At 38.6% G+C, this 57671-nt stretch carries 53 protein-coding genes, 1 tRNA gene and 1 riboswitch (2 of these 55 cut by a window edge); of the genes, 12 read left to right on the forward strand and 42 right to left on the reverse strand.

What is annotated here, in order from left to right:
- From RHP64_RS07160 to RHP64_RS07210, 11 genes are all read right to left on the reverse strand, one after another.
- Positions 1-743, reverse strand: the 5' portion of a protein-coding gene (locus tag RHP64_RS07160) for a CpsD/CapB family tyrosine-protein kinase (protein ID WP_150288614.1). It extends 22 nt beyond the left edge of the window; the window shows 743 of its 765 coding nt (coding positions 1-743); the start codon lies at positions 741-743; its stop codon lies off the left edge, out of view.
- A gap of 16 nt (positions 744-759) precedes the next feature.
- The gene (locus tag RHP64_RS07165) at positions 760-1653 is read right to left on the reverse strand and encodes a YveK family protein (RefSeq protein ID WP_150288615.1); all 894 of its coding nucleotides are present in this window, start codon (positions 1651-1653) and stop codon (positions 760-762) included.
- A gap of 22 nt (positions 1654-1675) precedes the next feature.
- Positions 1676-2446 carry a tyrosine-protein phosphatase gene (locus tag RHP64_RS07170; RefSeq protein ID WP_150288616.1) on the reverse strand — a complete coding sequence of 257 codons (771 nt, stop codon included), beginning with the start codon at positions 2444-2446 and terminating at the stop codon, positions 1676-1678.
- A 101-nt stretch (positions 2447-2547) separates the two neighbouring features.
- Complete coding sequence (gene map / locus RHP64_RS07175; protein WP_025268286.1) at positions 2548-3336, reverse strand: type I methionyl aminopeptidase; 789 nt, start codon at positions 3334-3336, stop codon at positions 2548-2550.
- Between the two features lie 115 nt (positions 3337-3451).
- Entirely contained in the window at positions 3452-4414 is a 963-nt protein-coding gene (locus RHP64_RS07180; RefSeq protein ID WP_014324948.1) for an LCP family protein, read from the reverse strand.
- A gap of 132 nt (positions 4415-4546) precedes the next feature.
- Positions 4547-5176, reverse strand: a complete 630-nt coding sequence (upp, locus tag RHP64_RS07185; RefSeq protein WP_002815112.1) for a uracil phosphoribosyltransferase — start codon at positions 5174-5176, stop codon at positions 4547-4549.
- Positions 5177-5329: 153 nt separating this feature from the next.
- Positions 5330-6682, reverse strand: coding sequence for a branched-chain amino acid transport system II carrier protein (brnQ, locus tag RHP64_RS07190; RefSeq protein WP_150288617.1), 1353 nt, complete (start codon positions 6680-6682; stop codon positions 5330-5332).
- A gap of 370 nt (positions 6683-7052) precedes the next feature.
- Positions 7053-7472 carry a 50S ribosomal protein L20 gene (gene rplT / locus RHP64_RS07195; RefSeq protein ID WP_002815114.1) on the reverse strand — a complete coding sequence of 140 codons (420 nt, stop codon included), beginning with the start codon at positions 7470-7472 and terminating at the stop codon, positions 7053-7055.
- Positions 7473-7516: 44 nt separating this feature from the next.
- Positions 7517-7714 carry a 50S ribosomal protein L35 gene (gene rpmI, locus RHP64_RS07200; protein WP_002815120.1) on the reverse strand — a complete coding sequence of 66 codons (198 nt, stop codon included), beginning with the start codon at positions 7712-7714 and terminating at the stop codon, positions 7517-7519.
- Positions 7715-7779: 65 nt separating this feature from the next.
- Entirely contained in the window at positions 7780-8319 is a 540-nt protein-coding gene (gene infC / locus RHP64_RS07205) for a translation initiation factor IF-3 (RefSeq protein WP_050892168.1), read from the reverse strand.
- A gap of 148 nt (positions 8320-8467) precedes the next feature.
- On the reverse strand, positions 8468-9118 hold the full coding sequence (locus tag RHP64_RS07210; RefSeq protein ID WP_011680131.1) for a DUF1361 domain-containing protein: 651 nt from the start codon (positions 9116-9118) through the stop codon (positions 8468-8470).
- Between the two features lie 329 nt (positions 9119-9447).
- Here RHP64_RS07210 and pnuC point away from each other — a divergent pair, with 329 nt between their 5' ends.
- The 4 genes from pnuC (at position 9448) to RHP64_RS07230 (ending at position 11886) form a co-directional block, all read left to right on the forward strand.
- Positions 9448-10242: a nicotinamide riboside transporter PnuC gene (pnuC, locus tag RHP64_RS07215; protein ID WP_048592268.1), complete on the forward strand. Its 795-nt coding sequence runs from the start codon at positions 9448-9450 to the stop codon at positions 10240-10242.
- Between the two features lie 96 nt (positions 10243-10338).
- On the forward strand, positions 10339-10512 hold the full coding sequence (gene rpmF / locus RHP64_RS07220; RefSeq protein WP_002815130.1) for a 50S ribosomal protein L32: 174 nt from the start codon (positions 10339-10341) through the stop codon (positions 10510-10512).
- Positions 10513-10571: 59 nt separating this feature from the next.
- Entirely contained in the window at positions 10572-11204 is a 633-nt protein-coding gene (locus tag RHP64_RS07225) for a copper homeostasis protein CutC (protein WP_025268291.1), read from the forward strand.
- Positions 11205-11244: 40 nt separating this feature from the next.
- Positions 11245-11886: an NAD-dependent epimerase/dehydratase family protein gene (locus tag RHP64_RS07230; protein WP_025268292.1), complete on the forward strand. Its 642-nt coding sequence runs from the start codon at positions 11245-11247 to the stop codon at positions 11884-11886.
- A gap of 64 nt (positions 11887-11950) precedes the next feature.
- On the opposite strand, the gene RHP64_RS07235 is transcribed toward RHP64_RS07230, so the two are convergent.
- A complete protein-coding gene (locus RHP64_RS07235) occupies positions 11951-12265 on the reverse strand; it encodes a SemiSWEET family transporter (protein WP_002815133.1) in 315 nt (104 codons plus the stop codon).
- A 212-nt stretch (positions 12266-12477) separates the two neighbouring features.
- On the opposite strand from RHP64_RS07235, the gene ahpC reads away from it, so the two are divergent.
- The 3 genes from ahpC (at position 12478) to RHP64_RS07250 (ending at position 16652) form a co-directional block, all read left to right on the forward strand.
- The gene (gene ahpC / locus RHP64_RS07240; protein ID WP_002815134.1) at positions 12478-13047 is read left to right on the forward strand and encodes an alkyl hydroperoxide reductase subunit C; all 570 of its coding nucleotides are present in this window, start codon (positions 12478-12480) and stop codon (positions 13045-13047) included.
- 10 nt (positions 13048-13057) lie between these two features.
- The gene (locus RHP64_RS07245) at positions 13058-14767 is read left to right on the forward strand and encodes an FAD-dependent oxidoreductase (protein ID WP_025268294.1); all 1710 of its coding nucleotides are present in this window, start codon (positions 13058-13060) and stop codon (positions 14765-14767) included.
- Positions 14768-14957: 190 nt separating this feature from the next.
- Positions 14958-16652, forward strand: a complete 1695-nt coding sequence (locus tag RHP64_RS07250; RefSeq protein WP_014324953.1) for an NFACT RNA binding domain-containing protein — start codon at positions 14958-14960, stop codon at positions 16650-16652.
- A gap of 49 nt (positions 16653-16701) precedes the next feature.
- Here RHP64_RS07250 and RHP64_RS07255 read toward each other — a convergent pair whose 3' ends face one another.
- From RHP64_RS07255 to RHP64_RS07265, 3 genes are read right to left on the reverse strand one after another with little or no spacing between them, the layout of a single operon-like run.
- Positions 16702-17460, reverse strand: coding sequence for a class I SAM-dependent methyltransferase (locus RHP64_RS07255; RefSeq protein ID WP_105296146.1), 759 nt, complete (start codon positions 17458-17460; stop codon positions 16702-16704).
- Positions 17441-18448, reverse strand: a complete 1008-nt coding sequence (locus RHP64_RS07260; RefSeq protein WP_014324955.1) for a thymidylate synthase — start codon at positions 18446-18448, stop codon at positions 17441-17443. Before RHP64_RS07260 ends, RHP64_RS07255 begins: the two co-directional genes overlap by 20 nt.
- Before the next feature lie 24 nt (positions 18449-18472).
- Positions 18473-18943, reverse strand: coding sequence for a nucleoside 2-deoxyribosyltransferase (locus tag RHP64_RS07265; protein ID WP_014324956.1), 471 nt, complete (start codon positions 18941-18943; stop codon positions 18473-18475).
- Positions 18944-19052: 109 nt separating this feature from the next.
- A riboswitch (TPP riboswitch) is annotated at positions 19053-19160 on the reverse strand.
- 378 nt (positions 19161-19538) lie between these two features.
- Between RHP64_RS07265 and RHP64_RS07270 the strand changes: the two genes are divergently transcribed.
- The gene (locus RHP64_RS07270; protein ID WP_025268296.1) at positions 19539-21905 is read left to right on the forward strand and encodes a phosphoketolase family protein; all 2367 of its coding nucleotides are present in this window, start codon (positions 19539-19541) and stop codon (positions 21903-21905) included.
- An 84-nt stretch (positions 21906-21989) separates the two neighbouring features.
- Here RHP64_RS07270 and argF read toward each other — a convergent pair whose 3' ends face one another.
- The 8 genes from argF to serC form a co-directional block, all read right to left on the reverse strand.
- Positions 21990-23006, reverse strand: coding sequence for an ornithine carbamoyltransferase (gene argF, locus RHP64_RS07275; protein ID WP_025268297.1), 1017 nt, complete (start codon positions 23004-23006; stop codon positions 21990-21992).
- Positions 23006-24388, reverse strand: coding sequence for an argininosuccinate lyase (gene argH, locus RHP64_RS07280; protein WP_025268298.1), 1383 nt, complete (start codon positions 24386-24388; stop codon positions 23006-23008). The genes argF and argH overlap by 1 nt, the downstream gene beginning before the upstream one ends.
- Positions 24389-24443: 55 nt before the next feature.
- Positions 24444-25670 carry an argininosuccinate synthase gene (locus tag RHP64_RS07285; RefSeq protein ID WP_011680142.1) on the reverse strand — a complete coding sequence of 409 codons (1227 nt, stop codon included), beginning with the start codon at positions 25668-25670 and terminating at the stop codon, positions 24444-24446.
- A 190-nt stretch (positions 25671-25860) separates the two neighbouring features.
- Entirely contained in the window at positions 25861-27144 is a 1284-nt protein-coding gene (locus RHP64_RS07290) for an adenylosuccinate synthase (protein ID WP_011680143.1), read from the reverse strand.
- A gap of 345 nt (positions 27145-27489) precedes the next feature.
- The gene (locus RHP64_RS07295) at positions 27490-28212 is read right to left on the reverse strand and encodes a YebC/PmpR family DNA-binding transcriptional regulator (protein ID WP_462785004.1); all 723 of its coding nucleotides are present in this window, start codon (positions 28210-28212) and stop codon (positions 27490-27492) included.
- 84 nt (positions 28213-28296) lie between these two features.
- Entirely contained in the window at positions 28297-28785 is a 489-nt protein-coding gene (locus tag RHP64_RS07300; RefSeq protein ID WP_025268300.1) for a phosphatidylglycerophosphatase A family protein, read from the reverse strand.
- Positions 28786-28801: 16 nt separating this feature from the next.
- Entirely contained in the window at positions 28802-29980 is a 1179-nt protein-coding gene (locus RHP64_RS07305) for a 3-phosphoglycerate dehydrogenase family protein (RefSeq protein ID WP_025268301.1), read from the reverse strand.
- The gene (serC, locus tag RHP64_RS07310) at positions 29977-31065 is read right to left on the reverse strand and encodes a 3-phosphoserine/phosphohydroxythreonine transaminase (RefSeq protein ID WP_025268302.1); all 1089 of its coding nucleotides are present in this window, start codon (positions 31063-31065) and stop codon (positions 29977-29979) included. Before serC ends, RHP64_RS07305 begins: the two co-directional genes overlap by 4 nt.
- A gap of 240 nt (positions 31066-31305) precedes the next feature.
- On the opposite strand from serC, the gene RHP64_RS07315 reads away from it, so the two are divergent.
- A tRNA-Leu gene (locus RHP64_RS07315) sits at positions 31306-31389 on the forward strand.
- Positions 31390-31432: 43 nt separating this feature from the next.
- Here the strand turns inward: RHP64_RS07315 and pta are convergent.
- Positions 31433-32413, reverse strand: a complete 981-nt coding sequence (gene pta / locus RHP64_RS07320; protein WP_011680147.1) for a phosphate acetyltransferase — start codon at positions 32411-32413, stop codon at positions 31433-31435.
- A 105-nt stretch (positions 32414-32518) separates the two neighbouring features.
- Entirely contained in the window at positions 32519-33181 is a 663-nt protein-coding gene (locus RHP64_RS07325; RefSeq protein ID WP_011680148.1) for a uracil-DNA glycosylase, read from the reverse strand.
- 48 nt (positions 33182-33229) lie between these two features.
- Here RHP64_RS07325 and RHP64_RS07330 point away from each other — a divergent pair, with 48 nt between their 5' ends.
- Positions 33230-33769 (forward strand): LURP-one-related/scramblase family protein, encoded by a 540-nt coding sequence (locus RHP64_RS07330; RefSeq protein WP_010294919.1) that lies wholly within the window; start codon positions 33230-33232, stop codon positions 33767-33769.
- 41 nt (positions 33770-33810) lie between these two features.
- On the opposite strand, the gene RHP64_RS07335 is transcribed toward RHP64_RS07330, so the two are convergent.
- Positions 33811-34953, reverse strand: coding sequence for a PTS sugar transporter subunit IIC (locus tag RHP64_RS07335; RefSeq protein WP_011680149.1), 1143 nt, complete (start codon positions 34951-34953; stop codon positions 33811-33813).
- Between the two features lie 379 nt (positions 34954-35332).
- Between RHP64_RS07335 and RHP64_RS07340 the strand changes: the two genes are divergently transcribed.
- Together RHP64_RS07340 and RHP64_RS07345 are read left to right on the forward strand one after the other, a co-directional pair.
- Positions 35333-35653, forward strand: coding sequence for a hypothetical protein (locus tag RHP64_RS07340; protein WP_011680150.1), 321 nt, complete (start codon positions 35333-35335; stop codon positions 35651-35653).
- Positions 35637-36341 carry a methyltransferase domain-containing protein gene (locus RHP64_RS07345; protein WP_011680151.1) on the forward strand — a complete coding sequence of 235 codons (705 nt, stop codon included), beginning with the start codon at positions 35637-35639 and terminating at the stop codon, positions 36339-36341. Before RHP64_RS07340 ends, RHP64_RS07345 begins: the two co-directional genes overlap by 17 nt.
- Positions 36342-36381: 40 nt before the next feature.
- On the opposite strand, the gene RHP64_RS07350 is transcribed toward RHP64_RS07345, so the two are convergent.
- From RHP64_RS07350 to ileS, 16 genes are all read right to left on the reverse strand, one after another.
- The gene (locus RHP64_RS07350; protein WP_011680152.1) at positions 36382-37218 is read right to left on the reverse strand and encodes a DUF368 domain-containing protein; all 837 of its coding nucleotides are present in this window, start codon (positions 37216-37218) and stop codon (positions 36382-36384) included.
- Positions 37219-37298: 80 nt separating this feature from the next.
- On the reverse strand, positions 37299-37829 hold the full coding sequence (locus tag RHP64_RS07355; RefSeq protein ID WP_011680153.1) for an adenine phosphoribosyltransferase: 531 nt from the start codon (positions 37827-37829) through the stop codon (positions 37299-37301).
- A 34-nt stretch (positions 37830-37863) separates the two neighbouring features.
- The gene (gene recJ, locus RHP64_RS07360) at positions 37864-39831 is read right to left on the reverse strand and encodes a single-stranded-DNA-specific exonuclease RecJ (RefSeq protein ID WP_025268303.1); all 1968 of its coding nucleotides are present in this window, start codon (positions 39829-39831) and stop codon (positions 37864-37866) included.
- Complete coding sequence (gene rnz / locus RHP64_RS07365; protein ID WP_014324966.1) at positions 39818-40774, reverse strand: ribonuclease Z; 957 nt, start codon at positions 40772-40774, stop codon at positions 39818-39820. The genes recJ and rnz overlap by 14 nt, the downstream gene beginning before the upstream one ends.
- Before the next feature lie 125 nt (positions 40775-40899).
- Complete coding sequence (gene msrA, locus RHP64_RS07370) at positions 40900-41415, reverse strand: peptide-methionine (S)-S-oxide reductase MsrA (protein ID WP_002815174.1); 516 nt, start codon at positions 41413-41415, stop codon at positions 40900-40902.
- Between the two features lie 60 nt (positions 41416-41475).
- Positions 41476-42429: a ketopantoate reductase family protein gene (locus RHP64_RS07375; RefSeq protein ID WP_041775202.1), complete on the reverse strand. Its 954-nt coding sequence runs from the start codon at positions 42427-42429 to the stop codon at positions 41476-41478.
- Positions 42430-42538: 109 nt separating this feature from the next.
- Positions 42539-43270 (reverse strand): tRNA (guanosine(37)-N1)-methyltransferase TrmD, encoded by a 732-nt coding sequence (gene trmD / locus RHP64_RS07380; protein WP_025268305.1) that lies wholly within the window; start codon positions 43268-43270, stop codon positions 42539-42541.
- On the reverse strand, positions 43270-43791 hold the full coding sequence (gene rimM, locus RHP64_RS07385) for a ribosome maturation factor RimM (protein WP_011680158.1): 522 nt from the start codon (positions 43789-43791) through the stop codon (positions 43270-43272). The genes trmD and rimM overlap by 1 nt, the downstream gene beginning before the upstream one ends.
- A gap of 75 nt (positions 43792-43866) precedes the next feature.
- A complete protein-coding gene (locus RHP64_RS07390) occupies positions 43867-44349 on the reverse strand; it encodes a methylated-DNA--[protein]-cysteine S-methyltransferase (protein ID WP_025268306.1) in 483 nt (160 codons plus the stop codon).
- Positions 44350-44399: 50 nt separating this feature from the next.
- Complete coding sequence (addA, locus tag RHP64_RS07395) at positions 44400-48092, reverse strand: helicase-exonuclease AddAB subunit AddA (RefSeq protein ID WP_025268307.1); 3693 nt, start codon at positions 48090-48092, stop codon at positions 44400-44402.
- Positions 48092-51571: a PD-(D/E)XK nuclease family protein gene (locus RHP64_RS07400; protein WP_025268308.1), complete on the reverse strand. Its 3480-nt coding sequence runs from the start codon at positions 51569-51571 to the stop codon at positions 48092-48094. The genes addA and RHP64_RS07400 overlap by 1 nt, the downstream gene beginning before the upstream one ends.
- Positions 51571-52362: an alpha/beta hydrolase gene (locus tag RHP64_RS07405; protein WP_025268309.1), complete on the reverse strand. Its 792-nt coding sequence runs from the start codon at positions 52360-52362 to the stop codon at positions 51571-51573. The genes RHP64_RS07400 and RHP64_RS07405 overlap by 1 nt, the downstream gene beginning before the upstream one ends.
- Before the next feature lie 87 nt (positions 52363-52449).
- Positions 52450-54231, reverse strand: coding sequence for an MFS transporter (locus RHP64_RS07410; protein ID WP_061515010.1), 1782 nt, complete (start codon positions 54229-54231; stop codon positions 52450-52452).
- 100 nt (positions 54232-54331) lie between these two features.
- Positions 54332-54751, reverse strand: coding sequence for a 30S ribosomal protein S16 (gene rpsP / locus RHP64_RS07415; protein ID WP_011680164.1), 420 nt, complete (start codon positions 54749-54751; stop codon positions 54332-54334).
- A gap of 138 nt (positions 54752-54889) precedes the next feature.
- The gene (locus RHP64_RS07420) at positions 54890-55090 is read right to left on the reverse strand and encodes a hypothetical protein (protein ID WP_010282506.1); all 201 of its coding nucleotides are present in this window, start codon (positions 55088-55090) and stop codon (positions 54890-54892) included.
- 146 nt (positions 55091-55236) lie between these two features.
- A protein-coding gene (gene ileS / locus RHP64_RS07425) for an isoleucine--tRNA ligase (protein WP_025268311.1) crosses the window boundary here: on the reverse strand, positions 55237-57671 show its 3' portion. The gene runs 358 nt beyond the window's last position; only the last 2435 of its 2793 coding nucleotides appear in the window; its start codon lies beyond the right edge, outside the window — the gene reads right to left on this strand; its stop codon occupies positions 55237-55239.

A 57671-nucleotide genomic window follows, 5' to 3' on the forward strand; every position in this document is an offset into this window, starting at 1 on the left:
CCATAGCCATAGCCATAACCATAACCAGCACTGCCCTTCTTTTTACGACTCTGATCGTTATAAATAAATCCAAGTACTGGTGCTTCAGCAATTTTCAAAATTTCGTGTGTTCGTTGTAACGCACCTTTAGTCGTTTTACCACCATTAACAACAATGGCTACACCATCCATTTTCGACATCAACACTTGTGCATCTGTTACCATCAGGAATGGCGGAACGTCAAAAATAATCATATCGTAGTGTGTTTTCAACTGGGTAATTAAGTTCGTCATACGACCTGATCCCAGGAGCTCCGCTGGGTTAGGTGGTATTGGTCCTGAAGGCATGACGTTGAGGTTATCCATGGCCGTGCGATGAATAATTGACCCAACCTCTTTTTCAGAATCACCAAGATAATTCGTTAGCCCACTAGCATTTTTATTCAATCCAAATGTCACAGCCACTGTAGGACGGCGAAGGTCAGAATCAACTAGTAACACTTTCTTCCCTTGTTGCGCGTAGGCAACAGCTAGGTTAGCGGTCACGGTTGACTTACCTTCTGAAGGTAATGCCGAAGAAATTAATAACGTTTTGATTTCACCTTTCGCTACTGAGGCGAATTCGATATTCGTACGCAAGGTACGGAATTGTTCTGACACGGGATTTTTTGGTTCTGCTGCGGTAATTAAGCGAGCGCCTTTGGTCATTGTCTCAACAGACAGACCATCTTTACCAACAGCTCGTCCTTTATTAAAAAAACTCATTCTGCTCTCCTCATCTTTAATCGCGATCCAAACGGCTCAAACGTGATCGTGGTGTTTTATGACTCTCTGGCTTAGCAATCTCTACCTTGGGAGACATACTGAAGTGCTTAATTGGCTTAACATGACCAATAATACCAAGGTTTGTCATACCAAATGCTTCTGATATTTCATCCGGTGACTTAATGGTTGTATCCGATAATTCTTTAACAAGCATATACAAGAATGTTAATCCACCAAGTACAACCAATCCTGCCAAAGTAAACAACTTAACATTTGGTGCAACCGGTTGTTTATTGGCTTTCGCTGCATCGACAATCGAGACGTTATTAATTTTCATAAAGCCACCAATTTTATCTTTAAACGCATCGGCAACTTCATTGGCCACATCAGCAGCTAACGTAGGATTTTTGGCTTTGACATTAATTGAAAAGACTTGCGAATTAGTTTGGTTACTGATAGAAATCATATCTTTCAGCTCTTCAACGGTTAGATTATATTTTGTCTTCGTTGAAGGCTTTGTAATTCTCTTTTTTGCTGGCGTTACTAGACGTTGTGTACCATCAGCAAGCGTTTTGTACTCAGCATCTTGGGCCTCTTGTACAACAATTGGTGCTGGATTTTTTAATTCTTTTGATACAGTTCCTAGAACATTGCTAGAAATAATTAAATTCTTATATGTATTAATCAGTTGCACGTCGGCCTGTTGATCAGACAAGTTAGCAGTTGCGGTACTCGTGTCATCAGCAGATCGGTTAACCAACATGCTTGTTGAGGCACTGTAGGTAGGTGCAATGACAAACTTAGCAATGCCAAACCCGGCAGCTGCACCAATGATTGCCATCACAACAATTGAAAAGAAGTGTTTTCGAATAATCTGCCATAATTGACGTAGTTCAAGAACATTATTCATAGTTCATTAATCTCTCTATTCTCTAAAATTTACTAAAAAACTTACGTTTAACGATTGGTTCTGGAACCAAGCTCGTGACATTATCACCATCAAGTATTGCTTCAGCATTAGTCTCAAACAATTCTTGATAGTCCCGTCCCAGTTGTTTCTCTAATTTTGCCATGGCCTCAGCCATCTCATAATCACGATTTGGTAAGTCATGCGCATCAGAAACAAAAACATGAGCCAAGTTATGCTTAATAATTTCTTCAGCAAACTTCTCAACTTTTTTACCAAAGGTACCTACATAAGAACTTGCTGTCACCTGCGCCACCGCACCTGCTTCAATCAAATCAAACAAAATACTTGGTGTGGACATTATTTTAGTATTTCGCTCAGGATGAGCAATTTCTACAGTAATACCACGTTGCATGATTTGAAAAATCATATCTTTACTATATGTAGGCACATCATCATCTGGAAACTCCAGTAGAAGATAGCGGTTACTTTCGTCAGCAAACAAAATATCATCATCATCCAAAGCCTGCAATAAGCCACCATTGATACGTACCTCCTGCGAAGGAAATACTTGGAGTCCAATGTCATTATTATCTAGGTGCTTTTGGAATTCTGATGTTAGTCTGATGACATCATCTTTATGGTTCACGTAATGGCCATTCATATGATGAGGCGTCATTAACGCAGCTTTAATCCCACTATCTACAGCTTCCTTGGCCATACGTATAGAAGCTCGCAGAGACTTGGACCCATCATCTATGTTTGGTAATAAGTGACTATGTAAATCTATCAGCATATTTTTCTCCCATAATAAAAAGGGACTGCTCGCAAAAAGAGCAAAATCCCCTGTCCCCATTATTAAACTGTAGCATACAAAACATTACATAAAAATGACAATTATGAGTAACGTTTATCATACTCCGGATCCTGACTTGTCAAAATCTTCGGACCATCTTTTGTAATTGCTAATGTATGTTCGTATTGTGCCGACCATGAACCGTCTGCTGTTCGTACTGTCCAGCCATCGGCTTCTGTATGGTCAGTCTCAACCTTCCAGCCACCTAAGTTAATCATTGGCTCGATGGTAATGACCATCCCCTCACGCAAACGCACACCGTGACCTGGTTTACCATAGTGCGGTACATTTGGCTCTTCATGCATTGTTGGTCCAACACCGTGCCCGATATATTCACGCACATCCCCGTAATGGTGTTCAACTTCAGTGTACTGCTCAATAGCATTTCCAATATCACCAACACGATTTCCCACAATCGCTTGGTCAATACCCAAATACATCGCCTTTTTGGTTACATCCATCAGTTTTTGAACCTCTGGTGTTACCTCGCCAACAGCATAAGACCATGCTGAATCAGATACGGCGCCATTCAAGCCAACCACTGTGTCAACCTTCACCAAATCACCGTTCTTTAGCTTTAGTCCTTTACGTGGCAGACCATGCGCCACCTCATCATTTATGCTGATAGTCGTAGCATACTTGAATCCTTCAAAACCAATCTGCAAAGGCACGCCGCCATGGCTTTCAATATATTCCCGCGACTTTGTTTCAATTTCCCATGTATCAATACCTGGTTCAATGAGATCACGCAACATATGGTGCATACCAGCGATGATAGCACCAGATTGCCGCATAGCTTCAATTTCTCTAGGTGATTTTAACTGTATCATTAGTTACTTCTTTCATTTTCAATATCTATTTCATTATACATATAATGTTGCCAAATAAAAAGTCCCCGAAAACTGCGAAGAGTTTTCAAGGACAATCCTAAAATTTACTTAACTTTTATTGTGCCATTTGGGCTGTAATTGCCTTATGAACACGATCAATTTCTGTTTGGCTCATGACTTCTGTTGACCCCAATCCCGAAATACTTTGCGTGGTACCCTTTAACTGATCCTGCTTAACCGTACCAAATGCATCACGATAGCTCAACGCCAAGTTTTTCATGGACTTAGTTGAAACGTCGGTTTGCACATTATTAGAAACGGTAGTCAAGAAAGAATCATTGAACACAGTCCCAACTTGGGCTGAATTTTTCAAAATGGCTTTGATGACCAATTGTTGACGCATTTGACGACCGTAATCACCATTAGGGTCTTCGTGTCGCATACGTGCAAAGGCTAAGGCTTCTTCACCATCCATATGATACGTTTTACCCGATACGAATGAATACTGGTTCTTAGAGTCAGCTTGCGTGTCATCACCTTCAGTTGTGAATGTGAGTGGTGATGTCACATCAACACCGCCAACTGCGTCGACCATTTTAACTAAACCACCCATGTTAATCAATATATAACCACCATTGATGTCAATATCAAGCAAGTCTTCAACAGCCTGTGTTGCTGAAGCAGCTGAACCATATGCATAGGCAGCATTGATTTTCATTTGTTGTCCGCTAACTGTTACCAATGTATCACGCGGGATTGATGTCATCGTTGTTGTTTTGGTTTTAGGATTGATTGTCATAACAATCATAGTATCCGTACGCCCTTTATACGAACGACCAAGCTCACCCGTGTCAGTTCCTAAAAGAAGATATGAAACTGGCTTTTTACTATTTGTAATTTTATCAGCAGACTTTGTCGTTGTTGACGTCTTTTGCATCTTTGTAATTGTGTGGTTAACTTTAGTATATGCATAGGCGCCTAGACCAAGTCCGACAACAAACAATAGACCAATAATTGTCAGAATAGTATTGCGCACTCTATGATGCTTTTTAGGACGAATCTGAGATCGTCGTTTCATAATTAAATGCTCCTTTTAGCTTCGTTACATAATCGCTGTTTATTGTATCATAATAGCTTGCCATTTGCTTAAGTTCCGTCACGAAACCAATAAAAAAGCCTGCCTTTACAGACAGACTACGATGATATTGATTTACATTGTACCAAACAAACGATCACCGGCATCGCCAAGTCCTGGCACGATGTAACCATGTTCGTTTAAGCCTTCATCAAGAGAACCCGTATAAAGGTCAACATCTGGATGGGCTTCTTGCACTGCCTTAACGCCTTCCGGTGCTGAAACAAGTGTAATCAACTTAATATGCTTTGCACCACGCTTCTTCAATGCTGAAATGGCATCTTTTGCTGAGCCACCAGTAGCCAACATTGGATCCACTAACAAGACATCACGTTGGTCAATATCTTCTGGTAACTTGATGAAATACTCAACTGGTTCAAGCGTTTCTTCATCACGATACATACCAATATGCCCAATTTTAGCCGCTGGAATTAGTTGCACGATACCATCAACCATACCTAGTCCGGCACGTAAGATTGGCACAACAGCAAGCTTTTTACCAGCAAGTTGCTTTTTGATTGTCTTAGTAACTGGTGTCTCCACTTCAACGTCTTCCAATTGAAGATCACGACTTGCTTCATACGTCATTAGCATCGCAATTTCATCAACTAATGCACGAAAATCTTTGGTCCCAACATTCTTATTACGAATCATTGTAAGTTTATGTTGGATCAAAGGATGATCCATTACAACAAATTTTCCCATGATATTTTCGAATGCACACCACTTCCCTAATTTTTAGTGAAGCCGTGAACACCTTTCCTTCCAATTCATTTTGCTATATAAAAGTATACCAAAAAAATTGACGTCAAGGCTAATTTTCTCATAATTTAAACTGATACTAAAAACAAATCAATTTTAATCCAGTGCTGTAACGCGCTTGCTATTGGTTAACAAATAACCACTCACACCAAGAACCGTACCAACAACTGCCGGCACAACCCAACCAAATCCAAGGGCCGCAAACGGTACAAAGTGGTGATAACCATTAACTAAGCTTTGGACGTGGCTGGTTGTAGCCAATGGTGAACTAGCTAATGCATCAAGGAAAGCTGGTACAGTAACAGAGGCAACTACAAAACGATAAACTACTGGAGATTTTTTGAAATATTTACTAAAAAGCGATAATAAGATTAAGACTAAGGCAAATGGATAAAGCAACATCAACACAGGTACTGACCAAGCAACAATGTTCGTCAATCCAGCATTAGCTGTAACGAATGATCCAAATGCAATAACGCGTAGCCACCATAGGTAACTCACTTTTGGAAATACACGGTGCAAGTCTTGCGCAAATGATACAAACAGCCCCATTGCTGTCGTAAATACAGCTAGTGTCACGATTACCCCTGTCAACGCCGTCCCAAAGTTGCCCATATAGTGGCTAACAATTTGAGCAAAGGCAGCACCACCATTATCAGAAACTTTAAACAAACCTAAGCTTGTAGTACCAACCAAAACCAATACCGCATATAATACCGCTTCAGCTAGAATGCTTAACAAACCAGCTTTTGCCAATACCTTAGATACTTGTTGCTTTTGAAAGCCTAATCCTCTGACTGCGTACACAACTGATACCGCCAAAGCTAACAGCGCAATACCATCCATCGTATTGTAACCGTCCAGAATTCCTTGGAATGCTGCATTACTTTGATAAGCAGCAGATACTGCTTGATGTGTATCCCCCATTGGCAAAACCAATGACAAAACAAGCACCACCAGTAATAAGCCTAGGAAAAGTGGATTAAGATATTTTCCGACCCATTTCAATAACCCCGATTCCTTGACAGTTAGGAAGTAAGCTAAACCAAAGAACACAGCGGAAAATACAAACATAACTACGCCTTGGTATCTAAGTGGTACAAAAGGCGCAATACCCATTGAAAAAGCTGTCGCTGCTGTACGCGGTGTCCCAAAAAATGGGCCTATCGTCAAATGAATAGCTACCAAGAAAACTGTACCAAACCAAGGCGCTACTGGTTTAGCAATATCATAAACGCTTTGGCTGTTTGTTAAGCTCACTGCCATCATCGCCAAAAACGGCACAACCGTTCCGGTAATCAAGAAACCGATTGTCGCCGGTAACCAATTACCGCCTGATAATTGTCCCAATTGGATTGGGAAAATCAAATTTCCCGCCCCAAAAAACATCCCAAATATAAGTGATGCCACTAAAACTAATTGTTTCCATGTCAATTTTTTCTCAACCATTATTACTCTCCTATATTTCATGTTTTATTTTCTATAGCTAAACAAGCTATACTTTTAATGGCAACATTGTCATTTTCTCCTCTGTTTTATTAAGAAAATAAAAAAGACGAGTTACTATGAATCTAGTAGCTCGTCTCTTGAACAATATCAATCAGCTACCTATCACGTTATGTTGTGATAGGCACTAAAAAATTTCAGCACTTATCACTATCTAATGATAATAATGCTGATAATAATTTGTTCAGTTGTTGCTGATTGGTATGTCATGTTATTTTCTCATTTATTTGATAATATTATTAAAACAATTTTTATCTACTTTGTCAACTTTTAATCAAAATAAAAAACGCTATAAGCGTTTTTAGTTTAATGATTAACGTTCAACTGAAACAGTTGTGTCAGTTGTAGCCGCTGTACGTGCTTGAACCAAAACGTTGTCAGATGACAATGCTGCTTTGGCTTGATCAGCTAACTTTGTGAATGTGTCAAAGTCAGAAACAGCGATTTCAGCCAACATCTTACGGTTCAATTCAACACCTGCCAATGTCAAACCGTGCATCAACTTTGAGTATGACAAACCGTTCATGCGTGCTGCTGCGTTGATACGAGCAATCCACAACTTACGGAAGTTACGCTTTGTGTTCTTACGATCACGGTAAGCGTACAAGTAAGACTTGTAAACTTGTTGCTTAGCAACCTTATAATTAATACGACGTTGTCCACGGTAACCCTTGGCCAACTTAACAAACTTTTTACGACGTGCGCGTGACACTGTACCACCCTTAACTCGCATGGGTATTTCCTCCTAGAAATTAAATAATTAGACGTACCTTGAAATTAGAGCGTGCTCAACATCTTAGCGTATGTCTTTACAGTCGTTGAATCCATCATGCGTGTACCACGCAATTGACGACGTTGCTTCTTTGTCTTACCGTGGAAACGGTGTGAAGTATAAGCTGAAGCTGACTTCAAGCCACCATTGGCTGTCTTCTTAAAGCGCTTTGCTGATGCGCGGTGTGTCTTCATCTTTGGCATGTGACCAATTCTCCTACTTTACGATTTTTGTTTATGCTTACTATAGCAAGCTACTAAACACTAACTTACTTGGCATCGCGTGGTGCCAAGACCAAAAACATTTGGCGGCCGTCCATTTTGGCACGTTGTTCAACCTTGGCGATGTCATTAAGTTCTTCAGCCATGCGGTCTAAGACCTCACGACCAATGTCTTGGTGAGTAATCATACGACCACGGAAACGCAAATTAAGCTTAACCTTATTCCCTTGTGACAGGAACTTAATTGCTGCTTTCTTACGTGTTTCGAAATCGCCAGAATCAATCACTGGTGACATGCGAACTTCTTTAACTTGAACAATTTTTTGGTTTTTACGTTGTTCTTTTTGCTTCTTTTGAGCTTCGAACTTCGCTTTACCCCAATCCATGATCTTGGCAACTGGAACTTCTGCATTAGCTTGCACCAATACCAAGTCCATGTCTGCATCATTCGCTAACTGTTGTGCGTCACGTGTTGACATTTCTTCTTGCTTACCATCGTGGATAAGCAAAACACGTGGGGCGCGGATATTTTCGTTGACTAAATCAACTTGTCGTGGTTGACGTGCTATTGTCAGGCACCTCCAAATTTATTTTGTGAATCAAGAAGAAAAGTGGGCCAAGAACTTAATCTTTACCCACTTCCACACTTGCAGTACTTTCGTACAACTGTATCTGCCAAGCAACATAGTCACTTGGCGAGAAGCGGGTGCTTCTACTTGTTCAACATCTATTAGTTTACTCTGTTTCCTCATTTTTGTCAACTACATTGTGGATAAGGCTAATACCAAAGTGACTGATGACCAGAATGGCAAACTGTACGCCAGCAAATAGTGTAACAAACGCCAGCATATGCATACTAGTTGATGACACGACCAACCTTGCCACGCGATGTGTTTGTGTGAAAACATCCCAAGAATTCAAACGTAAAAAACGGCCAAGATAAATACCAACACTGGCAATCAATGACAAGCCAAATATCAGAACCAATTGTAATAGTTCATGCCTTCTATGGAAATAATGCTTTAAAATCAGTTCGATACTTAACATCCCCAAAACAACGCCCATAAAGACCCCTGCTGCTAACACCGCGTAATTGAAGTATTGCATACGAACAGTGAGTCCGATACCAATATATTGCAGATGAATAAAATCGGTAATCATATACATCGTATTTGGATAAAATAATAGCCATAACAAGCTGAAAATAATTTGTATGGATCGGCGTTTACTAATATTTACAATAATGGCAAAATCTAATGGCAACAACGCCAAAAAAATGTTCCAATTCAGGAAAGTAAAATGCGTTGGTGTTAGTAAAACAAACCCAAAAAATAATAATACAATGACATGTATCGCTAAAACACTTGTTATGTCTTGTTTCTTCATATATACCCAACCTCTACAAACAATTTATAAACTATTTTATACGAAATTGTTAACTAACAATCACTTACTATTATTGTAACATGGACGACAATTGTCTTTTAGTTTGAAATTTCAACACAAGTCAAATTTTGTGTTGTACACTCAAATTAAATAGAAAAAGGAGAAAAAATGATTCAAAATAATAAACGAGTTATTGAAAGCAACATCGTATTTATTCATTCTGATTGGTAGTTGTTTTATCAAACAAACCCCAATACAACGCACTTTTAATCTCAATCAGAAAGGTGCAGTGCTATCCAACGGATACCTATCACTGCAAGTGTTACGCTATGTCTTCAAAAAAAATTACATTTAAAGATCTATTTTCATTCAAGTGGTACGTTCATCAGATGTCTGGCTGGACAAGGACCTCATACATTCTATTAATTTTTGGTTATCTCGTCATTACCTATAGCTCATTCTTTGCCGGTTCTCCCATTAATCATATGACATGGTGGACATTTGTCGCCGCAATCTTAGGATTTACAACAACATTGGCCATCACCAATGCACGGCCCTTAAATGGCGTTTTCGGTTTACTTTCTGCTTTAATTTATATCGCGATGGCACTCCAAGCCAATAACCCCGCCGATGCGGTATTACAAGCCGTATATATTGTATTACTTGATATTCCCGTTTTAATCATGCCTGGCTGGGCAATTGATGTTGAAAAGCGGATTCGGTTCATACACGAAACCGATGCTCGTGGTGAAAAGCATGGTAAATCTTTTTGGTACCCTGTGCTTATCGGCTCAGCAATCGTCGCTTTCATTGCAGCTTATCTATTTGAAACACAGGTTTTGCACACACCAAGACCAGTTGCTGATTCAGCTGTCTTGGCAACTGGCCTCGTTGGTGCCCTGTTAACAACTTTCCGTTTTTCAGAAGCTTTTGCCATGTGGCTTATTCAGGGCGTTGCTCAAGTACTATTATGGGGATTGACTGCTGTCCATGGCGATGCAAACTGGGTCTTATTTTTAACCTATATGCTATATGTCGGTAATGACTTGATCGGTGTCTTTCAATCTTCATGGTTCCACCATAAGGTATATACTCAAGAAATTATCCAATCCCATGTCAAGTAAATTTCCTTGACATTAATAAGCCGTAGCCCTTGACAAATATTTAAAACTTCGGTAAACTTGACTAGTTGATAAATTGAAACGAAAGGAGGTGCTCTTATGGCTACCCCATCAAACAAGAATTCAAAGTCTCACAAGCGTAATCGTCGCGGTCACATCGGCTTGAACGTTCCTAACATTGTTTTGGATCAAACAACGGGTGAATATCGCGTTTCACACCGCGTTTCACCTTCTGGTGTTTACAACGGCAAGCAAGTTATTGATAAAAAGTAACAATGACACTCGTTCATAATGAACGGGTTTTTTTGTTTAAAGGCAAAAACTAATTACCTATGATTAAAATAAAAGAAGCCGCGGTTGATTCCGTGCAGCGCGCTCGTGAAATGATATCACGTGGGGCCAATCGTATTGAATTAAATTCACGACTTGATTTAGGTGGCATTACACCTGATACTAAAAAAATTATTGATACATTAGCAATTGCTAATGAGTTACCTGTTGTTACCATGGTTCGCCCACGTGGTGGTGATTTTGAATATAGTAGTAGTGAAGTCGAACAAATGTTGGATACCATGCAAATAATTGCTGATGTTGGCGGTGAGATAGTCACTTTTGGTGCTGTCTCCGCCGATGAACTAGACTTTGATAGTATGTCTATTTTAATTGGTTGCGCTCATAAATTGCATTTACAAGTTGTCATGCATATGGCATTTGATCAAATCGCAAACCATAAACAACAAAATGCGATGAATTGGCTATCTGACCATGGTGTCAAGCGGATACTAACTCATGGTGGTCCACTGTCAGTACCAATCATGCAGTCACTGCCCCATTTGCAAACACTAGTCAACAGCGCCCCAGCAAATTTAACCATTTTACCTGGTGGCGGTGTAACAAAAATGAATGCTGAAGCCATAGCTAATATTCTAGGCGTTAATGAGGTCCATGGCACACAAATTGTTTAATTTTTAGCACGATACGATTTTAAAATCAAGGAGAGCTATGATGGATAACAAAAAAATAATTGTTGTTGGTGGGACAGGTTTTGTTGGTCAGGGTATCTTATCAGCTTTGAACAACAAGGACTTTGAATTGCATAGTTTATCACGGCACCAATTCAGTCCCACTGACGCAACTGACCAAGTCACTTACCACGCTGCTGATTTAAATAAGCCTGGAGAATGGCAAGATTTGCTCAGAGAAGCGGATTGGGTTGTCGATGCTGTAGGAATATTGCTACCCAACCCTTTCAAACATATTAATTACCAAAACAGTAGCGTTCAGCCCGCGCAAAGACTCTTGGATGTTCTTGCGACAACGCACCAAACTAAGTTTTTGTTTGTATCCGCCAATGCGACACCTTTCTTTTTAAATGCCTATTTGCGGGCCAAATTAACCGTAGAGCACTCGGCTAAAGCCCTATTAAACGACAGAGCTTATAATGTTTATCCTGGTATTGTCTATGATAAATCAAGAATTTATTCTTATATTCCCGCTATTATTCTTGTAACCCTGCAACGCATTCCTGGATTAAAATTTTTACAGCGTTATCGTCCTGTACGTCGCAAAACCTTTGCTATAGAAGTTGAAAATATTTTAAATGGCAAGGAAAGCGCCCTATTGAAACGAAATATAAAAATAAAATAACTGCTGAAAAAGCGTTCGACTAAATCATTTAGCCGAACGCTTTTTATTATCTATAACTTGATTTTTAATGAACATAGACCGTTACTACCGTAACAACACCGAAAATTACACCTGGTATATTAGCTAGAATAACAGGCCAATCCTTATAGGTCTTTAGCCAGCCATAAGTCACCCACAAAGTTGCATTGACCGTGGCACACAATGGTTGAAGTACCGATACAGGATTTCCGGATAGATTAGCTGTAATCTGTGGAATATAAGAAATATACATCAAACAACAAAATACTACCGCTACCTTACTTAACAGTTTCAGAAATCTAATTCTCTCTTGACTAACTTCTTTTCTTGACTCTTTCGGGACGTAATTGTCGTAATTCATTGGGTTCCTTTCATATGTAAATACAATGTTTTCATTATAACATTATGTGATTTTTATGTAAAATACGCCACAAATATTGCTTTTTATTTTAGGATGAATGCTATGTTCGTCACATTCAAAAATTTAATTTAAAATGATTCTTGATTTTTGAATTCAGAACGTTGTATAATAAAAACAGATTAGAATTGTTCTAACAAAGAAAAGGAGAAATTATGACTACAAATTTTATTGATTCAGAAATAACAGATTTCAAAGTGAATGCATATCACGATGGTGATTTCACAGAAGTAACTAAGCAAGATACCTTAGGTAAATGGGGTGTTTATTTCTTCTACCCTGCCGACTTCTCATTTGTTTGCCCTACTGAATTGGGTGACTTAGCTGATCACTACGCTGACTTCCAAAATATTAATGCTGAAATTTATTCTGTATCTGAAGACAGCGAGTTTGTTCACAAGGCTTGGGCAGAAGCTACGGATACAATTGCTAAAGTAAAGTATCCTATGTTGGCTGATCCAGCTGGTAAATTGGCTCGTTTCTTTAATGTTTTAGACGAAGATGCAGGCTTGGCTTTCCGTGCAACTTTCATTGTTGATCCTGAAGGAAAAATTCAGTCATATACCATCAACAACATGGGTATTGGCCGCAATGCTGAAGAAATCTTACGTACACTTGAAGCTGCACAATTCGTTGCTGAACATGGGGACCGTGTCTGCCCTGCCAATTGGCACCCTGGTGAAGACACAATTGCTCCGAGCTTAGACTTAGTTGGTAAAATTTAGAGGTTACGCAATGACTGAACCACACATTTATGACACAATTATTATAGGTGGCGGACCTGCTGGTTTATCAGCCGGTATTTACGCTGGCCGTTCAACAATGGATACCTTAATTATTGAGGGTGACCAAATTGGTGGGCAAGTCACAACAACCTCAACTGTTGCAAATTATCCTGCTGTTGAAACAATTGATGGTACAGCATTAGTCAATAGAATGCAGCAACAGGCAAAAAGTTTTGGTGTTCAATTCGTTTTTGATACCGTGACTAATTACAATTTTAGTGATGAGGTCATAAAAACAGTTACTGGTAAAAAAGATACTTACCATGCACGTAGCATCATCATTGCTACAGGTTCTGAACCTCATCAAGTTGGTTTCCAAGGTGAGCAAGATTTTCGAGGCCGTGGTGTGGCCTATTGCTCAACTTGTGATGGTGAATTATTTAGTGGATTAGAAGTATTCGTCATCGGTGGTGGCTATGCTGCTGCTGAAGAAGCTGATTACCTCACAAGATTTGCACGTCATGTCACCATTGTGATGCGATCTAATGACTTTACTTGCCCGCCACTAACTGCTGATCGTGCACGCCTCAACCCCAATATCACCATTTGGCCAAACACAGAAATTCAAACGGTGGCTGGTCAAAACTACTTAACTGATGCAACCTTTATTAACAACAAAACAAATGAGCAAACTACTTACCATGTTGCTGATGGTGATAATACATTTGGTATTTTTGTTTACGTAGGCACAGATCCGCAAACAAAAATGTTCCAACATGATATTACGTTGGATGAGCACAAATATATTGTGACTGATTCCCAGGGTCAAACGAATATTCCGGGGGTGTTTGCTGCTGGGGATGTCATTTCTAAGCCACTTAGACAAATCGTCACGGCGGCTTCTGATGGTGCCAATGCCGCTACTAGTGCAGAGCTATTTGTGTCAGAACAAAAGCACAGGCTTAATATTCCGGTTAACCGTTCCGCAGTGTCCACTCCAAAAACTGACGTTACTAAAGGACCTACAAGTACTATTGATGCAACTGATCATTCTGCCCTTCCTACTCACACTGGACAGTGGTTCGCAAAAGAAATTATACAAGCCTTACAACCTATTTTTGATAAACTTACGCAAGATGTTACCCTGCATCAATTGACAGACGACTCATCAAAAAGTCATGAACTTTCCTCATTTTTGGAAGAGTTTAGCCAACTAAGTAGCCATCTGAAATTTAAAATGGAACCTACTAGTACTGAACTAGAAAGCAAATATCATGTTCACCACATGCCAAACTTTAGATTGCTTACTGACAATGATGAAGATACTGGAATTCAATTTAGTGGTATTCCTACCGGACATGAGTTAAATTCTCTAGTTCTAGCGCTCTATAATATTGCTGGGCCAGGTCAAACAATTGATACAGAGCTTGTCCAACGTATACAGCGTTTACCAAAAACAGATCTGAATATTGGTGTGTCATTAACTTGTCATTTTTGTCCAGATGTTGTGGCTGCTTGCCAACACATTGCCGCAATTAATGATAATGTAACTGCCGAAATGATTGACTTGCAATTATTCCCTGAACTACGCGAGTCACATCATATCATGAGTGTACCCGCAATGATTATTAATAATAGCGATAATGTTATTTTTGGTAGCCAATCACTGGAAGAAATCGTTTCCGCCATTGAGACAAGCAGCCCCTTGCCTGTCCATTGATTTAAATAAAAAACAAACTACTCTAGGTTAAGTAGTTTGTTTTTTTATGCATACGAATATTAGAAGTGAGCCAACTCCGCTATTATTACGTGATACAATTAAAGAATGATAAATTAAACAAATAAAACGTTTGTAACTATGATATAAATATTTTCTCGGCTGCAACAAATGATAAAAGGAAGTACACAGAATGCCCTTAGATGGACTATTTACGCACGCGATTGTGCATGAACTAAATGATTTAATTACAGGTGGCCGCATCACCAAGGTGCACCAACCTTACCCAAATGAAATTGTACTCGTGGTCCGTAATAATGGGCAGAATTATCCGCTCCTACTGAGTGCTCATCCCAGCTACGCACGTGCCCAAATCACACGTATTCCCTACGAAAACCCGCAAACTGCACCCAACTTCGTAATGTTTTTACGACGCTATTTAGAAGGCGCTAAATTACAAAAAATTGAGCAAGTTGAAAATGATCGTATCATTAATTTTTACGTTAATGCACGTAATGAATTAGGGGACATACAAGAAATCCGCTTAACCTTAGAGATGATGGGACGCCACTCAAACCTATTTTTAGTTCGTGAAAGTGATGCCCGTATCCTGGAACTAATTAAACATGTTCCTGCCGACCAAAATCGTGTCCGTTCTTTGATTCCTGGTGCAACTTATGTTTTGCCGCCTGCCCAGAATTTGAAGAATCCGTTTACTGCAGGGCTAGATGGTTTAGCTCAAATGATCCTAGATACACCTCTCGAAGAATGGCCTAAATACATTCAAAAAACGTATCAGGGATTCGGAAGAGAATCCGCGGAAGCATTGGCTCGAGCAATTAATCAGGCAGGTGATCAATTAGCGCATGCGCGTGAATGGTTGGCTCATTTTGACCATCTCGCCCCCACACTTTTCACTTCAAAAGATGGTTCTCTTAGCTACTCTGCCTTTGACTGGTTGCAAGACAGCGTGTCACAAGAAGAATTTCCAACGTTAGGCACCATGCTTGACGCCTATTACATCGGAAAAGCTGAAAGAGAACGTGTCAACCAACAAGCCGGTACCCTCGTTCGGGTTGTTAAAAACGAATTGAAAAAAAATACGGCTAAGCGAAAAAAATTATTAAAAACACTTGAAGACGCTGAAAATGCTGATGAGTTAAAAGTCAAAGGCGATTTGTTAATTACCTACCCTCACCTCGTTCAAAAAGGAATGAAAAGCGTATCTATTGAAAATTATTATGATAATAATAATTTACTAGAAATCCCCTTAGATCCTAAACTAAACGGTCTGAAAAACGCTGAAAAATATTTCAACAGATACCGTAAATTACGTACGGCCGTAGATTTTGTTAATGAGCAAATTGCGTTGACCGACGCAGAAATTGATTATTTTAATAATATTGTCGCACAATTAGATGTTGCATCTCCAAAGGACGTAGAAGATATCCGCCTCGAATTAACCGCTGAGGGATACATTCGAGCCAATAAGAAAAATAAACAAAAACCAAAGGTATCAAAACCTGATAAATTCGAAAGTTCCGATGGTACGTTGATTGAAGTTGGTAAAAACAACTTGCAAAACGAACGACTTTCATTAAAACAAGCTGATCGTCGAGATATTTGGTTACACGTCCAAAAAATACCAGGATCACACGTTATTATTCATGATTCTAATCCTTCAGATACAACGCTTATTGAGGCCGCAAAGCTCGCTGCTTACTTCAGCAAGGCGCGTGAATCTGCCAATGTCCCCGTCGATTATTTACCTGCCGGAAAACTGCGCAAACCAAATGGTTCAAAGCCAGGTTTTGTTATTTTTGAAGGACAGCAAACACTATATGTTACGCCCGATGCTAGTTTAGTTTCAAAACTGAAAATAAAATAATAAAAAGACCAAAACAAATGCTTTGGTCTTTTTTTGTTCCTCGAAAAATCTACTTTTTTATAGCTTGGTATAAAATAAATGGTGCTTGTGTTTTTTCATTTAACCAACTCTTATAGTGATACTCTTGTTCTATTTGTTGGATTTGTTCTGCTGAAAAATCTTCTAACTTTGGATACCGAACTGTAATTTCACTAAATCCTGCTCGCTTTAAATTCTTTTCATACATACGATTTGGCCAGTTAAAATCATGCAAAATAAGTTTTTCTTGCGAGTCCAGATTCAACTTTTCAACACGTTCTTCACCATAACTATAAGATTTCCCCGGTTCACCATTTTGAAAAGTTGAAAATGGTACACCCGTGGTATTTGGATTAGTATCTAAAATGATGAAGTGACTGTTTGGTCGCAATGTTCGATAAATTTCCCTCATAATCTTTAAAATTCGTTGTTCAGACTGATTGTTAATAAAAACATAGCACGCAATCGCACCATCTACTGAATTATCAGAGATAAAATCTAAATTATCTTTTTTAACAATTTTATAATCAATTTGCTGATGCTTACGCTCTCTTTTCGCAATTTCAATCATTTTAGCAGACTCGTCAACCGCAACTATATCGGCTGATAGTTGGTTTGCTAAACGCAGCGAAACTTTTCCAGGGCCACATCCATAGTCTAATATTTTCTTTGCTTGAGTCGATTTCAAAATCGACAAAACAAAATTATATCCCAAAACCTGTTCTAATACGTCATTATAGTCGTTAAACTGATTAGCCACGACTTCATCCTTAAATAAATTTTCTGTCATTGGACACCATCCCCCTACTCATTTTCGTTGGCCATCTATTCAGCAAAAGATGTTGATATACTGGCAAAAGATGGTCAAATAACACCTGGTCTACTTCCTCGTGATAATAAATCATTTGGTAAATACTAAATAAGGCCAATATTTGTTGCCAATACGACGATAACTCAGTCTGTTGAATGTCCACCCAATTCATTGTTAGTTCTTTTTTTCTTAATTTTTCTTCATAATGCATTAGCTCATGTACCATCGCCCAATTATTTCCTTGCGGCATTTTAGGAGAGATAAATGTTTGATCATTTGATTCATTGAGCACATGCGTCACCCACTGATTATCAGGTTCATAAATATGCATTGTGCCCACGCTATGGTAATATTTTCCAACTTTAAGATTCAACTCTCGTGCCATAAATTCTTGGATAAAGGTGAATGAAAAAATATCACTTACTATGCCTCGAAACGCATCATTTGCTCGCATGTAAGCCACCATATTAAGTTGGTTATTTCTAATTAAGAACTGCAATCCCAATGTGCAAGATACATCTAAATTTTGATTAATTGTTAATTCGTGCGCATCAAATATTTGGATTACCGCTCGTTTCGAATCAGCATCATTTAGCAGTTCTTGTTTAACGTTCTGCCATTGATTTAGGTTTTGTTCCCCAAAATGAAACAGCTTTTTGCCGTATGCCGTACCGGTTAGTATTTGCCCGTCCATTGAATAATCAGGCATTCGTTTATTGTAATAGCTGATGTAAGACAAGCTATTGTTTCCTGTTAGATACCACAATGCCTCCGCAAAATTAAAGATAATATTTGTTTTTCTCGTTTGGCTATATACAATTCTCTGTACGGGATTTTCAATTTTAAAATTAACACCTAATTTTTCCCGACTACTAAATCCTCTGGGCTCATTGAAAAATTCTGCATGATGATATATTTCATTTAGTTCGGCTATATAGGCATCATCAAAGGTTTCATATGTTGTCATTTAACTCAACTCCCTCATTCAACGCTACTTTGACAATACTTTATTGTGTTGTAGATAATTGTCTATCACATTACTTATTTGTGAAAGGCAACTATTCATATTTTCGTAATAGATATACTCTACGTCCCCAATTACACCAAGACCACGTATCAAATATGCATAGTCAACATCATTCTTTAAAAGCAAAATAATCTTTTTATGAAATGCTGACGCCCAGCCAATTTCAATATGGGTACCTGGTGATGCTGGGCTACCCGGAAAAGCCATTAAAACATCACAATTTTTTATGGAATTAAAATCAGCATCTGTACATTGAGTAGGGGTCATCATTTCTAATCCCCAATTCTCTCGTTTGTGCGCATTATCCACAAACATTCCTTTATCTTCTAACACTTGCATTACTTGCTGCAGTGCCTGTGTAGTTTCCGTATTGACTCGATTGTTTTGATTCAAAAGTTGTTTGAAAGGTGCCGCCAAAAAAACACGTTGATTCACAAAATTGCCTCCTAAATTTTCAACACATAGAAAAAGAGCGTTTGCAATAATAACAGTTATATTGCAAACGCTCTTAGATATAGTATGGCTGTTTATATGATTGCAAAAAAATCATATATTCATACTTTCCTACGCTGCTTGCTACAGATCAGGTTCAAAGGGTTCAAAGATTATCTCTTCTCTCTCAGCTTTTTTAAAAGCACCCCTAGTATGTTAATTAATCGACTAATAACAAAATCGAGTGTAACACACTTGTTCAGAAGTATGCAAACAAATTATTTTATCAAATAGTAATGTTAAGACGCTAATTCCCGTTATGACGCGATTATAACCATAAAAGTCAATACCAATACATTAATTGGGTCGTACCAATTAATGTATTGGTATTGACTTTTCAAAAAACAACCTTTACGATGAATATGTAAAAACACGGCTTGATAATGAATTGGTGTTCGCCAGGTTCAGATTAATTATCAATTTATTTCTGAACTTTTCACTATACTTTGCAAAGTTAATTTTATATCTTGCAATATTTTTTACGCAATCGTAGCATGCACTTTGTGTATGCATTGTCACAAATTGGAGGAAGTATCAAATGAATATCGATTCAACAGATTACCTGAACAATTTAGATGCCTACTGGCGAGCTACCAATTATTTGTCAGTTGGACAACTCTATTTGTTAGATAACCCATTGCTTAAGGAAAAGTTAACGGCAGAACAAGTTAAAATTCACCCAATCGGGCACTGGGGCACGATTCCTAGTCAAAACTTTATTTATGCCCATTTAAATCGTGCTATTAATAAATTTAATTTGAATATGTTTTACATTGAGGGGCCTGGCCATGGCGGACAAGTAATGATTTCAAATGCTTATCTTGATGGTAGTTATACCGAAGCATTTCCAGAAATCACACAGGATGAAGCGGGTATGCAGAAAATGTTTAAGCGTTTCTCTTTCCCCGGTGGCGTTGCTTCACATGCTGATCCTAAAGTACCTGGATCGATTCATGAAGGTGGTGCTTTAGGCTATTCTATCTTGCACGGTGCTGGTGCTGTATTGGATAATCCAGACCTCATTGCTGCGGTTGTTGTTGGCGATGGTGAAGCAGAAACAGCACCCCTAGCCACTTCATGGCATGTTAATAAATTTTTGAATCCTAAAAATGATGGTACTGTATTACCAATTTTGAATTTAAATGGCTTCAAGATTGCGAATCCCACAGTTCTCTCTCGAGAATCTGATGAAACACTAACCGAGTATTTCCACAGTCTGGGATGGCACCCTTACTTTGTAAGTTCTTTTGACAAACCGATTATGCAAGTTCATGAAGAAATGGCAAAAACCATGGACACAGTATTTACTGAGATTAAAGACATTAGAGAAAAAGCCGTTCAGCAGACAAATGAAGAGATTACACGACCACTTTGGCCAATGATTGTTTTACGTTCACCTAAAGGCTGGACAGGGCCAAAAACTTGGGATGACAAGCCAATTGAAAATTCATTTCGTGCACACCAAATTCCAATTCCTGCTGACCAAAATCATCCTGAATATATACCACAACTTGTTGATTGGTTACAATCTTACAAACCAGATGAATTATTTGATGAAAACGGTCAGTTAACACAATCTATCCAAGAAGTATTACCGAAAAAAGAGCTACGTATGGCCAATAATTCGGTCACCAATGCTGGTATTATCAAACCTTTGATTTTACCTGACATTGACAATTATTTGGTAGAAAATAATCAGCCAGGCAATAACTTAGCTCAAGATGCTATTTTGTTAGGTGACTATTTGCGTGATATCATCAAACTTAATCCTACTAACTTCCGTGGCTTTGGCCCAGATGAAACAGCTTCTAATCGTTTCCAAGACATTTTTGAAACAACTAATCGCCAATGGCTATTACCAATCAAAGAACCTAATGATCAATTCATGGCACCTGAAGGCCGTATTATTGATTCTATGTTATCAGAGCATTATGATGAGGGGATGCTTGAAGCTTATACGCTAACCGGTCGTCATGGATTCTTTGCCAGTTATGAGGTCTTTATTCGTGAAGTTGATGACATGATTGTGCAACATTTTAAGTGGTTGAATCATTCTCATGACGTTTCATGGCGTAAGGACGTGCCGGCATTAAATATTATTGCTGATTCAACTGTTTTCCAACAAGACCATAATGGTTACTCACACCAAGATCCTGGTGTAACAACAATGTTGTATGAAAAGCAACCAGACTTCATTCGCGAGTTCTTCCCAGCGGATGCTAATAGCTTGGTCGCAACATTTGAACATGCTGCGCAAGCAACGCAACAGATTAATTATATTGTGGCCAGCAAACATCCCCGCTTACAGTGGTTCTCACCTACTGAGGCCAAACAGCTTGTTACGCAAGGATTACGTGTCATTGATTGGGCAAGTACTGACAAAGGTGAAAAACCTGATATTATTATTGCTTCAGCTGGTTCTGAACCAACGACAGAAAGTTTAGCAGCAATACAAATTTTGCACGAACACATACCATCATTAAAAATACGTTACATCAATGTATTGGATCTATTTAAACTACGGGCCGATGCCAGCTATGGCTTAAGTGATGATGAATTTGATGCTTACTTCACTACTGACACACCAGTATTATTTGCATTCCATGGCTATGAACCAATGATTGAATCTATTTTCTTCAAACGACACAATCACCACTTAGCAGTTCATGGTTACCGAGAAGTTGGTGACATTACAACACCATTTGATATGCGTGTTCTTAACAAAATTGATCGATTTAATTTAGTTAAAGCTGCTATTAATCTCTTGCCAGAAAATATTCGCACCAAGCAAGCAGCCCTCGTGCAAGAAATGACCGATAAGCTCGACCTACACGTTGCGTATACTAGGTCAAAGGGAACGGACTTGCCCGAAGTAGAAGATTGGCGCTGGCAACCACTTAAGTGACCTCTTTCTGTTATTTCATTAGAAATTCAAAGCAACAAGAAAAAGGAGCCTAATTATTTAGGCTCCTTTTTCTTGTTGCTATTTTTAATTCAGCTCCGGAATAAACATATTTCCTAAAGTTGCTGCCATGACAGCTTTAATTGTATGTAGCCGGTTTTCTGCTTGCTCAAATTGATGCGCATATGAAGCATGAAAGACCTCATCAGTGATTTCCATCTCTTTAATACCAAACTTGTCATAAATATCTTGCGCCATTTTAGTATTCAAATCATGAAATGCTGGTAAATCATGTAACACAATTACCTGTTCGTTGTTTGTTTTTTCGACTAATGTTGCGTTAATTTGATAAGGTGATAATAACTTTATTCTTTCTTCAAACGTATCTTCTTCACCCATCGAAGCCCACACATCCGTGTACAAGACGTCAACATCATTTACGCCATCATCAATGTCATCTGTAACAAGCAATTTTGCACCTGATTCAGCAGCTTTTTGGTTGGCTATATTTAGAATTTCTTCACTTGGTTGCAAACTTTTTGGTGATACAATATGCACATTAACACCTAATATTGCCCCTGTTACCAACAGAGAATTAGCAACGTTATTTCGACCATCACCCATATAGGCTAAGGTAATACCCGCTATGTGGCCTAGTTGTTCCTTAATGGTAAGAAAATCAGCTAACATTTGTGTTGGATGCCAATCATCTGTCAGACCATTCCAGACTGGCACGCCACTGTAAGTGGCCAATCCTTCCACTGTAGCTTGCGAAAATCCGCGATATTCGATTGCATCGTACATGCTCCCAAAAACCTTTGCCGTGTCTTCCAGGGACTCTTTCTTGCCAAATTGAATATCATTTTTACCTAGAAACTCCGGATGAGCGCCTAAGTCATTTGCAGCAACGGTAAAAGAAGAACGCGTACGCGTTGAAGTTTTTTCAAACAACAAGGCAATATTTTTGCCCTCAAGGTATTTATGCGGTATATTATTTTGCTTTAAATACTTGAAGTGCGCAGCCAAATCAATGAATGTTTCTAGCTCTTTTTTTGTAAAATCAATTTCTTTAAGAAAAGATTTTCCTTGAAAATGTGAATGCATTACCTTGCCTCCAAAACTTTTTTATTTCTTACAATTTCTTTTTTAACATTTTCAACAGCCGTACCGCCTAACGAAGTGCGTCGGTTAACTGCTGTTTCAGATTGTAGTTTGTCGTAAATGTCTTCTTCTATTTGTGGGGCTACGGCTTGCAAATCAGACAGAGACATTTTTTGTAATGGCATTTTTGATTGAATACCTGTCAAGACTAATTGACCCACAATTGCATGGGCTTCACGGAATGGTACACCTTTAGTGGCCAAGTAATCCGCTAGTTCAGTCGCATTCGAAAAATCATCTTGTGTTGTGGCCAGCATACGCTCTTTATGAACCGTCAAGCCACTTAGCATACCCGTAAACACCTTAACAGAGGCTAGAACCGTATCCATAATATCAAAGACCTGCTCTTTATCCTCTTGCATATCTTTGTTGTAGGCTAGTGGCAATGACTTCATCGTTGTCAACAGACCCATTAATGCGCCATAGCTTCTTCCTGTTTTTCCACGAACTAATTCAGCAAAATCAGCATTCTTTTTTTGTGGCATAATTGACGAGCCGGTTGAAAAATCATCTGATAGTTCAATGTAATTAAATTCGTAAGTTGACCACAAAATTAACTCTTCTGCCATTCTGGAAAGGTGCATCATTAATATAGCGGCGTTTGACAGGAATTCTAAAGCAAAATCACGATCTGACACGGCATCTAATGAGTTGTGATAAATACTGTCAAATCCCAGTTCTGAAGCAACAAATTCACGGTCAATCGGGAAAGTTGTCCCGGCTAATGCCGCTGCTCCTAACGGCAAAATGTCTGTATGCTTTTGGTTAAATTCGAAACGTTCATAGTCACGTTGAAACATTTCAAAGTAAGCAAGAAGATAGTGACCATAAGTTATTGGCTGCGCATGTTGCAAATGCGTATACCCAGATATGATGGTTCCTGCATGAGTTGTCGCCAAAGTTAACAACTCCTCTTGCAATTCGGTTAGAGATTCTAGAACGTGGGGCAAACGATGCTTGACCCATAAATGAAAATCAGTGGCCACTTGGTCATTACGGGAACGAGCAGTATGCAATTTTCCTGCCACCGGACCTATTTTCTCGGTCAATAATGATTCGATATTCATATGAATATCTTCGTTTTTAACGTCAAACTCAATTTTTCCAGCAATGAGTTCTTCATTGATGATTTTCAAACCAGCAACGATTTTTGCTGATTCTTCCGGACTTATAATGCCTTGTTTGCCAAGCATTTTCGCATGTGCTATCGAACCTTCAATATCTTCAGCTGCCATTTTTTGATCAAAGTGAATTGAAGCACCAAATTCATCTACCCATTCTGCAGCTTTAGCAGTAAAACGACCACCCCATAATTTATCACTCATATTATTCATTACTCCCTTTATTGCTATCTATGTACACGAGCTAGGCTCGTATTTTTTATTTCACTGTGTTCTTTTTCGCTTGTGAATGGACATGGTTGACTTGTTCATAAACCGTATTACTTAGTGTCCACAATTTGATAAAGCCTACCGCAGATGCTTGGTCAAATGATGATGATGATGTATATGTTGCCAAATCTTCATCGTATAGTGAGTTGTGTTCAGATTGGCGGGCAACCGCAGTGGCATTACCCTTAAACAACTTCATCTTAACCACACCATTGACATTTTGTTGTGTGCTATCAATAAAGGCCATTAAACTATCAAACAATGGTGATACCCACTTCGCTTCATAAACCAAATTAGCTAGCTGTTGTTCCACAATTGGCTTGAAATGAGCAACATCACGTTCTAGCGTCAAATCTTCCAAATCCTTATGTGCTGTCATCAGTACAGCTGCAGCTGGTGCTTCATAAATCTCACGTGACTTAATACCAACCAAACGATTTTCAATATGATCGATACGGCCAATACCATGCTTTCCAGCAATCTCATTAACCGCCACAATGAGCTTTTCTAATGACAATACTTCACCATTAAGCGCAACTGGCACACCAGCTTCGAAAGTAACATCGATAAATTCTGGTGTATCTGGTGCATCTTCAATGGCAGTTGTTAATGCAAATGCATCTTCTGGCGCTTGGTTCCATGGGTTTTCTAAGATACCAGCTTCATTGGCACGTCCCCATAAGTTCTCATCAATTGAGTATGGTGAATCTAAATCAATAGGTACCGGAACATCATGTTCTTGTGCATATTGAATCTCTTCTTCACGTGACCACTGGAAATCACGAATGGGTGCTTCAATCTTCATGTCAGGGTCCAATGCATGAATTGCGGCCTCGAAACGTACTTGATCGTTACCATGACCCGTTGAGCCATGCGCAATCGCAACGGCATCATTTTCATGTGCGATATCAACTAACTTTTTGATGATTAATGGACGAGACAGGGCTGATACCATTGGATATTCGCCTTCATACATCATGTTAGCTTTAATAACTGGTGCAACATATTTATCTGCAAATTCAGCTTTTGCATCGATAACGATTGATTGTTTGGCACCAACTTTTAAGGCTTTTGCTTGAATTTCATTTAAATTCTTGCCATGTTGCCCAACGTCCAAAACAACTGCGATAACATCGTACCCTTTATCCTTTAACCAAGGAATGGCTACTGAAGTATCTAAACCGCCGGAGTATGCTAATACTAATGTGTCTGTCATAATTTTGCCCTCATCATTTTTTCTTTAGCTATTCGATGATTATATATTAACCCCGTTTGATTAAATATGCAATAATATTTCGTTTATATACAGTATAAAAGTGAATATATGCTATTTTATTGTATATTTAATAAAAAAAAAGCAGATAAGACGAATTTATTCATCTTATTTGCTTTATTAATTGTACTGTTTATTCCCAAACTGGGCGCAATAAATGTGTCTGTTCTGGCTTAGGGCCAACAGCGAAACTTAATAGATCAACTTCCAATAATTCAGAAATTCTTTTCAAATAGTTTTGTGCATTAATTGGTAATTCGTCAAACTTCGTGACATCAGTAATATCTTCATCCCAACCAGGCAATGTCTCAAAATTAACATCTAGTCCTTGGAACCAAGTATCTGATGCTGGGAAATGATGAATTTCTTCACCTTTATAAGTATATGATGTTGCAATTTTAACTTCTTTTAACCCAGATAAAACATCTAATGAATTAATAGCTAGTTTCGTTAAGCCAGATACTTGCACTGCATGACGCAATGCAACAGCATCTAACCAACCAATTCGGCGTGGGCGCTTTGTCACAACACCGTATTCATGACCAATTTCACGAATATGGTCCGCTGTATCATTAAACAATTCTGTGGGGAATGGTCCTGAGCCAACGCGTGATGTATAAGCTTTAATAACGCCCACAACATCTTGAATTTGCTTTGGCCCTACACCCGCGCCATTCATAACGCCACCAGCAGTTGGATTTGAACTAGTAACAAATGGGTATGTGCCGTGGTCTACATCTAACATGACCCCTTGGGCTCCTTCGAAAACTACACGTTTGTTTTCTTTCATTTGTTGACCAAGTAAGTAAGATGTATCAGTGACATACGGTGCCAATTGACGACCATATTCAACATATTTATCATATATTTCATTATAGTCAAGCGCTTCTTCACCATATAACTTGGTTAATTGCGCATTCTTGAATGGTAAGTACTCTTTTAATAACTTACCAAAAATTTCAGGGTCAATTAAATCAGCAACACGAATACCAACACGTGAAATTTTATCTGTATAAGCTGGGCCGATACCCTTTTTTGTTGTACCAATACGATTATTTGATGCTGTTTCAGATGCTTTGTCTAATGCGATATGATAAGGCATAATCACATGCGCACGATTTGAAATAATCAAATTTTCAACTGTAACACCCTGAGATTCAACTTCTTTTATTTCTGCTAACAATGCTTCTGGATTAATAACCACACCGTTACCCAAAATAGCAAGTTGTCCCTTTGTGACAATTCCTGATGGCAATGCTGATAACTCAAATTTTGTATCACCATGCCAAATTGTGTGTCCTGCGTTATTACCACCTTGATAACGCACTACTGCGTCCGCATGTTCCGCGAAAAAGTCAACGATCTTTCCTTTTCCTTCATCACCCCATTGCGAACCAACAACAATTACACCAGACATATATTTTTTCTCCTATAACACTAATAGCTGCTTTCAGACGGGATAGGCTTGTCGGAGAAAACTAACTATTACAAAAAATAGTTAATCTGTTTGCACCTATCCGTGAGTGTCCCTCTATCAATGTTGCTTTTTTAGTAAAAAACGAACATTAAATACGTTAATCGCTTTTTACTTATCCATTTTACCATAATTATAAATTATATTTTGAGAATATTACTAATTATTTCTAACATTTATAGTGTATGTCTTAGTTTATTGCTCTTTCAGCTAAATATGAAAGACAATTATTGTCCTTTTTGAAAGTAATTGTAAAAAAAAATACATCCATTGATGTATTTTACCTACCTAATCAGCGGTTGTGTAAACTGCCAAAACGTCTTCATTATCTTCTAATTCATCGACTAACTTATCCAACTTCTCACGATCTTCTTCTGAAATGTCCATTGGATTTTGAGCGATCATTGTCACTTCTGCGTCTTCAAAAACATATCCAGCTTCTGTCAAAGCCGATTCAACAGCTTGGAAATCAGCTGGCTCTGTATAGATTTCAAAAACATCATCAGAAGTTTGCACGTCCTCCGCACCTGCTTCCAACGTAGCCTCTAGCACTGTGTCTTCGTCTAGATCGGGAAACGCACTACGATCAATAGCAAGATAACCCCTGCGATCAAACTGAAATACCACTGATCCTGAAGTTCCCAATGCACCGCCAGCGTGCTTGAATGAGTTACGAACACTTGATACCGTGCGGTTAATATTATCTGTAGACGCTTCGACGAGAACAGCTACCCCAGCAGTACCATACCCTTCGTAAGTGACTTCTTCAAACTTAGCGCCATTTGCGCCAGAAGCCTTATCTAACGCACGTTGTATGTTTTCCTTAGGCATGTTAGCGGCCTTAGCTTTTTCAACAACTAATCGCAATGACGCGTTCATATCTGGATCTGCACCGCCGGCCTTTGCAGCAACATATAAGTCGTGCGCTATCTTTTGAAAAATTTTACCACGCTTAGCATCTTGGGCGTTTTTACGACCTTGAATGTTATGCCATTTACTATGTCCTGACATTGTGTCATCTCCTTGAAATTAATGAATAACGCTTCTATTTTAACAAAAAATAACTACAATTTCCAGTAAGCACAGTTTAAATCATTAATATTGATTACCGCCCAAAAGCTCCAAATATGACATTGCTGAACTGGCAATCAATGCTGCCAAAATATCGTCTAAGTAAACATTAATGCTATCGGTCTTGTCGTTAATTTCTCCAATTAACCCTGGCTTTAGGTCATCTAACAAACCATAATGCACTGTTGCAGCCGCAGAAAATTGTTGCGTAATTGCAATTGCCAAAATTTCATCAACATTATGACCATTGGCATCGCGTTGCAAGCGTGCTTTTAAGGGTTGGTCATCGGGCATAACTTCTGCTTGCTCATCAAGGTATATCGCAGTCAAAATAATATCAGCTACTTCATCTTTGTAAAGAACATGTGCAATAGATTTGGCCAATACTTCTTCATTAATGGTATCTTTGTATTTGTTACTCAAAAATGTACGTGTGCCTTCGGCGATATCATTGGTAGTCACACCTCGACGTGCGAGCGTTGTGATTGCTGATTCTTGTAATTCTTTAGTCATTTTGGTTTTTCCTTCTTTATATTCTTGGGTTAACATAACGACGAGTTAAGATAACGTGTGGAATTTCATCCAAAGCCGTTTTTACCAACTCTTGTTGTTCTTCAGTAAAGTCGTTAATTGCCACCATTGTATAGGCATAATTTCCAACAGCACGATTACTTAACTGTTCAATGTTGATATTATGATCACCAAAGAACTTTGAAATTTGTCCCAACATATTCGGCACATTTTCGTGAATAATACCAACGCGATACTTAGTCGTGAATGGTTCATTAATATCTGGATAATTAACTGAATTTACAATATTTCCTGTTGTTAAATACTCATCTAGTTGACGTGCAGCCATCAAAGCACTCGTGTCCTCTGCTTCAATAGTTGATCCACCAATATGCGGCGTAATAATAACCTTAGGATTATCAAACAAAACACTGTCAGCAAAATCAGTGATATAGACACGTAACTGATCATTATCCAACGCTTCCTTTGCAGCTTCATCATCAACAATGCCGCCTCTTGACAAGTTGAGTAACGCAGCCGTTGGCTTCATCAGATGCAATTTATCCGCATCAATGAAATAACGATTTTTCTCTTCTAATGGAATATGAACAGTCACATAGTCGGCTTGCTCTAATACTTCCTCAACACTTCTTGCATGAACAATATGACGATCGACACGCCAAGCTGTATTGGCATTCAACCCAGGATCATAACCAATAACGTCCATATCAAGAGCTAAGGCGGTGTTAGCAACTTTTGATCCAACGTTTCCTAACCCAATAACACCCAGTTTCTTTCCTGCTAGTTCTGTGCCACGGTAACCACCTTTATTTGACTCAGTGCGCAAAGACACATCCCCGCCCCGTGTATCATTAGCAAATTGTATAGCACCAACTACTGGTCGTGCTGCCAAAACTAGTGATGCAATTGTTAGTTCTTTCACGGCATTTGCATTCCCACCAGGCGTATTAAAAATAGCAATACCACGTTTTGATAATTCCTCAACAGGAATATTATTAAAGCCAGCACCAGCACGAACAATGGCACGAACATTATCATCGATTGGTTCATCGTGTAAATTTTGTGAACGTAACAAGATGCCTTTTGGCGCATCATTACCGTTAATGTCGTAGTGATGGTCTTTCAAATAGTCCAGTCCTTTAGAACTAATAGCATTATAAGTTTTAATGTTTGTCATTTGTAATTATTTTCTGCTTTCTTCAAAAATGTAATTAAGGCATCAACTGCTTCAATAGGTTGTGCATTGTATAATGAAGCACGGAAACCACCAACCGACCGATGACCACTTAAATTAAATAAACCTTCTTTAGTTGCGTCTTTGGCTATTGCTTGATCTCGTTTTAAGTCTGCTGTAGTAAAGACAACGTTTGTCAGTGAACGTGCCGATTCATCAACCAATGCATGATAAAATGTAGAGTTATCTAGGTAATCATACAATTTTGAAGACTTCTCAATATTTTGCGCATACATACTGTCAACGCCTCCCTGCTCTTGTACCCACTCAAGTACTAAGTTCAGAGCGTAAATCGAAAATACTGGCGGTGTATTATACATTGAATGCTTGTCCAAGTAGTTTTGATAACGCAACATTGAACCTACATTTTCAATATTTTGTTCTTTTAACCAATCTTTTTTGACGATAGCAACCGTAACACCAGCTGGCCCAAGGTTCTTTTGCGCCCCCGCAAAAATAGCATCAAAATCATTGACATCATATGGCTCTGCCAAAATATTTGAACTCATATCTGCTGTTAATCGACCAACGGTTTTAGGCAAAATCGATTGGTGGTAAGTAGCACCCTCGATTGTGTTATTGGTCGTTAGATGTAGGTAATCATACTCATCGGCGTTGAAATCTGTAGATAACATAGGTAAATGATGATAATGATCCACTTTGGAGCTGTCCAAAATTGTTGCTTGTTTCCCAATAGTAACTGCTGCCTGCGCTGCCTTTGAGGCAAAGTTACCTGAATCTAAAACAGCAATTCTATTCTTATTATTGGCAAAGTTAAGTGGCAACATTTCAAATTGCGTGGATCCCCCACCCTGAATAAATGCAACACCATAATCATCTGATATATTCATTAAATCACGCAAACGTTCTTCAGCGCTGTTAATGATTTCTTCAAATTGCGTGGAGCGATGCGAGATTTCTATGATGGACATATGCGTAAATTCATTTTTGATGAATTCATTTTTAATCTTAGTGAGAACTGGCGTCGGTAGAACACCTGGACCAGCAGAAAAATTATAGTTTGTCATTAAAAATCCCTTTCAATATACAAAAAGACAACACAAGTATACACACCCATGTTGTCCGTCATTTCTACGTTATCTGTACGCAAAGAATCCCGATCACATGAGTGGTCGAGTGGAGGATGATGTTTGATTGAAGAATAATTTGTTCATAATACATCCCTGCTTCTTTGAATAATTTAATAGTACTATACCAGAAAAATTTGTCAACCCTTACTTTTTCAGGTATAATAAAAAAGTTGAACCGCGGATATGGCGGAACTGGCAGACGCGTACCGTTCAGGTCGGTATGGTGGCAACACCGTGCAGGTTCGATTCCTGTTATCCGCATAAAAAAAGACTTAACTTTTCAGTTAGGTCTTTTTTTATATACTTATAATGCTTGCGCAGCAGTAATAATAGCTACTTTATAAACATCCTCTTCATTGGCTCCTCGCGATAAATCAGAAACAGGCTTTGCTAAGCCTTGTAAAATAGGTCCAATCGCTTCAAACCCACCCAAGCGTTGTGCAATTTTATAGCCAATATTACCTGCTTCTAGACTTGGGAAAATAAATGTGTTCGCTTTACCTGCGACTTTTGAATCAGGCGCCTTTGCGGCAGCAACAGATTCAACAAACGCAGCATCAAACTGTAACTCTCCATCAATTGAGTCCGCCAGTTCAGGTGCTAACTTTTTAGCCAATGCAGTGGCAGTTGCCACCTTATCGACCAAGGGTGATTTCGCGGAGCCCTTAGTTGAAAATGAAAGCATCGCAACTTTTGGTTCAATATCAAACACTTGAGCTGTGTGGGCTGATTGTATTGCAATTTCAGCCATCGTGTCCGAATCAATGTCAATGTTAATGGCAGCGTCCGCAAATACATAACGCTCTTCGCCTTTTTGCATAATGAATGCACCAGAGATACGTGATGAGCCAGGCGCCGTTTTAATGATCTGCAACGCAGGACGAACTGTATCACCAGTTGGATGTACTGCGCCTGACACCATACCGTCAGCTTTGCCAGTATAAACCAGCATTGTCCCAAAATAGTTAACATTTTGTAGCCATTTGGCAGCTGTCTCAGCGTCTGTTTTCCCTTTGCGCCTTTCGACAAGTGTCGCATTTAATTTTGCCAATTCATTCTCATCATATGAAGCAGGATCAATCGTCTCTATGTTCGACAAATCAAAGTTATGGGCTTGGGCAGTTTTTGAAATTTCCTGTGCATCCCCCAATAATATTGGCTCGATCAAATTATCAGCTGCTAATCTGATAGCTGCGCCCTGGATACGGGGATCTTCACCTTCCGGAAATACAATTGTCTTATTTTGACCGGTAATTTTATTTTTTAATTGCTCAAAAAGTTCCATAAATTCCTCCAAATTCGCTGCTACGAATTAATTATTTACAATTTAATTGTAACAGACAACTACACAAAAGTCTGTGTATTTAGCAATATTTGTGAATTTATTCACTCATTTCAGCCAATCAATAGGTTGTCGCCCCTTAGCAACTAAAAAGTGATTTGCTTTTGAGAACGGTTGACTTCCAAAAAAGCCACGGTAAGCTGATAGTGGGCTTGGATGGGCACTCATTAAGACGAGATGCTTAGACTCATCAATAAATTGACGTTTCGATTGGGCAAACTTTCCCCACAAAATAAAAACTTTCGGTGCATCATCTTCAGAAGCAATTTGGATCAAACTGTCCGTCAACGGCTCCCAAATTTTCCCTTGGTGCGCATTAGCCTGCCCTTCTGGAACTGTTAAGACAGCATTTAGTAGCAATACACCTTGTGTGGACCAGCTGGTTAAATCATGTGATTGACGAGGCCCAACATCTGTCGAAAGCTCTTTTAAAATATTCTGTAAGGAAGGTGGTGCTGGCACGTTTTCAGGAACTGAGAAGCTCAATCCTTGGGCCTGACCAATATTGTGATATGGATCTTGCCCCATGATGACCACTTTCGTCTCAGGCAAAGGTGTTTTCTCAAGAGCAGCAAATATATTTTTTTGCTGTGGAAAAATATGAGCATCTTCCCGGTAAGTTGATTGAATAAACTGCGCGACTTGTTTTAAATACTCAGGATTTAACTTGGCTTTAACAGCTGGTGCCCAAGTTGTATGTGATAATGGCATTTTCTTCTTCTTTCGTGATAAACTTGTAATTGAATACGAGGTTTGCAAATGACAAAATATTACTTACGTCAACGACATAGTATTAATGATGGCGTCAACATTGTTTTCGACCAAGATTTTAAAGCGTCTTATTTAGTGTCTGGCCGTTCTGGTAAAAAATCTGACGAAATTCAAGTTCAAGACATGTCCGGTCGCGTTTTGGTGCGCATCCGCCAAACATCTTATGGTATTATACCAAGATTTACCCTCAACTACCGTGGGCATATCGTCGGGTCAATTAGTTTTACACTAGGCCATATTAGTGACTTTGTTTATGTTCGACATTTAAGCTGGTTAATATCTGGTAATTTCATTGCAAATCGATACTTCATATACCACAATACCAAAAAATTGCTTAGTGTGAAACCGGAAAATCGACCAGATGGTCTATATAATCAATTGAATGTCACATTTGATGCTCAGGCTCCTGTTCATATTGCAATTGCAGCGTTACTCGATATTTGGGGCGTAAAATCAAATCCATTAAAACACTTTAACTGGCTCAAAGGGCCAAATAACTTATCCTATCGCTCAACATACACAAAATAAAAAAGCATGATGTCTCAATTAGCGACTCATGCTTTTTTATATTAAATCATCTCCAAGTGCAATTGTTGTGGCTTTGCCCAACCCATTTTACGCATGAAACGATAACCAACAAATGAAACAATCACGGGAACACCTACACCGATAATCATGTAAGCAGCAAATGCAGCAGGATTTGAACCAGCCAATGCCAACGGAACGATAAATGAATTAAATCCAATACCAGCCATTGAGAAAGGTGCAGTAACATTAAACGCGATTGTTGCGATTGGTGCAGCAATTGCTGCGCCAATCATTGGTGGAATAATCAAGGCAGGATTTTCAGTCAAATTTGGAAATTGAATTTTTGGTGTAACAATACCTTGAGCAATTGTTGCGCCAATTTTATTTTCATGAAATGACATTGCAGGGAAGCCAACGAATACAGCCGTTGTACCGATTAAGATTGCTCCTGCAGCCTCTGGTGAAGTTACACCTGTTGCACCAATTGCCACAGCTAAAGCTGCTGCGGAGGCTGGTGTCATGGTCATTGCACCAAAGGCCATTGCAACAATGGCTGTACCAATAATTGGATTAACTGCAACACTCGAAGCAATAAACTTTCCGATTGCGACCAATGCCGGTGTCGTAACAGCTGCCAAGTAGTACCCTGACACCGTGCCAACAATTGTGGTCGCCGCTGGTACAATAACCATATCTAATGGTGTCTTACCACTCAACCACTTACCAAACAATACGGCAATCACACCAGCCATAACAGCTGAAATTGGTTGTCCAGTGGTCATTATGGCTGAACCAGCAGCTTGTGCACCAGCGTATCCGGTTGCTGTTACACCCTCCACGGCTTTATCTGTGAAGAAAACAGCGTTGGCACCAACCGCTGAGGCAGCCATCGCACTAAACATAACCATTGTATTCGTTTTCATTTGTGATGCAATCGCGGCGCCAAATGCTGCTGGTAACATAATTTTAGTGATTGCACCCATTTGGACCATCGGTGCCCAGTGGATGAATCCTGCAATCGTCTGCAGCAACAATCCCATACCCAAGGTAACCAAAATGGCGTTTGAGACAGCTGCACTGACTTTATAAACAGTGTCACGAACTGACTCTTTTTCTTGAGCTACTTTTTCTTTAATTTGATCTGTATCAATTTTATGTTGTGGTGTAATTGCGTTTTGTGCCATGTTATTTCTCCTGTTTAATAACTTAATTCCAATATGAGCTACTAACAATCGTTGAGAAAAATAAAACGTCCCAACGATTGCTCGTTAGGACGTTTCCTACCTAACCAGCTACTCTGACTCTTTTAGTAAAGTCTAGTAGCTGATTATTGCTCAAATAACAACCTACTAGACTCAAATGAGAAGGAGGTTGAGGAGGAGTGCGTTATTTTGATGTGCTTGTACATTTTTAGCCATGATGCGTCTCCATTTTTTGAGCGAATTACTCGCTTGTTTCTATGAGTAATAATATACCCTAATAACATTTATATGTCAATACTTTTTTATAAATCTAATAAAACTCTCCAAAACTATAGTATAATAAACAAGGAGGAAAAATATTATGAAACAGATATTTCAATTTATTGGGGCCGTGGTTACAGCGATTATTGGGCTGTTAATTTTGATTCCTGTCATTTTAACAATTATTGGCGTAGCAGTTCCGGTCGTACTTAGCATTATTGGCATTGCACTCTTCGTTGCCTTAATTATAGCTGCTGTTGCTGGCATTATTGGCTTAGTTGCATTTTGGCGTTTCAGAAAAAATATCAAAGATAACGAATTTGAGTTTGTTAGAAATGGTAAACATTTCAACATACATATTAGTAAGGACGGTACCAAGGTAAACCATCGACGTGATGTAACAAATGACGATGAAGATTAAACTAGCGCAATATGCTCAGCAATTTTCTGACAGCCCAGATACGTTGGTTAAAATAAATGCAGCTCGTAAGGCATTACAGTCCCTTGCTCAGCATACTTTACCCGAAAACCCCCTACCTCAGCTTAGTTTTTCTAGTCAAGATATTCTATCCGATTTACGACTGATGCCTCTTGATGATTTACTTTCTGAATTTCGACAAACAATTATTAAGTCTTTTGGCGTCTGGCATTTGCCAAATAAGCTTTGGTTATCGGATTTAAATCAATTTATTGATGGCCGACGAGTTTTAGAAATCATGTCAGGAAATGGCGTTATTTCTAGCCAATTGCGCCTTTTTGGCAATAACGTCATCGCAACAGATAACTTCGACTGGCACGGTCAAGATATACAGCATCCTGATTTATGGACAGAAGTTATCTGTTTAGATGCATTGGAAGCTATAAAAGCAATGTCCTATGATGTGGTTATTCTAAGCTGGGCACCTGATACAGATGAAACGGACTGGCAAGTTCTACAAGGCCTACGTGCGCAACACTTTAATGGTGATTTTATTGTCATTGGTGAAAAAAATGGCGCAACCAATTCACAATTATTTTGGCAGAATGCAAAACTAGCACGCCCCAAAAAATTAAATCAACATCATCAACCATTTGATTTTATTAGTGATCAAGTTTGGTTAGTACAATAAAAAAACGATCTGGCGATAGAAATTATCACATGATCGTTTTTTATTTGTACTTTTCTTCTAAGCCGCTCATCCAGTGACCAGCCCATACACCGAGGATGAATAAGATAAAACTTATAAATCCGCTCATTATGTTAAAGCCACTATAATCAGCGACTGGTGGAATAACAATTAAAAGCGTTGACACCACAACAATACCTAAAATGAAATGGTATACCTTAGCATAATAGTGATGTAAAAGATAGTTCATTAATTTTGAAAAAAGGATTAATGTCAACATACCACCAAGTGCTATTGGCAAAAATACACTTATATCAGCACGTTTAAATCCGGCTAACATTGGGTCAAATAATCCTAGGTATAGCAACAGGTTTGATGGACTTAATCCCGGGACAATAACGCCTAACGCGATTAGTGCCCCCGCCAACATCCAAGAAAAGAAATTAATTGGCATCGTCCCAAAGATGGCCGTCATATTATATAGGAATAATCCACCAGCAACTATTGTGACGATGAATAATATCCAATCGCTCGGGCTCCGCCCATGCTTGCCACTTTCCTTTGTCAGAGCTGGTAAAGTACCAACAATGGCACCAGCAAACCCCCACAAAATAATTGCTTTATATTCAACAAGCAAAAATTCTAATGGTCGGCTTAATAAAATAATACCAGCGATACCACCCAAACCCACTGGTAGAAAAAACCAAAAATCTTTCTTAAAATTCTGCCTCAAATGCGCCATGAAGTTCAGCATTCGTTCGTACAAGCCAAGAATTGCTGCTAATACGCCACCGGATACACCAGGAAGAATAAACCCTAGAGCAATGAATATCCCTTTGAAAAAGCGTATAAACCACTCTTTAATGTTACTATTGTTCATCAGTAGCACCTCAATATAATGTATATTATTGTTCTAAGTATTTTACGGCATACTGCCAATTACACTAAGCTTAAAAAAACTTAATATTCCATTAAAGCTAGGAATGGCACTTCACCAGCTTTCATAATTTTTTCACGGCCTTGCAAGCTTTCTAATTCTATAATAAAAGCTACACCAGCAACGATGCCACCAAGTTTTTCAATAATTTCACGTGTAGCATTAATAGTGCCACCTGTCGCTAGTAAATCATCAACAATCAGCACACGTTGTCCTGGCTTAATAGCATCTTTATGAATTTCTAACTCATTAACACCACCATACTCTAATGTGTATGATGCTGATACAGCTTCACGAGGTAATTTGCCACCTTTACGAGCTGGAACAAAGCCGATATTCATCGCATACGCCAGCGGAGAACCTACAATAAATCCACGTGATTCAGGACCAGCAATTAAATCAACGTTTAAATGTTTAGCAAAATCAGCAATAGCATCTACTGCTTGCTTATAGGCCACACCATCACCCATCAATGGTGAAATATCACGAAAACTAACACCTGGTTCGGGGTAATCTTCAACTGTTGCAACAAAATCATGTAAATCTACTGTCATTCTAAATCTCAGAGCTATCGCTCATACTTTCTTTTTAACGATTTGCCAAATACTTTTGGTATGTTATTGACGTGGTTAAGGGTTTTTGTGCTGCTCCCGAAATAATTGTAACAAATCCATTGGTAACATGCACGAATCCTAATTCAATAAATACTTGAATCATAATATTCAAATCGTTCTTATTGATATTTAACTGTTTCGCTATTTTATCCAAGTTCTGCGCAAAATTTAGATCCTGATGTGCGTAAATGAATTTATATACTTGAGCAAAAAACTTTTTATGAGCAGCATTTTCATCAGTTGCCTCTGATGTATTAATAGCAGTTAGTAGAAGCTGTATCGTTTTGCGCCCACGGAAATAATTAATACCCAGAGTCGCAGCAAATGATATCCCTACTGGATTAGCAACCATAGGCACCCAATCTGGATGGTTAAAGCCAACTGCTTCAACATTATTTTCTAAAGCTAACTTAATATGTTGCTTTAAGTTTCCCATGGTTGTTACTTTATTAATTTTTGGTTGCTGCAATCCAAACACTGGTTGCTGATTTCCAGTACCGAAAGGTTCAAGCAGGCGTAGTTCTTCATACGTTTCAGTGCTGATTTCATTAACCGACAGTGTCGTATTAATACTAATCGGCTTGGCATGAATTTGTAATTTAGCTGAGTTCAAACGAACTTGCTCTTTTAATACATCTAGTTGCTCTGGGGAAATAGCTAGTCCTAGTGCACTGGCATGCCCACCAAACGTATCATACAAATCGTGAAAGGTATTCATAAATTGATAGAGGTCAAAATCACCAAAAGTCCGACCAGATCCTTTATAAACACCATCCGTTAAACTTAAAACAATTGTTGGTTTTTGTAATAGTTCCACCAATCGACTAGCCACAATACCCAAAATTCCTTGATGCCAATCTTGACCAGCAATAACCAAGACTTGATCATTTTTGTACTCGTCTGACAAAGCCATTTGTTTTGCAGACCCAAATACCTCTTCAACAATTTCTTGACGTTGCGCATTAATGGCCTCAACTTCAGAAGCAATGGCAGTTGATTCTTCTGGATCTTGACTTAACAAAAGTTGTAGAGATAAGCTAGCATCCCCTAATCGACCAACAGCATTTAAGCGAGGGGCAATCTTAAATGAAACGGTTTCTGAAATAACTGGTTCATTATCTTTCTTACCCGCATTTTTCAAAACTGCGGTTAGACCCGGACGTGGCGAAACATTAATTTGTTTCAATCCCCATGAAACTAGAACCCTGTTTTCGTCAGTCAAAGACACCATATCAGAAATTTCACCTAACGCAACGAGATCCAACAACTCAGTTGGTAGCTCTGTTTGATCCTCAACTGGTTGCCCTTCATTTAATAATGCTTGGGCAACTTTGAAAGCAACACCAGCGCCAGATAAATCACCAAATGGATACTGGCCTTTTGGATGTCTTGGGTGAATAACGGCATAAGCGTTTGGCAATGTGGCAGGCATTTCGTGATGATCAGTAATAATGACATCAATACCTTGACTCATCGCATATTCAACAGCTTCTTGACCACTAACACCGTTATCTACTGTCACAATCAATTGTGCACCATCAGCAATAAGTTTTTTATACGTATCAATATTTGGCCCATAGCCATCTGAAAAGCGATTAGGTATGTAAGGTGTTACATCTGCCCCCAATACTTCTAAGGCTTCAACCATAATTGCTGTACTAGTGACACCATCCATATCATAATCACCGTACACAACAATCTTTTCACCACCAAAAGCTGCGTCCTGTAGACGCTCAATGGTTCTATCCATATCATGAAGTAACATGGGATCATGCAATTGTTCTACACTTGGTTGTAGATATTTAAAAGCTGCTTCTGAATCTGTATAACCCCTTTGAGCCACAATTGTTGACATAAATTGACTAATATTTAGTTGTGCGCTTAACTGCCGAACAACCTTTTCACTTGGTTGTGGCAGAATGTTCCAATTATTTTGATTCATTACTATCTTTCTTAAAAGGAATATCAATAATGTCAAAGTCGCGTGCCACATACGTGTTAGCAAAGTTGCGACGGACATCGTGTATTAATTCTTTAACCATCGGCCCAATATAGCGAGCTGAAAGATGTGTCAATACTAATTTGTTTACATGTGCCCGACGAGCCACACTTGCAGCATTTGCACTTGTTGAATGGGCATGGGCTTTGGCCATTTTCGCCTCTTCTTCGCTTGAACCATAGGTACTCTCATGCACCAGAACATCGGCATTTTTTGCTAACCACTCTACATTATCATTAGGACGAGTGTCTAAAATGAAAGTTACTATACGACCTTTTTGGGCTTTACCAATGAAATCATGACCATTAACGATACGCCCATCTGGTAGTGTAACTGTTTTTCCTGCTTTGAGTTGTCCATATACTGGTCCAGAAGGAATATTTTCCTGCTTTAGTTTATCAACTAATAGTTCGCCTGGATGATCTTTCTCTATCACACGAAATCCCCAGGTCTCAATACGATGACGCATTGGTGCGGCAACAACTTGAAAAGTATGATCTTCAAAGATGACACCTTCAGTTAAGTCAACATACTCAATTGGATACGATAGACGTGTTTCGGAAATTCGTAGTGCCGTTTGAACAAATTCTTTAACACCCTTAGGCCCATATATAGTTAAGGGCTCATTTTTATCAGCACCTTGAAAGGAACGTGAGCTTAAGAATCCCGGCAATCCAAATATATGATCACCATGCAAATGTGTAATAAATATTTTTTCAACTTTACGTGGTCGCAAAGTGGTTTTTAAAATTTGATGTTGCGTTGCTTCACCAACATCAAAAAGCCACACAGCATTGCGTTCGTCTAAGAGGCGAAGCGCAATACTTGTAACATTTCTAAATTTAGATGGTTGGCCAGAGCCAGTCCCGAGAAATTCAAGTTGCATTCATTTTACCTACTGAGCGCTTTCTTAATAACGTTCATAACTAGTCAATTATAACAAAAAATGAGCGTTTCCGCTCACTTTCATATCATTTAAATTGAATTTATCTTAAAATATATTGGTTAAATTCAATTCCACTTATCAGCTTTAAATTGCAAGCGTTGTGCCATTTCTAGTGCTTCTCGTTCTGGATCCTTCTTGTAAAAATCCTGGTGATACTCTTCTGCTTCATAAAATGGTTTGGCGTCTTCAATTTTCGTCACGATGGGTTCATCAAAACGATTTGAAGCTGCTAATGCGGCTCTAGATTCTTCAGCAATTTCACGTTGTTCAGGACTATTTACAAAAATCACTGGACGGTAGTTATCACCGCGGTCTTGGAATTGACCCATTGCATCAGTTGGATCAGTCTGTTCCCAATATATTTCGACTAGTTCACGATAACTTATTTTTTCGGAATCAAACCAAATTTTAACAGCTTCTGTGTGTCCTGTAGTATGTGTTAGTACTTGCTCATAAGTTGGATTTTCAACATGACCACCAGTATAGCCTGAACGAACCTTTTCTATGCCATCCAAAGAATCAAATGGTTGAACCATGCACCAAAAGCAGCCACCAGCAAATATTGCAGTTTCTATTGCCATGTTATTTCTCCTTACAAATTAAAAGTAAAAGCAGTTACACTCATTTTACTTTAATTAAGATTAAATTTCAAAAGTTTCCTGTTTTTTAGCTAACTTTGTTCGCTCAATATCTTCTTTAGCGTGAATTAATCTTGTTACCAGAGCATTAAATGGCATAGCTACATCATGTTCAGATCCTAATTTAGCGAAGTAACCGTTTAAAAAATCGATTTCTGTATGTTTACCAGCTTTAATATCTTGATACATTGATGGGTAATGATTTCCAGCATTTTCAGGTCGTATGAGTAAGGCTAAATCCTTCATGATCGCGTTTACATCAACGTTAATTCCTTCTAACTCACCAATTTTTTTTATTTCATCCAGAATATTTAGTGATAAATCCATACCATTTCCAGCCATACCGAACTCTGCAATATTTGCATCTAACAAAACTGTTAACGGGTTAAGGACAGAGTTAATTCCCGCTTTATGCCAAATTGCTTCAATGACATTTTGAGATAATGTCACATTGAGACCAGCCTTATTCAGAGCCGATACAATTGGTTTAGCGTTAGCCTCACCGATTGCCTGTAATTTGATGGACCCAGTTCCCGTCACGCGAATTTCACCAGGATTAATTAATTCTGATGTCCACAAAGTCACACCAGCCAAAATTTGATTGCGATTAACATGCTTTTCCATGACCTCAATATTACCAAGACCATTAGAAAGAACCAACAGCTTGGTATTCTTAGTAATAATGTGCTTGATATCTGTTAACATCATATCTAATTGAGGGGTCTTCGTTAACAAAATAATAAGGTCAAACTTACCATCAATTTCTTTAGCTGTCATAACAGGAATATAATATTTTTTTGTTGCCCCATCATCTTGATGCACTGTTAACCCATCTGTGCTTATGGCAGCAATATGTGCAGCCCAGCCATCAATTCCTGTAACTTCATGGCCAGCTTGTTGTAACATCACACCAACTCGAGCGCCTAAAGCACCAAACCCTGCTATTGCTATTTTCATAATTTTAGAAGCGTGAGTAATCAGGTATTTATTCACAATACCTGAAATAGCTAAACGCATTTCCTCCATATCTGTTTGCTAGTTCTGTTACTTTTTCTCACAAAACTTTTTACTGTTCTTCATTCTTTATATTATCCAGCAAATTCCGCTCTTGTTGCGTTAACTGCCGCTTTTCTAATAAATCAGGTCGGCGTAAATAAGTACGGCGCAATGACTCCTTTAATCGCCACTCAGCAATTTTGGCGTGATTACCACTAGTCAAGACTTCCGGAACCATTCGTCCCCGAAAATCAGCTGGTCGTGTGTACTGCGGAAATTCTAACAAACCATCTTCAAAAGAATCTCCCTCAGCACTTGCTGCATTACCTAAAATTTCGGGTAGAAAACGTACTGTGGCATCGATAATAACCATCGCGCCGAGTTCTCCACCTGTCAAAACATAGTCACCTAGTGAAATTTCATCATCGACTAATTCTCGAATGCGCTCATCATACCCTTCGTAATGACCAGCAACAAAAGTTAAATGGTCATAAGTAGCTAATTCTTGGGCAACTTCGTGGTTGAACTGTCTACCTGCTGGATCCAGCAGGATCACACGTCCTTTGCCACCAGCTTGCTTTTCAACAGAGGCCATCGCATCAAATATTGGTTGTGGTGTTAATAACATGCCAGCGCCGCCACCAAATGGATAATCATCTACGTTATTATGCTTATTTTCGGTGAAATCTCGAAAATCAGTCACTTGAAAGTCTAACGCCCCTTTATCAATCGCTTTGCCAATAATTGATTGGCGCATTGGTGCAAACATGTCGGGAAATAAGCTTAAAACATCTATTCTCATTAATCTAATAACCCTTCTAAAGCGTCAATTGTAATTAATTTGGCGTCAACATCAACTGATTTAACAACATCATCAATCATAGGAATCAAGGCATCTGATTGACCGTCACGTTGAACTATCCAAACATCATTCGCTCCTGTTTCCATAATTTCCTTGACAACACCGATTTTGTTACCATCCAAATCAACCACAGTGCTATCGATAATTTCATCGTAATAGTACTGATCGTCTTCTAATTCTGGACGAGCTGTACCTTCAATATAAACATCATCACCTTTATATTTTTCAATTTCATTAATGTTGGTTACGCCAACAAATAAAACCAACCACATGTTTTTATGTAGTCGTGATGACTGCACTTTGACAGGGATACGTCCCTGTTTTGTATCAATAAATAGATCTGCTCCCTTTTTGAAGCGATCTTGAGCAAAATCAGTAATCGCCATGATTTTCACTTCACCACGAATACCATGTGTGTTTACGATTGTGCCAACTTTAAAATAATTTTCTGTATTAGTCATAAGTCTATTGTATCAGGTTTTACAAACGGAAATACAAAAAAAGTGCGTCATAAAATCTCACTGACGCACTGTTTCTCACTTCTCTAATAGGTTTTCTAATACTAATAATTTTCTTTTAATGTCAGTACCGTATCTATACTTACCCGCACCACCACTCTTAGGTAAGATATGATGACAGGCATTAATAATTGGAATAGGATTTTTACCAATCGCTGTCGCTACAGCGCGAACAGCAGTGGGATGATTAATCTTTTTTGCGAACTGCTCGTACGTTAATAATTCATGACAGGTATTTAGGGCCTGCCATACCTCTCTTTGAAAGGCAGTGGACTTAAGGTACCCAATCTTAATCCGCGAGAAATCAATCTTTTCACCAGCAGCATACGCTCGAAAAAGACTTGTTTCTGGCAATACTTGCTGTTCTAATTCATATTCTGGAAAGTCATTTAAAAATTCGCTAACACCATCATCAGCTAGACTAATGCACACAATTTGATCATTCTTTTTAAATAATGTTAGTTTACCGTTTAAAAAAGAGATTGTTTCATATTTTATCATTACTTCACCATGACATTTTTGTGTAAAACCCAATAAGTAATATTTATTGTCTATTTTACACTAATTACTCGACCGACATTCAAAGCAATTAATTGTGGATCACCAACCTGATAACCAACATATTCCCGTTGAAGTGCTTGTTGATACAAATGAAGCTGTCCCTTGTATCGTGCCTGCAATTTAGCCAAGTCTTCATCTATTTGAATATTCCGAACAAAATCAGTTTTATAATCAAACAACGTGACTGTTCGTGATGCTTCATCAACAAAATACCCATCAATAATACCATGAATTAACACTGGTGCAGAATCCTCTAGTGTGTCATAAATATCATTGGCTGGCATAATCATAGCAAAAGTAGCTTCCCTGTGCAACGTCTTCTGGTGAGCAATGATTTGTTTGGCAAAGTCGGATTGCAAAAATGCAAGAATCTCATCAATTTCAATTAGTGGTGCCACGCTAGGCAAAATTCTTTTATTTTCAACCAATTCGTCACGTAATTTTTCTATGCTCTGTACTGTATTAATTTTGGTAAAATCAATCAACTGTAAGATCAAATGTGTTGCCGTTCCTACCGCAGAGCTTGATGGTTTTTGCGAACCATCATTCATGAAATCTGGTAAAGGTAACTCGTCAACCTTCAAAACATTAGCAGGTTGTAACTGTCCATTTTCAGTAATAACGGCCGTCTGCATTTGAGCAAGATCCGGGTCCTCAAAGATTTGTTTGATTTCACTCACAGATTGATACGCCGCTGTTTGTGTTGCTTGTAAGTTAGCATATTGATAGTTCAAAATTGTTTTAGCTCGATCAAAATCCATCGGCGAATAGGTTCCATCCTCAACTAATTCACTCCCTTCAGCACTCGCTATTGGTGCATGAATTTCGTTTTGATTCGTGAGTGTAACAGCCACCTTTCCTGTTAATGGTGTTTCAGATCCCACCAACCTTGGTAATTGACCATCACCAAGCCAATCCTCTAGTACTTTATTTTTTGTACGAGCTAAACTCATAATAGTCCATTTTAGATATGAATCGGCTTGTAAGCGCAAAAATTCTGGTAAAAACTGCCCATTGGCGTTCTTGGATTGCTGCCACAAAGATTTTAATGATTGGTTCCCTGCTTCTCCCTTGACTTTAACCGAACCAACGATATACAATTGCTGTTCAGCTCTCGTCAGGGCAACGTATAAGAGGCGCATTTCTTCAGACCAACTCTGTCGCTTTAACGCCTGCTGCACTACAAGCTTTTGTAATGTAGGTATCATAACCAAAGCATCTGGTTGAATATACTCTAACCCTACACCTTCATTTTTTTGAATCAATAGGCCGCCCTTTAAATCCTGGGTATTAAATGATTTATCAAATTCTGGTAAAAATACAATTGGAAATTCTAATCCTTTTGATGCATGGATGGTCATAATCCTTACAGCTTGAGCATCCGTTTCTTGTGCTGCTTCGCCTAAATCGCTGTCACCAGACTGCAACTGTTCAATATATCTAATAAAACGGAACAAACCGCTATGCGTATTATTTTGATAGGTACGCGCATATTCGTATAACGCATGCAAATTTGCTTGTCTTTGTGCACCTCCCGGCATACCAGCAACGTAATCAAGCCACGCCGTATCATCATAGATAGCCCAGATTAATGCTACTAAATCGTTTTGTGTCGCAATTGCATGCCACTTTTCAATTAAATTGAGGAAATTTTGCGCTTTTTGATCTTGTTGCGCGTAAGCTTGCAACGCTGTCCAGTAATCATGCATTTTATCTGCAATACGAATTGCCGCCAACTCATTCTCATCAAAGTTAAAAACTGGGGAACGTAGCACCGCGGCTAATGGAATATCCTGATGTGGATTATCTATGACGCGCAATATATCGAGCATCAGATACACTTCCATCGTCTGAAAATAATTACCGACACCTTCAACTTGAACGGGAATTCCCGCCGCACGTAAGGTTGACACAAGGTCAATATAGCCCGACTTAGCTCGTGTCAAAATGGCAATATCACTGTACTGCACTGGGCGAAGACCGGCTGGATCAGCTTTACGATCGAATATTGAAGTTTCACGTAGCTTCAGTATTCTTTCGGCTAGCAAAGCATATTGGGCCTGCCTTTTCTCAAATACTTCCGTATCGGTTTCCAAATCTTCTTCAGCGTCTTCGACAATAATGTCCATATGAAATACAGCAGGTACATCATCTGGATAAGCGGCTTTCGGAACTAGTTTTGCCTCACCCGCGTAGGCAATATCTCCAAGTGTTTCATCCATTATTTGCGTAAAAATCAAATTCGTAATATTGGTGACGTTGTTTTGCGATCTAAAATTATCCGCTAAATCAATACGAATATCATCGCTTTCTTTTTTCGCAAATTGTTTATACTTGTTTGTGAACAGAGATGGTTCTGCTTGACGAAAGCCATAAATACTTTGCTTCACATCCCCAACCATATACATATTATGCCCGTTCGAGACACTAGTTAACAGAGTTTCTTGTAATTGGTTGATGTCTTGATATTCATCAACTAAAATTTCATCAAATTGCCCTTGGATTGTTTGTTTGGTAACATCATCTGATAGTATTGCTAACGCCAAAGTTCCTAAATCGGGGAAATCAAGTAATTTTTCTTCGCGCTTGGTCCTTCTAAATGATTCTCGGAATGCTTGCGTTACGAGAATTAGCGTATCAATTAGCTTATAAGATTCTTTTTGCACTAGTTGCCATGACTTTTCATCGAGTGCAAAATAAGATGTTATCAATGAATTCATTTGCGATTTGACGCCAACAACCTGCCCTTTAATCTGTCGAGCCACTTCAAGCGTGGCTGACAAATCCGGATCTTCTTTGATCGCTTTTGTTTGAGAATTAATCTTACCACTTGGTGTGTCTAAAATAGCTTCCCGAAGTTCATCCCAAGGTCCAACCATCGCTTTGTCTTGGATTAATAATAAATAATCTTGGAACTCAAGAAAAGCATCTTGTGTTTTTTTGAGTTCATCAATTCCTGTAATAATAAGTTGTACTTCTTCAACTTTTTTAATCAGATCCTTAATAATTTCTAGGATAATTGGCCGAATACTGCGTACATATAACGCTGTTGCTGTCAGTGGTTCCCCCGTCACTTCATAAGGTTCACGTAGCTTCTCTAACCATTCATTTCCGTCAGCGCGGGCTTCTGCAAAATCTGATAACCTTAAAATGATTTTCTGTAACTGGTCATCTTGATTTGGATTACCAAAATTATTTACTAATGTTAAAAACTGCTCATGATGAATGTTATTTTCATCATAAAAATCAGCTAAAACATCAGCTAAAACATCTTGTTGCAATAATTTACGTTCAGCCGTATCTGACAATAATCGAAACTGTGGGTCTAACCCAATGACGTGGTAATACATTTCAATAATTCGTAAAGCATACGCATCTATGGTTGAAATGTTCGCTGCTGGTAATATCAAGAGTTGCTCTTGTAAAAAGCGTTTTTGACTTTCATCAGCTACCTTTAAACGTTTTTCAATAGCGACTTCTAAACGTTCCCGCATTTCTTTTGCAGCAGCGTTTGTGAAAGTTACAATTAAAAATTTTTCGACACTCACACCACTTAAAATTTTTTGAATGAGACGCTCAATTAAAACAGTCGTCTTTCCCGACCCGGCTGATGCAGCAACTAGAATATTATGACCCTTTTCTTCAATTGCACGTTGCTGATTTTTTGTGAATTTGGTTGCCATTAATCTTGACCACCTTTCAATAATTTAATGATTGTGTTTTTATCAGCTGGCGACTGCACTTTATAAGCATCACCCAAAGCACGATCAAAACGGATAATATCAAGATAAGGAGAATAAGTCAATCCACCTTCAACTGGCATAATTGGAAAATACCCAGACAAAATGAGATCTCCCGCAGTAATAATATTTTCACGATTACGCTGTAGTAATAAAGCAAACTCATCTGGATCAACTGCGTCTACACCAATCTTTCCTAACGCACCGTTTTTCAGTAATACTACTGGATAGTGAGCTGATTTTTCTTGTGGTTCTAAAGTTGTCAGCGCAGAAACATACGCTGGCTCAGAAATAAAAAGACCACGATACTTAAAAGTTTCTGGTATTAATTTGCCAGTAAATAGCGCATTAAGATCTGTTTTATCCGTTATTTTGGTTTTTTCTGGAGATATTTTGGCAAAAAAAGCACCTCCAATAGCCGCGACACCAAGCTTTTCTGCGCTTTGTTGGGCAGCGTCCCAATAAGTTAACAATTGCATTTGCAAACCATCGTAAGCTTGACCCCAGTTAAAGGTTTTGCCATTTGATTTATAATCAATGATTGTACCGAATTCGCCATTTACATCTTGCTTATCAAAACGATCAAGTTTACCACGCACTTGCATACGTGCAAAAGAAAGTGGTGGTAATGACTCCTTTGAAAAACCAAATAGTTGCTCAACTGCTTCTGGTTTGCTCGTATTTTCTCGTGCCGCAGCTTGTAAATTCAGTACTAGCGTTTCACAGACACGTGTCAAATAGTTTGTAGTTGCCCGCATTTTGCCAGAGTCATTTAATATTTCAAACGCTGGTAACGCTAATTGACTCTGCATATGTTGTCGCACTAAAGCACGTAATTCATCCCCAGTGATATCGCGTAAACTTTTATTTTTTACAATTAATTCATGGAGCACATTTTCAAAAACCGCATGATAAAGCGTACCAGTTTGAGCCACATTCAGTTCGTTCGTTGCGCGCTCTTGCAACTTCAAACCGTACTGGAGAAAATAAGCAAATGGATTACTATAATAACTTTCCAACTGTGATATAGAGACGTTTAGTCGTTCACCAAACAAAGCCGAGATAAATTCTGGCTTTAATTTTGTAGTATTATTTTGATAATTTGGTGCTGATAACACACGTTCAAGTCTATCTTGCATTGTATTGGAAATAACATTTTGGACGGCTTTAAAAGCTGCTGTCTGGCCGTAAACAGGTAAAATTTTAACCAAATCAGACAAAGTTGCTCTTGCTGTCCCAACATATTGCTTTAATAGCGATGCCGCGCTACTTGGTATACTACCGATTACCTCTACTTCACTATTAAATGTATCTACTAATCGTTTGAAAAACGGTGACATTTCTGCTAGTTGTCCACTTGGTTCCAAAATTGGGTAAGAAAGTGTTATTGACCCGATGGAGCTCATCAAACTTCCATAAAAAAGAAGGTTTTCTTCTGCCATCTGCTGTTGTGCAGTGTTTTGCAAATAACGCGGATTAGTTCCTGACTGCAAAGCAGGTTGCACAATTGATCGCTCAGCATCATTGATCAGCGCTGCATTTTTTACTTGTGCTGGCAAATTCTGACGTGTGCCACCAATAAAATAAAGTTGTTTATACTGCGTATTTTGAACAATTCCTGCTTCTGAAATCATTAATTGGTCCAAATTATTCGGTATACCAGAAAATTTTGCGCCAGACAAACCAGCTTGCAACGTGGTCACTATATCAGTGAGTGATACACTACGCTCGCCATCAATTTCAACCATCTCGTCTAAAGTTTTTGTCAGCATTTGCCAAACTTCTTCACTCTGCTGTGAACGAGATAAATTTCCTTGTGCAATAAAATCATCACGCTGTTCTAAAAGAGCATCGGTTACATGATATTTTTGTAACCATAACACGAGATGCGTCACCGACTGACGCAAATTTTTAGCCATTGCAAATCCGTCATCCAACTCATCAAAAGCTTCGACAATAAAGTGGCGTAGATATTCCAAGCGGTTGTTAACTTTTTCGTCTTCTGAAATTTCTGTATCATCGTCATCTCGCGTCACTTGAAAAAGTTTAAATGGTCGTGAAAAATCACGCCACCTTGATTCATATGGTCGATAAGCATATAAATAGTTATCCATGTGCGAAACGATATCAAAAAACTCGTCGTGTGAAACAATTTTATTTTCAAAAGTTGGTCGTAACAATCCTGTCTTTAAAATCGCCAACATCGTCTGATACTGAAATTTATTAGGTGCTAACAAGTTCAATATTAGCTCTACCAAGGGATGATTCATCATATTCACATCCATATCCAAAAAATATGGTAATTCAAATTGCGACATGACTGCTTCTATATGTGCTTGATACGGTGTTAAATCTCGTGACAAAATAATAATATCACGTAAATGTAATGTTGGATCATCAACTAGTGAACGCCTAATACGTCGTGCTACTTCTTTAATTTCAGTAATTGGATTTTCGGCCGCAAAAACATTCAAGTGTACCTCATCTCGTGAGCCAGTAAAATTGCGGTACTCACCTAGGCACGCCCAAGCGCCTAAAACCTGTTGCGCGGTCCTTGATAGTGGTCTCATTTTTGTAGCAGCAGTAATAGCCACTTCTTGCTGTGCAGTACGTGCTGTTATGGATAATTGTTCAACCGTTGTCATTGGTTTAAAGAACACATCACCTTCTCGTTGTTGACCCATTTTTTCAGGGTCACCGAGGATACCCATTGTCACTGGGTAAGTAGTAATTAATTGATTGACTACCATCATTTCTGCACTGGTAAACCCATTAAACCCATCAAAATAAAATGCAACGTTAGATAGTTTAAGATCAGCCAACTGTTTTGCAAAGGCAATCAATGTTTCCTGTCCTGTAATTTGATTCTCACCCATGCGAGCATTAAAATCATCAGCCACGATCGCCAAATCATGTAACTTGGCATTAAGTGTTTGTCTCAGAAATATATTATCTGCAGATTTCTCAAGAACTTCTAATAAATTTTCTGGCGTGACATTACTAGCGCGTAACTCGACCAACTGGGCAACCAATGCAGACACAAAGCCACTTTTTGTTTGCATCCGTGAGAACACTGGTAAATTATCTGATTGTTCACGTAAAATATTTGAAACAATCATAAATAATCCCGTCGGTTCGACGATATCTGGTTGCCGATCTGGTGTGTTTTTCATTAATGCCCAAGCTAAACGGGTTAATGAGTAGACTTGCAGACGACTTTGCGCATACAACTCACTGTCGTCGTTACCATTCATTATTGAAAAGCGCTGCAGTACATTGACCTCACTATCGAATTTCACATGATTAGGGACAATATAAAAAACTGTCAGCAACTTATTTTGACGAAATTGCTGTTGAATCATTGTCAACATTTCGGATCTTAAGTCATGTTGACCATTACCCATTACAACATTGAGTGACATTAACTCAATCTCTCTTCCTGAACATAGTTAATTGGTAGCCATTCTAACACGCGTTCAATTTGTTTGTTCCAATAATACCATTCGTGTGTGCCAGGTGCTGTTTCGTATGTAATATCATAATTCAATTGCTGCAAAGTTGATATAGCAACATCATTAATGGGCTTCAAAAAATCTTGTTCTCCTATCCATGCATATAGTTTTGGTCGCTTGTGACACGTCTTGGCGAGAGCTAAAATATCATTTTTAGAACCAGCAAAATCATCAAAATCGCCAAAAATTCCTTGCCAATATGAAAGCTTTTCCATATTTAAAAAGTCTTCTTGTCTCGGATTGCCTACTAATGCTCCGGAAAGAGAGGCGGCATAACTGAATTGACTTGTTCCCAAGGCCAACTTAAACGCACCGTAACCACCCATTGACAGTCCGGCTACGAAATTTTTTTCTCTTTTAGTTGATATTTGTGGAAATAAGCTAGCTACTTTTTCAGGTAGCTCACGTGCCAATGCATCAAAATAGTCCAATCCATAGGTTGTGTTAGTATACCAAGCTAAGTCAGTAGACGGCATTACAATTGCCACAGGTGTTTGCCTTACTAAACGTTCAATTGATGTCCGACGTTGCCAAATTGCATGATCACCTGACATACCATGGAGAAGGTACAATACAGGAATATCCTTCAGAGTTTCTGTTGTCCAAGTTGGGTTATGATCTGATAATTCGGGTAGAATAACATTCATCACACGATCCATACCAAGCACTTTTGAATAATAATTAACTTCTAAAAAAGCCATGTCACACCTCTTTCCATTTACTATTAATGTTATTTTAACAGAAAAAGCGCACGATTGTTCGTACGCTTTTCTAATTCCTATGACTATTTACTTTAACCCATCAATCGTTATTTTCTCGATTGTCGCAATCTTCGCATCATCTAACATATTTGCTTTGAAACTGACTTTATCGCCTTCTTTTAAGAATACAGCCTTAGGCGCATTATCTGCGTCAATCTTAAAGACAGCGGACTGTCCTTCGACCATGAAATTAACAATCGTATTTTTACCATCATTAATTAATGCAACACGTGTTACGCTACCGCTAATGGTTTTATCATACTTTTTGTTCGTTGAGTGATTGTTTGTACTATTTGAAGCTAAATCATTACGATAATCATCAAGTGCCTCTTGGGCATTATCACCATCGACGACAATGTCGTTATCAATAGCATTAATATATACGTACTTTTTAAAGATTCCCTTACTATCTAATAATGAAACAACCCATGTTGGTGTGCCATCAATATTATATAAAATTGGCATTTGTGCTACCCATTTTTTCTCGGGATATATTTTATCTGCAATGCTGATCGCACCATCTGAGTCCATTAGTCCTGAATGGGTGTCACGATAATAAGTTAATTCACCCGTTCGAGCATTAATTAATGAATAACCAAGAGCAGAATCCTGATTATTATTACCAGACGTAAAATCAGTGAAGTACAATAAGTTCCCCTTTGAATCAATTAATGGTGTGATTTGACCCGAAGCATAAACACCATTATCGGTTGGAATTTTCACATCACGTTTTGCGCCAAAAGATGTTTGGTTCCACCAACCCTTTTGATATCGACCATAAAATTCATTCATTTTATTTGCTACGGAACTTGTAATAGGTGCATCAATAAATTTTGGTGCCTTATTCGCCGCGTAAATTTTAACTTCACCAGTTTGCGCATTCAACACAGCTGTTTTAAATTCATTGAACTTCATTCGTCCTGAAACACCATATTCACGGTATAGTGTTTGAATATAATATGGTGTACCATTCTCATCAATTTCTAAATTCATATTGCCCATGCTAGCATAAGTTGGTGCTGACGCATATATTTTACGAGCAGCATCATTATTGAGATACGCCGATGGACTGTATTTTAATCGTTCCTTAACAAATTTTGGTTGTGCGTTAACATCAGTTGCACTAATAATGAAATATCCTGGAACTGATTTATTCTTTAACCATTTGAAAAAACCATTAAACTCTACTGTAGCCACATAAACATATTTACCATTAACTACTTGAGCAGTAATCCCGTCCAATTCATACATGTTTGAATTAGGAATGACGCTAAATTTTTGTTGCATTTTCCTTTTGGCAGTATCAGGTGCCAGCGCAATTGGCATATCCTTAGCGGATGTCAACAACTCCGAAGACCCTTTAGTTTTAGCTGGTATTGAACTATAAACATTGTTAATACTGGTTAGCTTTGTGACAAAAGACACAGCACCTACTGCTATCCACAAAACAAGTGGTGCTACTGCAACAAAAATATAGCGACGAAAGAAATAAGTTTTTGTACGGTCACTCACATCTTTGGCATAATTTTTGCTTCCCCAATCACGAATTTTATCAAAAGAAGCTAATCCAGCATAGCCAATTAAATTAATAATTGCTGCAACAAATGCAAATAAAATATTGACATTGATCAGTGTTGTCATATTCTTTGGCGGCAACTGAATATACAGCACAACATAGGCCAAAATAAATTCAATCAAGGTGCTCAAAATGAACCATTTTACTCTGCGATTCAACGCCACCGCAATGATATTAACAAGCAATGTTCCAATCAAAAATACCAGCGTAACATTTACAAAACTTAGTAACATATTAATTCTCCCTTATTAATGATGTTATTATCGACACACGATATTCGATAAATAAAAACAGTCGCTTCCAATTATAGAAGCGACTGTTTCGTCAGTTATATTAAACAAGTGCTAATAAATCAGCCTTCTTAGCAGATGAAGTATATGCAGTGCCTTGGGCATCCAAATATGCTTTGATTTCTGCAACAGTATTCTTATCTGTAGGCTTCTTAGCTGAAGCTTCCTTAGTTGTTGCTTTCTTAGCTGGCTTCTTGCCTGACTTTGATTCGTTGTACTTTGCCAAAATACCTGCATTGCTCAACAAGTTACGAACTGTGTCAGATGGTTGTGCACCATTACCCAACCATGACAAAATCTTTTCTTCATCCAACTTGATTTCTGCTGGTTGTGAGATTGGGTTATATGTACCAACTGTTTCGATAAAACGGCCATCACGTGGTGAACGTGAATCAGCAATAACGACACGGTAGAATGGACGCTTCTTTGCACCCATGCGCTTCAAACGAATTTTAACTGCCATTGTGGTAGTCCTCCAAATTTCTTTTGTGCTTTTTACACTTTTAATTTACTATATAATTATGCCATATACCAATATATATGTCAAGTAGCATACCTTGACATATACATTTAAAATCAGAAGGGCATTGTTTCAGAGTTACTATTCATCATTGCTATGACGCGCCGTATTAATTTCTTCACTCAAAATAATTAAATTATCTAGTGCTCGACGCGCCAACATTGAATCATGTTTACGATTTGCTGGGTTCGTAATGCCACCAAGTGTGTGTGGTGTGTTTAAATCGTTAATAATTTTTACTAATTCATCTTGCCAAATTTTAAGTTGATCATTTTCGCCCATAAGCCCTACTCCTATAAACACTTTACCCATTATTTTATCAAAATTACAACTAAATAACAAACTAATTACTAAAAACTCACCTTCACTAAACAAATAATTGCCAAACAAAAAAACATTACACATAATAAAAGTGTAATGTTTTTAATTTACTCCAAGCCCTCTGTTACAGCTTCTGGATAAAACTCGCGTATGATTTCAGCTTCATGTTTTGATAATTCTGGGAAAGCTGAATCAGCACCTAAGTCCTCATGGAACATACGATCTCGTGGAGAAACACCGCCTGTTGCATGAGCAACAGCCAACTGCCAACCATCATAATCTTTAGCATTCTCAGCGTCTTGAACATCTTGAACATGCAATTGCGATACCATTAGAAGCAAACGAACATCGGCATGCAATTCTGCTAACCAGTTTTGTTGCTCAGTCGTCAAATACATTGTCAAAGCTGCTTCAGCATTTTTACCAATCAAATCTGCTTCACGCGCTTCTTCTAATATTTTGTTAACTGCATCGCGTAACTTCATAAACACTGCCCAGTGATCAAACAGTGCTGTCGTGTCACCCAAATCCTCTACCCCAGGCATATCTGTCAAGTAAGCAAATTCAGCTGTTTCATGTGGCAAATACTCCCATACTTCTTCAGCAGTATGTGGTAATACTGGCAATAGTAATCGTACAAGATCAGTTAACGTTTTATAAAATACGGTTTGCATAGAGCGTCGGGCATGACTTGTTGGGGCTTCAACATAGACGACGTCTTTAGCAATATCCAAATAAAAGGCTGATAAGTCAACGTTGACAAAATTAATAACACGCTTGAAAATATCATTTAATTGATAATTATCATAGTCTTTACGAATATCTGCAACGAACTCATTTTCTAAAGCGTAGAAATACTGATCATGTGCAGATAAATCACTGTAAGCAATTGCATCTTTTGTTGGCTCAAAATCAGCTGTATTGGCCATCAAGAAACGCAATGTATTACGCAACTTACGATAATTTTCTGAAACTTGTTTCAAAATTTCATTTGATACAGGCATGTCTTGCGATGTATCAACAGAAATTGTCCACAAACGTAAAATTTCAACACCAAGCTTGTTGGCCACTTCAATAGGAGAAATCGTATTACCCAGTGACTTTGACATCTTGTTACCTTTACCATCAAGGGTAAATCCTTGTGACAAGATAGCCTTGTATGGTGCTACACCATTGACAGCAACTGAAGTGATTAATGAAGAATTAAACCAACCACGATATTGATCAGATCCTTCCAAATACATATCAGCTGGATAGTCCAATTGTGGACGTGTATTCAATACGCCATTCCATGAAGAACCAGAATCAAACCACACATCCATGATGTCTTCTTCCTTGGTAAATTCACCATTTGGAGAATGTTCATTAGTATAGCCTTCAGGCAACAAATCCTTAGCTTCATGTTCAAACCAATAATTGGAACCATGTTCTGCAAATAAATCGGCAACATGGCTAATGACAGTTTCATCTAAGATAGCTGTCCCATCTTCTGCATAAAAGATTGGTAATGGCACACCCCAAACACGTTGGCGTGAGATGACCCAATCACCACGATCACGAATCATATTGTGCAGACGCACCTTTCCCCATTCTGGGAAATAAGCAACTTTATCTAATTCTGATAAAATTTCACTACGGAATTTTTCAACAGATGCAAACCATTGTGGCACGGCTCGCCAAATGATAGGCTTTTTTGTACGCCAGTCAAATGGATATGAATGCGTGATTTTCTCTTTTGCCAAGAACAAGCGCGCATCGGTTAACTTATTAATCACCGTACCAACAACATCATCGTAAAACTTGCCTTCAAAATCAGGACCAGCATTAGCCGTCATAAATCCTTTGGCATCAACAGTGACATCAGCAGGCAAACCATATTTTTTACCTACATTATAATCATCTTCACCAAAACCAGGAGCAGTATGGACCAATCCAGTTCCAGAATCTAGGGTAACGTGATCAGCATTCATAACTAGCTCTTCTTGCTCACTATCCCATGGATGGTATGCAGTAATCTTATCAAGTTCTTGTCCCTTGTAAGTAGCGACCGTTTCCCATGATTCCCAGCCAAACTTAGGCGCCACTGTTTCAAGTAAGTCTGTGGCTACAACGAATTTACGGTCTTCCCCAACTGGTTTCACCACCGAATATTCAAAATCAGGACCTAAGGTAATTCCACGAGAAGCCGTCACTGTAAAGGGTGTCGTCGTCCAAACTACAAAGTACGTATCCTCATCCAAGAGACCATGACCATCTTTAACTTTGTTTGCATAAAACAAAGACGTTGAATCAATATCATGATATTCAATTTCAGCTTCAGCCAATGCAGATTCAGAAGACCATGACCAATAAACTGGCTTTGCGCCTTTAAAGATATATCCTTTGGAAACCATGGTACCGAAAACTCGAACTTGTGCTGATTCAAATTCAGGTTGTAAAGTTATGTATGGATTATCCCAATCACCTAACACACCGAGTCGCTTAAAGTCAGCACGTTGTGTATCAACCTGCTTCAGAGCAAAATCTTTCGCCAAATTACGCC

The sequence above is a fragment of the Leuconostoc sp. XM4 genome (assembly GCF_055698815.1).

Coding starts and splice junctions, on each gene's coding strand:
- argF (WP_025268297.1), bottom strand. CDS start 23,006: ATGCATTCACATTTTCAAGGAAAATCTTTTCTTAAAGAAATTGATTTT.
- RHP64_RS07165 (WP_150288615.1), bottom strand. CDS start 1,653: ATGAATAATGTTCTTGAACTACGTCAATTATGGCAGATTATTCGAAAA.
- addA (WP_025268307.1), bottom strand. CDS start 48,092: ATGGCAACCAAATTCACAAAAAATCAGCAACGTGCAATTGAAGAAAAG.
- RHP64_RS07235 (WP_002815133.1), bottom strand. CDS start 12,265: ATGAATTACGACAATTACGTCCCGAAAGAGTCAAGAAAAGAAGTTAGT.
- RHP64_RS07270 (WP_025268296.1), top strand. CDS start 19,539: ATGAATATCGATTCAACAGATTACCTGAACAATTTAGATGCCTACTGG.
- RHP64_RS07355 (WP_011680153.1), bottom strand. CDS start 37,829: ATGACAGTAGATTTACATGATTTTGTTGCAACAGTTGAAGATTACCCC.
- RHP64_RS07180 (WP_014324948.1), bottom strand. CDS start 4,414: ATGAAACGACGATCTCAGATTCGTCCTAAAAAGCATCATAGAGTGCGC.
- rnz (WP_014324966.1), bottom strand. CDS start 40,774: ATGCAACTTGAATTTCTCGGGACTGGCTCTGGCCAACCATCTAAATTT.
- rimM (WP_011680158.1), bottom strand. CDS start 43,791: ATGACTAATACAGAAAATTATTTTAAAGTTGGCACAATCGTAAACACA.
- RHP64_RS07400 (WP_025268308.1), bottom strand. CDS start 51,571: ATGTCACTCAATGTTGTAATGGGTAATGGTCAACATGACTTAAGATCC.
- RHP64_RS07345 (WP_011680151.1), top strand. CDS start 35,637: ATGACGATGAAGATTAAACTAGCGCAATATGCTCAGCAATTTTCTGAC.
- RHP64_RS07255 (WP_105296146.1), bottom strand. CDS start 17,460: ATGACAGAAAATTTATTTAAGGATGAAGTCGTGGCTAATCAGTTTAAC.
- RHP64_RS07230 (WP_025268292.1), top strand. CDS start 11,245: ATGGATAACAAAAAAATAATTGTTGTTGGTGGGACAGGTTTTGTTGGT.
- RHP64_RS07420 (WP_010282506.1), bottom strand. CDS start 55,090: ATGGGCGAAAATGATCAACTTAAAATTTGGCAAGATGAATTAGTAAAA.
- RHP64_RS07290 (WP_011680143.1), bottom strand. CDS start 27,144: ATGTCTGGTGTAATTGTTGTTGGTTCGCAATGGGGTGATGAAGGAAAA.
- rpmI (WP_002815120.1), bottom strand. CDS start 7,714: ATGCCAAAGATGAAGACACACCGCGCATCAGCAAAGCGCTTTAAGAAG.
- rpsP (WP_011680164.1), bottom strand. CDS start 54,751: ATGGCAGTTAAAATTCGTTTGAAGCGCATGGGTGCAAAGAAGCGTCCA.
- brnQ (WP_150288617.1), bottom strand. CDS start 6,682: ATGGTTGAGAAAAAATTGACATGGAAACAATTAGTTTTAGTGGCATCA.
- map (WP_025268286.1), bottom strand. CDS start 3,336: ATGATACAGTTAAAATCACCTAGAGAAATTGAAGCTATGCGGCAATCT.
- RHP64_RS07250 (WP_014324953.1), top strand. CDS start 14,958: ATGCCCTTAGATGGACTATTTACGCACGCGATTGTGCATGAACTAAAT.
- RHP64_RS07325 (WP_011680148.1), bottom strand. CDS start 33,181: ATGCCATTATCACATACAACTTGGGCACCAGCTGTTAAAGCCAAGTTA.
- rpmF (WP_002815130.1), top strand. CDS start 10,339: ATGGCTACCCCATCAAACAAGAATTCAAAGTCTCACAAGCGTAATCGT.
- RHP64_RS07390 (WP_025268306.1), bottom strand. CDS start 44,349: ATGATAAAATATGAAACAATCTCTTTTTTAAACGGTAAACTAACATTA.
- rplT (WP_002815114.1), bottom strand. CDS start 7,472: ATGCGAGTTAAGGGTGGTACAGTGTCACGCGCACGTCGTAAAAAGTTT.
- pnuC (WP_048592268.1), top strand. CDS start 9,448: ATGTCTTCAAAAAAAATTACATTTAAAGATCTATTTTCATTCAAGTGG.
- RHP64_RS07300 (WP_025268300.1), bottom strand. CDS start 28,785: ATGACTAAAGAATTACAAGAATCAGCAATCACAACGCTCGCACGTCGA.
- pta (WP_011680147.1), bottom strand. CDS start 32,413: ATGGAACTTTTTGAGCAATTAAAAAATAAAATTACCGGTCAAAATAAG.
- RHP64_RS07170 (WP_150288616.1), bottom strand. CDS start 2,446: ATGCTGATAGATTTACATAGTCACTTATTACCAAACATAGATGATGGG.
- RHP64_RS07305 (WP_025268301.1), bottom strand. CDS start 29,980: ATGACAAACATTAAAACTTATAATGCTATTAGTTCTAAAGGACTGGAC.
- msrA (WP_002815174.1), bottom strand. CDS start 41,415: ATGGCAATAGAAACTGCAATATTTGCTGGTGGCTGCTTTTGGTGCATG.
- RHP64_RS07260 (WP_014324955.1), bottom strand. CDS start 18,448: ATGACAACATATGAAACCTTTGATGATGCCTATATAGCCGAACTAAAT.
- argH (WP_025268298.1), bottom strand. CDS start 24,388: ATGAGTGATAAATTATGGGGTGGTCGTTTTACTGCTAAAGCTGCAGAA.
- RHP64_RS07410 (WP_061515010.1), bottom strand. CDS start 54,231: ATGTTACTAAGTTTTGTAAATGTTACGCTGGTATTTTTGATTGGAACA.
- RHP64_RS07350 (WP_011680152.1), bottom strand. CDS start 37,218: ATGAACAATAGTAACATTAAAGAGTGGTTTATACGCTTTTTCAAAGGG.
- ahpC (WP_002815134.1), top strand. CDS start 12,478: ATGACTACAAATTTTATTGATTCAGAAATAACAGATTTCAAAGTGAAT.
- RHP64_RS07340 (WP_011680150.1), top strand. CDS start 35,333: ATGAAACAGATATTTCAATTTATTGGGGCCGTGGTTACAGCGATTATT.
- recJ (WP_025268303.1), bottom strand. CDS start 39,831: ATGAATCAAAATAATTGGAACATTCTGCCACAACCAAGTGAAAAGGTT.
- RHP64_RS07335 (WP_011680149.1), bottom strand. CDS start 34,953: ATGGCACAAAACGCAATTACACCACAACATAAAATTGATACAGATCAA.
- RHP64_RS07295 (WP_462785004.1), bottom strand. CDS start 28,212: ATGTCAGGACATAGTAAATGGCATAACATTCAAGGTCGTAAAAACGCC.
- RHP64_RS07245 (WP_025268294.1), top strand. CDS start 13,058: ATGACTGAACCACACATTTATGACACAATTATTATAGGTGGCGGACCT.
- trmD (WP_025268305.1), bottom strand. CDS start 43,270: ATGAGAATAGATGTTTTAAGCTTATTTCCCGACATGTTTGCACCAATG.
- RHP64_RS07405 (WP_025268309.1), bottom strand. CDS start 52,362: ATGGCTTTTTTAGAAGTTAATTATTATTCAAAAGTGCTTGGTATGGAT.
- RHP64_RS07210 (WP_011680131.1), bottom strand. CDS start 9,118: ATGAAGAAACAAGACATAACAAGTGTTTTAGCGATACATGTCATTGTA.
- RHP64_RS07225 (WP_025268291.1), top strand. CDS start 10,572: ATGATTAAAATAAAAGAAGCCGCGGTTGATTCCGTGCAGCGCGCTCGT.
- serC (WP_025268302.1), bottom strand. CDS start 31,065: ATGACAAACTATAATTTTTCTGCTGGTCCAGGTGTTCTACCGACGCCA.
- RHP64_RS07285 (WP_011680142.1), bottom strand. CDS start 25,670: ATGACAGACACATTAGTATTAGCATACTCCGGCGGTTTAGATACTTCA.
- upp (WP_002815112.1), bottom strand. CDS start 5,176: ATGGGAAAATTTGTTGTAATGGATCATCCTTTGATCCAACATAAACTT.
- RHP64_RS07375 (WP_041775202.1), bottom strand. CDS start 42,429: ATGAAAATAGCAATAGCAGGGTTTGGTGCTTTAGGCGCTCGAGTTGGT.
- RHP64_RS07330 (WP_010294919.1), top strand. CDS start 33,230: ATGACAAAATATTACTTACGTCAACGACATAGTATTAATGATGGCGTC.